Annotated in this window: 65 protein-coding genes and 7 tRNA genes (2 of these 72 only partly in view); 17 read left to right on the top strand and 55 right to left on the bottom strand. The window is 40.3% G+C overall.

Going from position 1 to position 55946, the window contains the following annotated elements:
- The 4 genes from MHI16_RS02845 to MHI16_RS02830 all read right to left on the bottom strand — a co-directional run.
- Window positions 1–325, bottom strand: the 5' portion of a protein-coding gene (locus MHI16_RS02845) for a nitroreductase family protein (RefSeq protein WP_058015435.1). The gene continues 299 nt to the left of window position 1, outside the view; the window shows 325 of its 624 coding nt (coding positions 1–325); its start codon is at window positions 323–325; its stop codon lies beyond the left edge, outside the window.
- Complete coding sequence (locus MHI16_RS02840; protein WP_119124475.1) at window positions 309–782, bottom strand: MarR family transcriptional regulator; 474 nt, start codon at window positions 780–782, stop codon at window positions 309–311. Before MHI16_RS02840 ends, MHI16_RS02845 begins: the two co-directional genes overlap by 17 nt.
- A 108-nt stretch (window positions 783–890) precedes the next feature.
- The gene (locus tag MHI16_RS02835) at window positions 891–1439 is read right to left on the bottom strand and encodes a dihydrofolate reductase family protein (protein WP_061406936.1); all 549 of its coding nucleotides are present in this window, start codon (window positions 1437–1439) and stop codon (window positions 891–893) included.
- A gap of 82 nt (window positions 1440–1521) precedes the next feature.
- A complete protein-coding gene (locus tag MHI16_RS02830) occupies window positions 1522–2073 on the bottom strand; it encodes a TetR/AcrR family transcriptional regulator (protein WP_058015432.1) in 552 nt (183 codons plus the stop codon).
- 150 nt (window positions 2074–2223) lie between these two features.
- Between MHI16_RS02830 and MHI16_RS02825 the strand changes: the two genes are divergently transcribed.
- From MHI16_RS02825 to MHI16_RS02815, 3 genes are all read left to right on the top strand, one after another.
- Window positions 2224–2847 carry a GNAT family N-acetyltransferase gene (locus MHI16_RS02825; RefSeq protein WP_061406934.1) on the top strand — a complete coding sequence of 208 codons (624 nt, stop codon included), beginning with the start codon at window positions 2224–2226 and terminating at the stop codon, window positions 2845–2847.
- A gap of 68 nt (window positions 2848–2915) precedes the next feature.
- Entirely contained in the window at window positions 2916–3311 is a 396-nt protein-coding gene (locus tag MHI16_RS02820; RefSeq protein WP_342498056.1) for a VOC family protein, read from the top strand.
- Entirely contained in the window at window positions 3308–3847 is a 540-nt protein-coding gene (locus MHI16_RS02815) for a GNAT family protein (protein ID WP_061406929.1), read from the top strand. Before MHI16_RS02820 ends, MHI16_RS02815 begins: the two co-directional genes overlap by 4 nt.
- Here the strand turns inward: MHI16_RS02815 and MHI16_RS02810 are convergent.
- Entirely contained in the window at window positions 3844–4113 is a 270-nt protein-coding gene (locus MHI16_RS02810) for a YesK-like family protein (protein ID WP_061406927.1), read from the bottom strand. The genes MHI16_RS02815 and MHI16_RS02810 overlap by 4 nt on opposite strands.
- A 53-nt stretch (window positions 4114–4166) precedes the next feature.
- Between MHI16_RS02810 and MHI16_RS02805 the strand changes: the two genes are divergently transcribed.
- Window positions 4167–4640, top strand: coding sequence for a GNAT family N-acetyltransferase (locus tag MHI16_RS02805; RefSeq protein ID WP_061406926.1), 474 nt, complete (start codon window positions 4167–4169; stop codon window positions 4638–4640).
- On the opposite strand, the gene MHI16_RS02800 is transcribed toward MHI16_RS02805, so the two are convergent.
- The 7 genes from MHI16_RS02800 to MHI16_RS02770 all read right to left on the bottom strand — a co-directional run bounded on the left by MHI16_RS02800 (window position 4635) and on the right by MHI16_RS02770 (window position 12581).
- On the bottom strand, window positions 4635–4769 hold the full coding sequence (locus tag MHI16_RS02800) for a GNAT family N-acetyltransferase (protein ID WP_244270778.1): 135 nt from the start codon (window positions 4767–4769) through the stop codon (window positions 4635–4637). The two genes, MHI16_RS02805 and MHI16_RS02800, sit on opposite strands and share 6 nt — an antisense overlap.
- 544 nt (window positions 4770–5313) lie before the next feature.
- Entirely contained in the window at window positions 5314–5964 is a 651-nt protein-coding gene (locus MHI16_RS02795; protein WP_058015427.1) for a response regulator transcription factor, read from the bottom strand.
- A gap of 5 nt (window positions 5965–5969) precedes the next feature.
- A complete protein-coding gene (locus MHI16_RS02790) occupies window positions 5970–7154 on the bottom strand; it encodes a sensor histidine kinase (RefSeq protein ID WP_058015426.1) in 1185 nt (394 codons plus the stop codon).
- Window positions 7155–7256: 102 nt separating this feature from the next.
- Window positions 7257–9434, bottom strand: coding sequence for an MMPL family transporter (locus MHI16_RS02785; RefSeq protein ID WP_268467699.1), 2178 nt, complete (start codon window positions 9432–9434; stop codon window positions 7257–7259).
- Between the two features lie 149 nt (window positions 9435–9583).
- The gene (locus MHI16_RS02780; RefSeq protein WP_058015424.1) at window positions 9584–10615 is read right to left on the bottom strand and encodes an acyltransferase family protein; all 1032 of its coding nucleotides are present in this window, start codon (window positions 10613–10615) and stop codon (window positions 9584–9586) included.
- Between the two features lie 132 nt (window positions 10616–10747).
- Window positions 10748–11944: an MFS transporter gene (locus MHI16_RS02775; RefSeq protein ID WP_061406919.1), complete on the bottom strand. Its 1197-nt coding sequence runs from the start codon at window positions 11942–11944 to the stop codon at window positions 10748–10750.
- Window positions 11945–11975: 31 nt separating this feature from the next.
- The gene (locus MHI16_RS02770; RefSeq protein ID WP_061406917.1) at window positions 11976–12581 is read right to left on the bottom strand and encodes a TetR/AcrR family transcriptional regulator; all 606 of its coding nucleotides are present in this window, start codon (window positions 12579–12581) and stop codon (window positions 11976–11978) included.
- A 204-nt stretch (window positions 12582–12785) separates the two neighbouring features.
- Between MHI16_RS02770 and MHI16_RS02765 the strand changes: the two genes are divergently transcribed.
- Window positions 12786–13238 carry a MarR family transcriptional regulator gene (locus MHI16_RS02765; RefSeq protein ID WP_061406915.1) on the top strand — a complete coding sequence of 151 codons (453 nt, stop codon included), beginning with the start codon at window positions 12786–12788 and terminating at the stop codon, window positions 13236–13238.
- Window positions 13239–13294: 56 nt separating this feature from the next.
- Window positions 13295–14194, top strand: a complete 900-nt coding sequence (locus MHI16_RS02760) for an alpha/beta hydrolase (protein ID WP_058015420.1) — start codon at window positions 13295–13297, stop codon at window positions 14192–14194.
- 32 nt (window positions 14195–14226) lie between these two features.
- Here the strand turns inward: MHI16_RS02760 and MHI16_RS02755 are convergent, their stop codons facing one another.
- Window positions 14227–15375 (bottom strand): type II asparaginase, encoded by a 1149-nt coding sequence (locus MHI16_RS02755; RefSeq protein ID WP_268467700.1) that lies wholly within the window; start codon window positions 15373–15375, stop codon window positions 14227–14229.
- A gap of 218 nt (window positions 15376–15593) precedes the next feature.
- Between MHI16_RS02755 and MHI16_RS02750 the strand changes: the two genes are divergently transcribed.
- On the top strand, window positions 15594–16022 hold the full coding sequence (locus MHI16_RS02750) for a UPF0715 family protein (protein WP_321165909.1): 429 nt from the start codon (window positions 15594–15596) through the stop codon (window positions 16020–16022).
- Between the two features lie 117 nt (window positions 16023–16139).
- Here the strand turns inward: MHI16_RS02750 and MHI16_RS02745 are convergent, their stop codons facing one another.
- Both MHI16_RS02745 and MHI16_RS02740 read right to left on the bottom strand, forming a co-directional pair.
- Window positions 16140–16901 carry an SDR family NAD(P)-dependent oxidoreductase gene (locus MHI16_RS02745; protein ID WP_058015418.1) on the bottom strand — a complete coding sequence of 254 codons (762 nt, stop codon included), beginning with the start codon at window positions 16899–16901 and terminating at the stop codon, window positions 16140–16142.
- A gap of 52 nt (window positions 16902–16953) precedes the next feature.
- Window positions 16954–17223 carry a hypothetical protein gene (locus tag MHI16_RS02740; RefSeq protein ID WP_058015417.1) on the bottom strand — a complete coding sequence of 90 codons (270 nt, stop codon included), beginning with the start codon at window positions 17221–17223 and terminating at the stop codon, window positions 16954–16956.
- 111 nt (window positions 17224–17334) lie between these two features.
- Between MHI16_RS02740 and MHI16_RS02735 the strand changes: the two genes are divergently transcribed.
- Together MHI16_RS02735 and MHI16_RS02730 are read left to right on the top strand one after the other, a co-directional pair.
- Window positions 17335–18750 carry a lipase gene (locus tag MHI16_RS02735; protein ID WP_235567076.1) on the top strand — a complete coding sequence of 472 codons (1416 nt, stop codon included), beginning with the start codon at window positions 17335–17337 and terminating at the stop codon, window positions 18748–18750.
- A 13-nt stretch (window positions 18751–18763) separates the two neighbouring features.
- Complete coding sequence (locus MHI16_RS02730; RefSeq protein WP_058015415.1) at window positions 18764–19063, top strand: hypothetical protein; 300 nt, start codon at window positions 18764–18766, stop codon at window positions 19061–19063.
- A gap of 75 nt (window positions 19064–19138) precedes the next feature.
- On the opposite strand, the gene MHI16_RS02725 is transcribed toward MHI16_RS02730, so the two are convergent.
- The 3 genes from MHI16_RS02725 to MHI16_RS02715 all read right to left on the bottom strand — a co-directional run bounded on the left by MHI16_RS02725 (window position 19139) and on the right by MHI16_RS02715 (window position 22329).
- Complete coding sequence (locus MHI16_RS02725) at window positions 19139–20041, bottom strand: alpha/beta hydrolase (protein WP_058015414.1); 903 nt, start codon at window positions 20039–20041, stop codon at window positions 19139–19141.
- A 195-nt stretch (window positions 20042–20236) separates the two neighbouring features.
- Complete coding sequence (locus tag MHI16_RS02720) at window positions 20237–21676, bottom strand: DHA2 family efflux MFS transporter permease subunit (protein ID WP_061406899.1); 1440 nt, start codon at window positions 21674–21676, stop codon at window positions 20237–20239.
- A gap of 74 nt (window positions 21677–21750) precedes the next feature.
- Window positions 21751–22329 carry a TetR/AcrR family transcriptional regulator gene (locus MHI16_RS02715; RefSeq protein WP_050945624.1) on the bottom strand — a complete coding sequence of 193 codons (579 nt, stop codon included), beginning with the start codon at window positions 22327–22329 and terminating at the stop codon, window positions 21751–21753.
- Window positions 22330–22635: 306 nt separating this feature from the next.
- On the opposite strand from MHI16_RS02715, the gene MHI16_RS02710 reads away from it, so the two are divergent.
- Entirely contained in the window at window positions 22636–23367 is a 732-nt protein-coding gene (locus MHI16_RS02710) for a glycoside hydrolase family 16 protein (RefSeq protein WP_058015411.1), read from the top strand.
- Window positions 23368–23410: 43 nt separating this feature from the next.
- On the opposite strand, the gene MHI16_RS02705 is transcribed toward MHI16_RS02710, so the two are convergent.
- The gene (locus MHI16_RS02705) at window positions 23411–23812 is read right to left on the bottom strand and encodes a MerR family transcriptional regulator (RefSeq protein WP_058015410.1); all 402 of its coding nucleotides are present in this window, start codon (window positions 23810–23812) and stop codon (window positions 23411–23413) included.
- 217 nt (window positions 23813–24029) lie between these two features.
- Here MHI16_RS02705 and MHI16_RS02700 point away from each other — a divergent pair, with 217 nt between their 5' ends.
- Both MHI16_RS02700 and MHI16_RS02695 read left to right on the top strand, forming a co-directional pair.
- Complete coding sequence (locus MHI16_RS02700; protein WP_058015409.1) at window positions 24030–25079, top strand: NAD(P)-dependent alcohol dehydrogenase; 1050 nt, start codon at window positions 24030–24032, stop codon at window positions 25077–25079.
- Between the two features lie 249 nt (window positions 25080–25328).
- The gene (locus tag MHI16_RS02695) at window positions 25329–25790 is read left to right on the top strand and encodes a CarD family transcriptional regulator (protein ID WP_144463340.1); all 462 of its coding nucleotides are present in this window, start codon (window positions 25329–25331) and stop codon (window positions 25788–25790) included.
- Between the two features lie 287 nt (window positions 25791–26077).
- Here MHI16_RS02695 and MHI16_RS02690 read toward each other — a convergent pair whose 3' ends face one another.
- Both MHI16_RS02690 and MHI16_RS02685 read right to left on the bottom strand, forming a co-directional pair.
- Complete coding sequence (locus MHI16_RS02690; protein ID WP_003214229.1) at window positions 26078–26281, bottom strand: cold-shock protein; 204 nt, start codon at window positions 26279–26281, stop codon at window positions 26078–26080.
- A gap of 278 nt (window positions 26282–26559) precedes the next feature.
- Window positions 26560–27534 (bottom strand): S8 family serine peptidase, encoded by a 975-nt coding sequence (locus MHI16_RS02685; RefSeq protein WP_061406897.1) that lies wholly within the window; start codon window positions 27532–27534, stop codon window positions 26560–26562.
- An 86-nt stretch (window positions 27535–27620) separates the two neighbouring features.
- Here MHI16_RS02685 and MHI16_RS02680 point away from each other — a divergent pair, with 86 nt between their 5' ends.
- Window positions 27621–28316 (top strand): hypothetical protein, encoded by a 696-nt coding sequence (locus MHI16_RS02680; protein ID WP_061406895.1) that lies wholly within the window; start codon window positions 27621–27623, stop codon window positions 28314–28316.
- Window positions 28313–28708, top strand: a complete 396-nt coding sequence (locus tag MHI16_RS02675; RefSeq protein WP_061406894.1) for a DUF2283 domain-containing protein — start codon at window positions 28313–28315, stop codon at window positions 28706–28708. Before MHI16_RS02680 ends, MHI16_RS02675 begins: the two co-directional genes overlap by 4 nt.
- A gap of 740 nt (window positions 28709–29448) precedes the next feature.
- Here the strand turns inward: MHI16_RS02675 and MHI16_RS02670 are convergent.
- Entirely contained in the window at window positions 29449–30243 is a 795-nt protein-coding gene (locus tag MHI16_RS02670; protein ID WP_061406891.1) for an alpha/beta hydrolase, read from the bottom strand.
- 145 nt (window positions 30244–30388) lie between these two features.
- Window positions 30389–30724, bottom strand: coding sequence for a helix-turn-helix domain-containing protein (locus MHI16_RS02665; protein WP_342498055.1), 336 nt, complete (start codon window positions 30722–30724; stop codon window positions 30389–30391).
- A 177-nt stretch (window positions 30725–30901) separates the two neighbouring features.
- On the opposite strand from MHI16_RS02665, the gene MHI16_RS02660 reads away from it, so the two are divergent.
- Entirely contained in the window at window positions 30902–31876 is a 975-nt protein-coding gene (locus MHI16_RS02660) for an NAD(P)-dependent alcohol dehydrogenase (RefSeq protein ID WP_061406889.1), read from the top strand.
- Here the strand turns inward: MHI16_RS02660 and MHI16_RS02655 are convergent.
- The 14 genes from MHI16_RS02655 to MHI16_RS02590 all read right to left on the bottom strand — a co-directional run bounded on the left by MHI16_RS02655 (window position 31859) and on the right by MHI16_RS02590 (window position 40189).
- The gene (locus tag MHI16_RS02655) at window positions 31859–32026 is read right to left on the bottom strand and encodes a hypothetical protein (protein WP_167550606.1); all 168 of its coding nucleotides are present in this window, start codon (window positions 32024–32026) and stop codon (window positions 31859–31861) included. The genes MHI16_RS02660 and MHI16_RS02655 overlap by 18 nt on opposite strands.
- 74 nt (window positions 32027–32100) lie before the next feature.
- Window positions 32101–32184 (bottom strand) — tRNA-Leu (locus tag MHI16_RS02650).
- A 48-nt stretch (window positions 32185–32232) separates the two neighbouring features.
- A tRNA-Leu gene (locus tag MHI16_RS02645) sits at window positions 32233–32315 on the bottom strand.
- 7 nt (window positions 32316–32322) lie between these two features.
- Window positions 32323–32398 (bottom strand) — tRNA-Lys (locus MHI16_RS02640).
- Window positions 32399–32428: 30 nt separating this feature from the next.
- A tRNA-Gln gene (locus MHI16_RS02635) sits at window positions 32429–32503 on the bottom strand.
- A 21-nt stretch (window positions 32504–32524) separates the two neighbouring features.
- Window positions 32525–32596: transfer RNA gene (locus MHI16_RS02630), tRNA-Glu, on the bottom strand.
- Between the two features lie 9 nt (window positions 32597–32605).
- Window positions 32606–32696, bottom strand: a tRNA-Ser gene (locus tag MHI16_RS02625).
- Between the two features lie 4 nt (window positions 32697–32700).
- A tRNA-Asn gene (locus MHI16_RS02620) sits at window positions 32701–32775 on the bottom strand.
- Window positions 32776–32984: 209 nt separating this feature from the next.
- The gene (locus tag MHI16_RS02615; protein WP_342498054.1) at window positions 32985–34832 is read right to left on the bottom strand and encodes a sigma-54-dependent Fis family transcriptional regulator; all 1848 of its coding nucleotides are present in this window, start codon (window positions 34830–34832) and stop codon (window positions 32985–32987) included.
- Between the two features lie 108 nt (window positions 34833–34940).
- Window positions 34941–36320 carry a dihydrolipoyl dehydrogenase gene (gene lpdA, locus MHI16_RS02610; protein ID WP_268467706.1) on the bottom strand — a complete coding sequence of 460 codons (1380 nt, stop codon included), beginning with the start codon at window positions 36318–36320 and terminating at the stop codon, window positions 34941–34943.
- A gap of 18 nt (window positions 36321–36338) precedes the next feature.
- Window positions 36339–37469, bottom strand: a complete 1131-nt coding sequence (locus MHI16_RS02605; protein WP_058015402.1) for a dihydrolipoamide acetyltransferase family protein — start codon at window positions 37467–37469, stop codon at window positions 36339–36341.
- 17 nt (window positions 37470–37486) lie between these two features.
- A complete protein-coding gene (locus MHI16_RS02600; protein WP_058015401.1) occupies window positions 37487–38524 on the bottom strand; it encodes an alpha-ketoacid dehydrogenase subunit beta in 1038 nt (345 codons plus the stop codon).
- Window positions 38525–38544: 20 nt separating this feature from the next.
- Complete coding sequence (locus MHI16_RS02595) at window positions 38545–39522, bottom strand: thiamine pyrophosphate-dependent dehydrogenase E1 component subunit alpha (RefSeq protein ID WP_058015400.1); 978 nt, start codon at window positions 39520–39522, stop codon at window positions 38545–38547.
- 193 nt (window positions 39523–39715) lie between these two features.
- Window positions 39716–40189 (bottom strand): SprT family protein, encoded by a 474-nt coding sequence (locus tag MHI16_RS02590; protein ID WP_058015399.1) that lies wholly within the window; start codon window positions 40187–40189, stop codon window positions 39716–39718.
- 99 nt (window positions 40190–40288) lie between these two features.
- On the opposite strand from MHI16_RS02590, the gene cmpA reads away from it, so the two are divergent.
- Window positions 40289–40423: a cortex morphogenetic protein CmpA gene (gene cmpA / locus MHI16_RS02585; RefSeq protein WP_012009003.1), complete on the top strand. Its 135-nt coding sequence runs from the start codon at window positions 40289–40291 to the stop codon at window positions 40421–40423.
- 20 nt (window positions 40424–40443) lie between these two features.
- Here the strand turns inward: cmpA and MHI16_RS02580 are convergent, their stop codons facing one another.
- The 14 genes from MHI16_RS02580 to acpS all read right to left on the bottom strand — a co-directional run bounded on the left by MHI16_RS02580 (window position 40444) and on the right by acpS (window position 51435).
- Window positions 40444–42603, bottom strand: a complete 2160-nt coding sequence (locus tag MHI16_RS02580) for a Tex family protein (protein ID WP_058015398.1) — start codon at window positions 42601–42603, stop codon at window positions 40444–40446.
- Between the two features lie 76 nt (window positions 42604–42679).
- The gene (locus MHI16_RS02575; protein WP_003214034.1) at window positions 42680–43279 is read right to left on the bottom strand and encodes a PP2C family serine/threonine-protein phosphatase; all 600 of its coding nucleotides are present in this window, start codon (window positions 43277–43279) and stop codon (window positions 42680–42682) included.
- Window positions 43279–44067 carry an RNA polymerase sigma factor SigB gene (sigB, locus tag MHI16_RS02570; RefSeq protein ID WP_058015397.1) on the bottom strand — a complete coding sequence of 263 codons (789 nt, stop codon included), beginning with the start codon at window positions 44065–44067 and terminating at the stop codon, window positions 43279–43281. Before sigB ends, MHI16_RS02575 begins: the two co-directional genes overlap by 1 nt.
- Window positions 44033–44521 carry an anti-sigma B factor RsbW gene (rsbW, locus tag MHI16_RS02565; protein WP_012008999.1) on the bottom strand — a complete coding sequence of 163 codons (489 nt, stop codon included), beginning with the start codon at window positions 44519–44521 and terminating at the stop codon, window positions 44033–44035. Before rsbW ends, sigB begins: the two co-directional genes overlap by 35 nt.
- Window positions 44518–44847, bottom strand: a complete 330-nt coding sequence (locus MHI16_RS02560) for an anti-sigma factor antagonist (protein ID WP_017358393.1) — start codon at window positions 44845–44847, stop codon at window positions 44518–44520. The genes rsbW and MHI16_RS02560 overlap by 4 nt, the downstream gene beginning before the upstream one ends.
- Window positions 44848–44906: 59 nt before the next feature.
- Window positions 44907–45914 carry a PP2C family protein-serine/threonine phosphatase gene (locus MHI16_RS02555; protein ID WP_058015396.1) on the bottom strand — a complete coding sequence of 336 codons (1008 nt, stop codon included), beginning with the start codon at window positions 45912–45914 and terminating at the stop codon, window positions 44907–44909.
- A gap of 10 nt (window positions 45915–45924) precedes the next feature.
- Window positions 45925–46326, bottom strand: a complete 402-nt coding sequence (locus tag MHI16_RS02550; RefSeq protein WP_003214085.1) for an anti-sigma regulatory factor — start codon at window positions 46324–46326, stop codon at window positions 45925–45927.
- A gap of 2 nt (window positions 46327–46328) precedes the next feature.
- Complete coding sequence (gene rsbS, locus MHI16_RS02545; protein WP_058015395.1) at window positions 46329–46697, bottom strand: RsbT antagonist protein RsbS; 369 nt, start codon at window positions 46695–46697, stop codon at window positions 46329–46331.
- A gap of 4 nt (window positions 46698–46701) precedes the next feature.
- A complete protein-coding gene (locus MHI16_RS02540) occupies window positions 46702–47532 on the bottom strand; it encodes an RsbT co-antagonist protein RsbRA (RefSeq protein ID WP_058015394.1) in 831 nt (276 codons plus the stop codon).
- 114 nt (window positions 47533–47646) lie between these two features.
- Window positions 47647–47997 carry a type II toxin-antitoxin system endoribonuclease NdoA gene (ndoA, locus tag MHI16_RS02535; protein ID WP_003214169.1) on the bottom strand — a complete coding sequence of 117 codons (351 nt, stop codon included), beginning with the start codon at window positions 47995–47997 and terminating at the stop codon, window positions 47647–47649.
- 4 nt (window positions 47998–48001) lie between these two features.
- Window positions 48002–48283, bottom strand: a complete 282-nt coding sequence (locus tag MHI16_RS02530) for a hypothetical protein (protein WP_012008995.1) — start codon at window positions 48281–48283, stop codon at window positions 48002–48004.
- A 292-nt stretch (window positions 48284–48575) separates the two neighbouring features.
- Window positions 48576–49757 (bottom strand): alanine racemase, encoded by a 1182-nt coding sequence (alr, locus tag MHI16_RS02525; RefSeq protein ID WP_058015393.1) that lies wholly within the window; start codon window positions 49755–49757, stop codon window positions 48576–48578.
- 135 nt (window positions 49758–49892) lie between these two features.
- On the bottom strand, window positions 49893–50909 hold the full coding sequence (locus tag MHI16_RS02520; RefSeq protein WP_144463289.1) for an outer membrane lipoprotein carrier protein LolA: 1017 nt from the start codon (window positions 50907–50909) through the stop codon (window positions 49893–49895).
- A 160-nt stretch (window positions 50910–51069) separates the two neighbouring features.
- Window positions 51070–51435 carry a holo-ACP synthase gene (acpS, locus tag MHI16_RS02515; RefSeq protein ID WP_058015391.1) on the bottom strand — a complete coding sequence of 122 codons (366 nt, stop codon included), beginning with the start codon at window positions 51433–51435 and terminating at the stop codon, window positions 51070–51072.
- A 94-nt stretch (window positions 51436–51529) separates the two neighbouring features.
- Here acpS and MHI16_RS02510 point away from each other — a divergent pair, with 94 nt between their 5' ends.
- Window positions 51530–52135: a rhomboid family intramembrane serine protease gene (locus MHI16_RS02510; protein ID WP_058015390.1), complete on the top strand. Its 606-nt coding sequence runs from the start codon at window positions 51530–51532 to the stop codon at window positions 52133–52135.
- Between the two features lie 57 nt (window positions 52136–52192).
- Here the strand turns inward: MHI16_RS02510 and MHI16_RS02505 are convergent, their stop codons facing one another.
- The 4 genes from MHI16_RS02505 to MHI16_RS02490 all read right to left on the bottom strand — a co-directional run.
- On the bottom strand, window positions 52193–53692 hold the full coding sequence (locus MHI16_RS02505) for a PH domain-containing protein (RefSeq protein ID WP_058015389.1): 1500 nt from the start codon (window positions 53690–53692) through the stop codon (window positions 52193–52195).
- On the bottom strand, window positions 53682–54161 hold the full coding sequence (locus tag MHI16_RS02500) for a PH domain-containing protein (RefSeq protein ID WP_003214135.1): 480 nt from the start codon (window positions 54159–54161) through the stop codon (window positions 53682–53684). The genes MHI16_RS02505 and MHI16_RS02500 overlap by 11 nt, the downstream gene beginning before the upstream one ends.
- A 110-nt stretch (window positions 54162–54271) precedes the next feature.
- Complete coding sequence (locus tag MHI16_RS02495) at window positions 54272–55765, bottom strand: DEAD/DEAH box helicase (RefSeq protein ID WP_058015388.1); 1494 nt, start codon at window positions 55763–55765, stop codon at window positions 54272–54274.
- A gap of 165 nt (window positions 55766–55930) precedes the next feature.
- Window positions 55931–55946 carry the 3' portion of a hypothetical protein gene (locus tag MHI16_RS02490; protein WP_058015387.1) on the bottom strand. 323 nt of this gene lie beyond the right edge of the window, so only the last 16 of its 339 coding nucleotides appear in the window; its start codon lies beyond the right edge, outside the window — the gene reads right to left on this strand; it ends in the stop codon at window positions 55931–55933.

The following is a 55946-nucleotide window of genomic DNA, read 5'->3' as shown; positions in this document are numbered from 1 at the left end:
ATTGCTGCTTGTTTAAAATGCCAAGCATTTTCAGACCTTCATAGATGTTCCCCGCTTGCTGATAAGCCTTCGGGTCTCCCAGTACAATAATCGCTGCTGAGGCGGAATGCACTTTATATTGTCCAAACGCGGCTTCTCTTACTTGTTCTTTAAGACCTTCTGTTTGGACGACGACATATTGTGTGTGCTGTAAGTTAAAAGCAGATGGTGCCATTTTGACTTCTTCAAATATACTGTTAAGTTCTTCTCTCGAAATCGAGATATTTGGCAAAAAATTTGATGCGGATCGTCTTTCACGTACCAATGTATCAAAGCTGAGTGTCATCTTGTTTCCCCTTTTCGTGAAGTTGTTTTGCACCTAAACCGACTTTTTTTAGTAATTCAATGAGCTGTTCTTTTTCTTCTTTTTCAATAAAGGATAGGTTTTGTGAAATGACATCTGTGTGCTTAGGAAAAATGTCGTCAAACAATTGCTTCCCTTTTTCCGTCAACAATACATGAAATACACGTTTATCAGAGGGGGCACATTGCCTTTTCACAAGCCCTTGTTTTTCTAGTTTGTTCACGACATAAGTCATGCTTCCACTTGGGATTGACAGGATGTCGCTGATTTTTTGGACGGGATGCGGCCCCTTACTATAGAGCAATTCAAGGATCTGAAAGTTTTCAAATCCGATATCATAACGTTCAATGTCCTTTTGAATATTTGTAAAAAGAGCTTGATAGGCTTTCATCCATACGCGGAATAGCCTTAAGTCTAATTCATGTTCATGCTGCACCATGGCAACTACTCCTTTTTCAAGAAATCCTAAAACTAGGATAAATTTATCCTAACACTAGGATATTTTATTGTCAACGAGTTTGTTTCATAAAAAAAAGACCACCTCATGTCAGTGATCCTCTTCTTTTAAGACAAAATGCATTTCAGCTATCTGCTTATATTGTCGTACTTCTTTTAATGAAAACTTGGATTCCATATTCGATGGGGAAAACAGAGGAATGCCTCTCCCAATCATGACAGGTACGATTTGAAGGTAAAGCTCATCAACCAATCCTTCTCTTATGAAAGACTGAAGCAGCTCCCCGCCGCCTACAATCCAGATATGCTGACCTGTTTCATTTTTTAATTTTTTCACAAATGATAGGATATCTTCGCGAATGATGTGAGTTCCTTTCAGACTGTCTTGTAAAGTACGTGACATGATATAACAAGTCTTTCCTTCATAAGGAAACTCATCTGGTGACAGCTGAAGAACCTGTTCATATGTATTGCGCCCCATGATCAGCGTATCGACTGACGCATAAAAGTCATCATAGTTCGTATCTTCTTCGCCTTCCGTCCCTATTAACCAATCGAGCCGATGATCCTCTCTCGCTAAATAGCCATCGATACTCATTGCCCCATAAAAAAGCAGCTTCCTTTTCTGACTCAATCTCATCACTCCTCACCTGAATAAGTACATATGTTCTATATTGATTGTATCAGAAAGGAAAGACAAATGCTATATGGCTTTCTCCCTTTTACGATTCATGCTCCACTTTGACGAGCAGCTCATATAATTTGTGCGCTAGCTTTCCGGCATCAATTAACATGTCTTCATGAATCCATTCTTCAAGTACGCCAACAACACCAGACACGACAAAAGAAGCTTCAATTTGTTCTTTCTCTGTAATGGGCCGCTCTACAAGCTGCCACTCTTTCATGATTTTTTCTTTAAAAAACGCTTTGAATTGGTTGGTCGTTGGACCATTGGGTTTTACAAATAACGTCAACATATATTGATTCTCTTTCAAGTACTCTGTCGTTTTGTTTAAAAAGGAAAGCATATCAAGAGGGTCTTGACTCGGAAAGGTTTCATCATATAACCCGCCAAGCTGATCGAATAGTTCTTTCTCCAGCTGTTCGTATAAATCAAACACATCTTGATAGTGCAAGTAAAAGGTTCCCCGGCCTAAATCTGCTTTTCTTGAGAGCTCTGATACCGTTATTTGCTGCACTTCTTTTTCTTTTAATAGCTCAAGAAAGCTTTCCCGAATGGCTCTTTTTGTTTTGATTGTTCGTCTATCCTGCATGAGATACCCTCCATTTTTGAACAATCAGGCACACGCTGTCTATTTATGAACAGGTCATCATTCATTGCCGATGTTCGTATTGTTTACTTCTTATTATAATCAACACATGTTCAATAATCTATATCTGTTCAAAAAAAGGAGGACCAGCACATGGTTCATTTCAGACTTGCTAGAGAGGACGAACTGCCGGAAGTGGCAGATCTGTTAGAAGATTCGTTTCGGGATTATTCATTTTTTGATTTATTATGTGAAAAGGTATCAAAGCGCTCTGCTTTCGCTCGCGAGCTGCATTTGGTTAACACAAAGGTTTATTTCCAGCATCAAATCTGTTTAGTCGGAGTGAAGAACGGTCATATTGTGTCTGCCGCTCTGTTAAAGCATCCACGTCTTCCTGAACCAGGTCTCATGGATTATGTGTTGTCAGGCGGGTTAAAGCTCCTCTTCACTGGCGGTATACCGGCAATTCAGCATGTGTTTCGTATGTTAAAGGAGGCCAAAAAAGCGTGTTCTTCCTTAAAGAAGCCTTTTTGGTATTTAGAAGCACTTGTCGTCGCAAAAAACCAGCAAGGAAAAAAACTTGGAAGCCGTATGTTAAAGCAATGTCTTTTTCCCTTTATCGCCCGACAAGGCGGCGGCCTGTTCACGCTGATTACACACAATGAAGCGAACCGTCATTTCTACCGAAAAAATGGATGGGTGGAGTTTGATGAAAGGGTATTGCGCGGAAAAGAAATGTCCTTACAAAGCTGGAGTTATAAAACCGTGATTCAATAAGGTATCCTCTTCAGGGAATGATATAATAAAATCAGTTCAATCAATGATCATACTTGGAGGAGAGACTGATGATACGACGACTTGATCATATCGTGTTGACTGTACAACATATAGAGGACACCATTCGCTTTTATACAAACGTATTAGGAATGAAGGAAGAAACCTTTGGAGAAGGCCGTAAAACGCTTCGTTTTGGTTTACAGATGATCAATCTTCATGAAGCTGGTCATGAAGAGGAGCGGGCAGCGGCTCATCCACTTCCAGGCTCTAGTGATTTGTGCTTTATCACCGATTTAGATATGGACCGTTTGCTGCTGCATCTTCGCAAGCTAGTGATTCCTATTGAAGAGGGACCAGTCAGGCGCACAGGCACATTAGGTCCGGTTGAATCTGTTTATATCCGTGATCCTGATCTGAATTTAATTGAAATATCTCGATATATAGAGGAGGGTGATCCGTCATGACCCGCTTATTTTTGAGACCGATTGAAGAACAGGATTATCCGGGGATTCAAAAAGGATGCCAGCATGCAGAAACACTTTACATGACTGGCACACGAAAAATGTTCACACTAGAAGAAATTCGTTCAGCCTACACCCGATTTTTACAAGATGATAGCAGGCGAGATTTCGCCATTTGTCTGTTAGACACGCAAGAAATGATTGGGGATGCGGCGATTGTGGATATTGATCCAATCAATCATACGGCAAGCTTCCGCATTGCGCTTCATGGGCCAGAACATTTCCAAAAAGGCTATGGCACTGAAGCTGTCCGAATGGTTCAAGCATTCGCCTTTGATACGTTAGAACTCAACCGTCTTGAGCTCGAAGTCTTTTCCCACAATCCGAGAGCCTTTAGAAGCTATGAGAAAGCAGGATTTCAATATGAAGGAAAAAGGCGCCAAGCACTCTATTTCAACGGTACCTACTCAGATGTCATCATCATGGGCATCCTTCGTGAAGAATACAATCAGATGAACAGTGGAGATGCCCCTGCTTAAGAAAGGACATCTTTTTCAAAAAATTGAATCACTGTGGCGATGATCAAACAAATCATGGAAGAGAGAACGATAGAGACGCTGGATATACTAAGCGCCATGCCTTCCCATCTGCCAATGAAGAAACTGGATATTAATAAAACCAATCCAAATAGAATGAAGCATATAGGGAGGATCAGCCCCGCATGACGGCTTCTACCTCTTTTCCCTGCCCACCATGAGAGACACAATACAACAATTGTAAAAATAGCGGTTTGCAGCCAAAACATATTGTTTCAACTCACTTTCTCTTTTTTATTTTATGACGATGGAGGTACTTCCAATGAACATTAGACCCATTGAGCAAAAAGACAACCCGTATATCGCAGCAATTATCCGTCAGTCACTAGAATCGGCGAATCTGGCGATAGAAGGAACAGCCTACACTGATCCTCATCTTGACCAGCTGTTCGAATACTATCAATCATTGACTCATGCAGCCTATTGGATTGCTGAAGAGAATGGCGATATTGTGGGCGGCGTAGGCATTGCTCCATTTACAAACGGCATATGTGAATTACAAAAGCTTTATTTGAGTCCAAAGGCACAAGGAAAAGGTGCGGGCAAAAAACTGATGGATACAGCGCTCCAATATGCCTCTACATCCTATGAAGCATGTTATTTAGAAACCCGCCGAGAATTAACTGCGGCTACAGGTCTTTATCAGCGATATGGATTTTCTCTTCTCTCAGAGCCAATTGAAGGCTCTGAGCATTCTGCAATGGATGCTTGGTATCTCAAAACATTCTCATCATGAGCTGTAAAACAATCGATAGGTTTTTGTCCGCTGGAAACCTAGTTTTTCTGCTATTTTGATTGAAGTTAGGTGTTGGACATCGCAATCCCAATGCGGTGTCCTCTTATTTTCAAGGCAACTCCTGATCATATGCTGACATGCCAGCTGCGCTCATGTTCTTACCTTCCATTATATATAAAGCTCAGGACATGCAGTGACTCATTGCAACAAATAAAATTCTTTATCATTCGCTTTCTTCTATTGCTATGCTCATTGTGAAAGGAGGTTTATGAATGAGGCTTTGTTTTATTTAGAATCAAGAAAAGATTGTGACATAAGTAAACGTCATCAACCATCCACATCGCACAGGCATTAAATCACCTGAAGCCGCAGTCTTAAAAAAAGAGACCTCGTTTAAAAGGTCTCTTACTTCTTCATTCATTATTCTGCTGCTATCTCTTCTGTCGCCTTCCCCTTCCAAATCAGAGGTAAGCCTACCTGCGAATAAAAATGGGACATGTATATTTTTATGCCGCCAAGCGCCCGTGTCAAAGATCGTACCATTACTTATGTAGGCAGAGTTCATTTCCCTACACATATTGAAACCGCATTGGAAGAGATAATAAATCACTTGACGCTGAAACTTAACAGAGCAATGTTTCTTGTCATCATCTCATATGATCATTCGCTCTCTCTAAAAATGGATCATCCCTAATTCTACTGCTGCTTTAATTGCTTCCGCTCTTGAAGTGACCTCCAGCTTTTGATAAATATTTGTTAAATGAGCTTTGACAGTTCTCTCGGAAATCCCCATATCAAATGCAATTTCCTTACTTCGAAATCCTCTAGCCACTGCTTGCAAGACAAGCATCTCTTTTTCAGTCAGCATGTTTAATTCTTTTTTCAAATGGTTTGGAGTCACTTGATGCTCTGTTGATTCAAATACCTTAGCTGCGACGTTTGCTTGAAGAAGAATATCTCCTCTGATAGCTGCTTCAATTGTATAAAATAAATTTTCCCTGCTGGCATCCTTTAAAAGATAGCCCTTTGCTCCAAGTTGCAGCCCTTCAATCATTAATTTCTCTTCGTTATAGGTAGTGAGAATGAGGACCGGTACTTTTAACTGAAGAGACTGCATCTCTTTTAGCATCTCAAGCCCACTCATGTTAGGCATGTTGAGGTCAAGTAATACAAGGTCTGGAGCCTTCTCTTTCAAGACATCTAATCCCTTTGCCCCATCCTCTGCTTCACCAACAACATCAAATCGTTGATCTGTCTCAAGAATTAATTTTAACCCTTCTCTAACAACAAAATGATCATCGACAATCACAATTTGATAAGACATTGTTTTTACTCCTTTTTCAAAGGTATCGTTACCGTCACTTGTGTACCTTCATTTTTTTCACTTTTTAAGCGCAGCTGTGCATCAAGCAGTCGGGCACGTTCTGACATACCAATTAGACCGTAATGCCCCGAAGTGGATTCTTGTTTTTTCTCATCAAAACCCACTCCATTGTCTGTGATTTGCAAGGAGATGTGATCACCTTTTTGCTCCATCATCAATTCGACCTTACTTGCTTTGGCATGCTTGGCAATATTCGTCAAACATTCACTGACAATGTATACGGTATGTTCCATGAGAAAAGGTGACACTTGATAAGAGACAACCACTTTTGTATGAACTGGAATATTCGTCGCCGCCATAAAGCGCTTCACTTCATCTTTCACAGAATCAGCTAGGTCATATTGATCCTGGCTATATGTTCGAAGGTCGTCAATGACCAATCTCGCCTCACCTAATGTCGTCCGCGCATGGCTCATTGAACCTTTAATAATGCTTTGAGCACGCTCAACATTCTGATTCTCCAAATGTGCATGGGCCGCTTCTAGCTGCATAATAATACCTGCCAGTCCTTGTGCAAGGGTATCATGTAAATCTCTCGCCATTCTTTGACGCTCATTTGCAAGTGTCAGCTCTTCCACTTGTTGATGTGCCAATTCAAGTTCCTTTAAAAATGTTTGTGTACGAATTCTAGCTTTGACTTGTCTAAAAAATAAAATGGAGTATGCGATGACTACAATCAGAATCAAAAACAAAATAGGAATGTATACCGTCAAATCATCTGTATCATTGACCAAAATAAGGGCAAGAAAAAAAAGGACATAAAAACTAAGCCCTGTCAAAATCACCTTCAATGTATGATAATATACCCCAATACTTTGCGCTATTAGTACCGGTAACAGACCAATTAAGATCACAGGGGAAGCTGCCTGCATGACTGAAACACAAAGTAGAATCACAATTCCTTGAATCAGAAAATATACCCATGGATTCTGCTGAAACCAGTAAAATGACCACCAATGCAGAATCAGATGTATGGCAATAAGTGCAGAAAAAAACAGTCCAGAAAGTGCTAATGGGGTGGTTATAAACTGAAATATCATTGCTGCAATATAAACAAGAATGACCCATAATAATGTTGGAATCCGCGAATAGATCATTTCATTAAAAGGGTCTACCCGTCGTTTCTCCATAAATAATCACCACCCGATCCTCATATTCACTCAAAAAATACCGCCACCCTTTATCGAGGTAATGGCGGTATCATCAATCATACCATGTAAGACTATCAGTGACTAAATCACCTTCTCTTCTTTCTCATCTTGCTGAGAAATAGACTCACCTTCAATGTCTATACGTGGAAGCCAGCTTTCGAACCATTTGGGTAAGTACCAAGCAGCTCGTCCGATCAGCATCATACAAGCTGGGATAAAAGTCATTCTTATGACAAATGCATCAAACAGAACACCGAATGCCAACGTTAACCCCATTGTTTTGATGATTAAGTCATCTGCAAAGATAAAACTAGCAAAGACGAGGATCATGATTAAGCCTGCGGCAGTCACTACTCTTCCACTGTGCTTCAAACCTGATACAACGGACTTTTTCGCATCACCTGATAGAAGGAAATCTTCTCTCATTCGACTGACTAAAAAGACCTCATAATCCATTGCAAGACCAAATAATATTCCTGTCACTAGTACAGGCATAAAGTTTAACAATGGGCCATTTGCTGGTATTCCAAACAAAGGCGCAAAGTGTCCATCCTGTAAAACAAAGACTGAAAAACCTAATGTAGCGGTCAATGTCATAAGGAATCCTAAAACCGCTTTTAATGGAACAAGGAAGGATCTAAACACAAGAATCATCAAAATCAAAGCAAATCCAATAATGACTCCTGCAAATTTCGGTAACGCTTCACTGAGTCTATCTGAAATATCTATATTAACTGCCGTAGAACCAGTAACAAGTAATTTCGTATCATACTTTTCAGCAGTCTGACTAGATTCATTTCGTATATCTTTGACTAATTGCTTTGTCGCCTTATCTTCTGGACCGCTTTTCGGTAAGATGGTCAGCATGGCGTACTTACCCGATGGATTAGGAACAGCCGGTGCCATTTGTTTGATGCCATCCATCTTCTCTAATACTTTTGTTGTTTTCTCAATAGATTTCATTGCGTTATTTGCATGGGAGGCATCAATGATAACAACCAGTGGCCCATTAAACCCTTTGCCAAACCCTTCTGCTAACAGGTCATAGCCCTTGCGTTCAGTTGTTTCCTTCCCCTTCATGCCGTTATCAGGAAGACCCAACTCCATATGAAGTGCTGGCCAACTGAGCAGACCAGTCAATACAATGACACCTAGGATGATCTTACCTGGATACTTCTTGATAAACCTTCCCCAAGCTGCTTGTTCTTCTTTTTGTTGAGATTGTAATTTAGAGAACCATTTATTCTTTCTTGAAGGGCTTACTTTATCACCAAGAATCCCTAGTATCGCAGGAACAATTGTCAGAGACACAAGCATAACTGATAGTACCATGAATGCAGCTACAAGACCCATAACGCCTAAAAATGGTATACCGACTAATACAAGTCCGCATAGTGCAATCACGACGGTGACACCTGCAAACAATACAGCACTGCCTGCTGTAGCAACAGCTCTAGCAGCTGCTTCTTTCAATTCGTAACCCTCTGCTAATAGCTGTCGATATCGAGAAATGATAAATAATGCATAATCAATTCCTACGGCAAGTCCAATCATCACAGCTAATGTAAGACTAAATGCAGACATATCAACAAAATTTGAGGTAATTAATATGCCCATCACGCCGATCACTAACCCAATGACAGCCGTCAAGATCGGTAGTCCTGCAATCAATAGTGAAGCGAAGGTAAAGGCTAAAATAAAGAAGGCCATGACAATACCTATGACTTCCGAAATCCCGCCTACCTCAATTTCTGAGAATGGGACGGAGCCGCCTAATTCTGTTTGGATGCCAGCCTTTCTTGAAATCTTAATACTATCTAAAACTTTCTCTTTTGAGGATGTTTTTACCTCATCCGCCTTTACCCGGTATGTAATATCCGCATACCCTATTTTCTTATCCTTACTAATAGCAAATGTCTGATATAAATTCGTCACTTGCTTGACTGCTTTATCCTTTTTGATTTCTTTGATCGTTTCGTTCAATTTGTTTCTTACTTTTTTTGTTTCTAATGTTTCACCCTTAGGTGCTTTAAAAATCAGACGAATCGTCCCGCCATCATCACCTGCTGGGAACTTTTTCTCCAAGAGATCCATTGCCTTTTCTGACTTTGTACCTGGAATCGACATATCTCCATTAAATGAAACACCTGTCCCTATTGTTGTCGCCACAACAGCTACTAAAACAAGTAACCAACCGATAATCATCCGTTTCGGCTTAGAAAAAGCACTTTTTCCTAAATGATATAAAAATTTTGCCATTCACTTACTCCTTTTTCTTCAACTTCGTGAACTTCATCTTTTTATTCTAAGCAATGAGATGATCGATTGAAATTGTACTTTCGGGCAAGAAGCATTGTACTTTTAGGCAACAAAAAAAGGGCATCTTCTTAAGATCCCCTTTAAATCGTTTATGAGGCGACTGTTTTTCGCCTCGTTCTGTTGATTTTACCGACAAACATATAGCCATATTTATAATGATTTGCTAACCGTGACAATAGGATAGGTCCAGCAATTGCAAGTGCTGATATTATGAATATCCCCACAAAGAATGGATAATCATTTAATTGGCCCCATAGCAACACAGAGATACCTAGAAAATACCCGTGAAGCAAATAGATGGTGAATGAATATTGACTAATGACAGCTACAAAAGGTGGAACGCTTTTCACTTTAGAAAACAAGAGAAAACATAAGAAGACAATACTGACTGTATAAAGAACAACGTCTGGCCTCTTAGAAGAAGGCTCGAAAAAACCTACATATGAATTGCTTAGAAGGGTCGCGGCTGAAATCAAAACAAGTCCATACACGGCATACTTAAAACGATGAAGTCTTGTGATAAACTGCTGATAATTCGCTCCACAATAATAGGCTAAACAAAAATAGAATAACCAACCTGGAAATGGAATCCATTCTAAGCCGAACATTGGATTAGGTAATTGAGGTTGTGGGATTTTGACGAGGTTCATGACACTTAAATAACCAACTGTGATGATAAAGGAGATCGGCAATACCCATTTGGCTGAGGTACGCTTAGCCATTTTGTGAAAAAACATGTGCAAAAAGTAAAATTGAAAAATAATCAGAACAAAATATCCAATATAATTTCCCAATAAGACATTTGCTGAAGCTCTTTTAAAGAAATCAGCTGCTCCTCCATTTAACGATGCCGAATGCAAAAACCCATCGACAATCCCAATAAATGCAAATGGGAAAAAGATGGCTTTCACTCTCTTCCACATAAATCCTTTAGGTGTACCATTTGGATAAGAATGCGCCAATAAAAACTCAGAAATGAAAATAAAACTCGGTGTACTGAACATGAGTAGTGCTACAAGAATAGATGATGAATGGGGGCTAGATAAAATGGCTATTGCATGAATGAGCACAACACTCAAACACGAGATACATCGAATATAAAAAATCTCTTTAATTTGCATTGAAAATCCTCCTCTAGTATTTTGGTAAAATATTCATCATATTAACATGAATAACACCTCATCAACAGAGACCTTGTGATTATTTCAATACTTTATCCACAGGAACAAAAAAAAGAGCCCTAGTTAGAGCCCTTAATCAGATGCAACCGTCGCCTTCCCCTTCCAAATAAAGGTTAATCCTAATCCGAGAAATAAGACAACACCTGCGAATAGAAATGGGAAATGTATATTTAGATCGAATAAAATCCCGCCAAGGGCTGGGCCGAATATCGTACCTAGACTTGTGTAGGTGGAATTCATCCCTGCGACAAATCCTTGCTGATTGCCAGCGATTTTTGATAAGAAGGTCGTTAATGCTGGACGCAATAAATCAAATGCTAAGAAAATTACACATGTGACAATGAGCACCACCATAAAACCTGACACGACAGTTGAGACAAAAGCAAGCACCGCTCCAACAATCAAGCAGAGCTGAATGACTCTTTTTTCCCCGAGGGTATTAACGAGTTTCCCAAACACCAGCACTTGGATGATAACCGCCACAATCGAGCTGACCGTAATAATCACCGCAATATCTTTTGGACCAAATCCAAACTTATGATTTGTAAACAGGCTGAAGACCGTTTCATACGCAGACAGTCCAAACGCGAGGACAAACACAATGATAAAAGCGATGAGATAGCTTGGATGGATCGATTTTTTCAAATCTTTAAAGAAGGTCGATTCCTTCACTTGATCCATCTGCTTCGCTCGCTCTTCTTTTGTTAATGGCTCCTTCAGCAAAAACATAGACGAAATGACGGCTATAAAGGCAATCCCTGCTGCAAAGAAGAATGGCAGGCGTACACCGTATTCTGCAATAAATCCGCCAATCCCAGGACCGATAATAAAGCCGGTACTAATGGCCGCTGATACATACCCCATTGCCTTTGATCTTTCTTGAACGGTCGTGATATCTGCGACATAAGCAGTGACAGCAGGCATAATAAATGCCGCACTAATGCCGCCTAGCAGCCTTGCAAAATACAGCACATACACGTGTGTCCCAAGACCGAAGACGAGTTCTGATAACGCAAATAGAAACAGGCCTGACACAATCATAATCTTTCTTCCGTAGCGGTCTACCCATCTCCCTGCAATAGGTGATGTAATGAGCTGAGCCACAGCAAACGCCGCCACAAGGTATCCCATCGTACTCCCCGTTAGATGCATCACATTCATGAACAGCGGCATGACAGGAATGATGAGACCGATGCCTAAAAAGGCAATAAATATGTTACTTAATAAAATAACGAGAACAGCTTTTTGCTCACGAATCGGTTTTTGCATGATGTTTGTTTCCCCTTTATTGATTCAATTGTTACTCATGATGGTTGATTCCGTGAATAATCAATGAGATCGCTTGTTTTTGTAATTCTTTTTTCTCTTCGATTGGATCATTTTTATACAACACGTCTAATCCGTAAAAAACGGATAATAATATTTTCACTGTTGACTCGACATGCTGGATCGACCAGCTGCCATCTTTGTTACCTTCAAGTATGATGTCTCTCATCACATCATCAAAGTCTGCATCAATCTTGTTCAGCCGTTCCATGACCTCGTCGGATGTAAAGGCACTTGCACAAAATTCCTCACTTGCTCTCATTAATGGGTAATTAATGCCCATTTGACTGAGCAGTTCTGCAAATCCTGCGAGCTGATCAATGGCCTGTTGCATCGTTTGTTTTTCCTGATACCACGTCTCCATCATCAAGAGGTGATCCTCTTCCATGATATGAAGGAACAAAAACTCTTTTCCTTTAAAATGGTGATATAGATTACCTTTACTCACCTCAGCCGCCTCTAGAATATCTCGCACAGAAGTTTCTGAGTACCCCTTTTTTGCAAATAAATCACGTGAAGCGGTGACGATTTTTCGCTTCGTCTTCTCGCTCTTTTCAGCCCCGCTTTGTGTACTTGTCATCTTTTACAATCCCTTCTACCTTGCTTTTCTTCATTAAGACAAATCAAAACCGACCAGTTGGTTTATTTTTTTATTATAAATGGATTTTTTTCGAAATACAATAAAAAAGTCATCGAAACGATCACTTGTGCCATCCCTCATTTAACATTTCTTAATATTTAACTTCACTTAACTATAAACATTGCCTATAATGAAATAGAGGTGATGTCATTGGATGAGGAAATCATTCATTACAGTAAAAAAATCATTGAATACTCGAATGCACTAGGCTCCATCTATGTAGAAGAGTATCAACGATTTTTAAAACATGAATATGCAGATTTATCAGCCAAACAAGAGCTGACACTTGAATTATTACGGACAAAAACAAGAACCATCAACGAACTAGCTGATTACTTTTCCATTTCGGCAAGTGCCGCTAGCCAGCTTGTATCAAAGCTAGAACAGCTTGGCTATGTCAAACGAGAAATAAATCCACATAACCGGCGGGAAATCATTGTTGATTTTGCTCAAAAGGGTCATGACTTTCACAAGAATACAGAAGAAATTCAATTGCACCTCATTCAAAAATACTATGCAAAGCTTCCAAAAGAAGATTTAAAAACATTATTGTCTCTATACGAAAAAATCTATCAGATTGCGAAAGAAGCGCCTTGATCTGGTGTTTCTTTCTCCAACATTTAAGTTAATTAAACTATTAAGGAGATGAAAATATGGATAGCATTCATTTACAAGATGGACGTCATATTGGTTTGTGTGAATACGGGGATCTTGAAGGGTTTCCAGTATTCTTTTTTCACGGAACCCCTGGATCAAGAGTGATGTTTTTAGATGATGACCCGATTTCTAAAGAGCTCGGTGTTCGTCTCATCTGTTTAGACAGACCAGGATTTGGTTTATCTACCCCTCAACCTGAACGCACGATTTTAGATTGGGCAAAAGATGTGCTAGAGGTAGCAGATCATCTCGGTATTCACCATTTTTCAGTGATGGGTGTATCTGGAGGCGGCGCATTCGCTGCTGGCTGTGCTTATCAATTGCCGAATCGAGTTCTTTCAGCCGCTCTGATTTCAAGTACAACGCCATTTCAGGACGGAAAACCGCCTAAAAGTATGCTCAAAGAAAACAAATTGGCTTTTTTCCTCAGTAAGAAGTTCCCTTGGTTATTGAAAGCAAGCTACCGTTCTCAGAAAAAAATGATTGAGAACAAACCGGAAAAATTTAAGAAGCTGGCCAAAAATGGGAACAAACATTTACATCCATGGGACCGTCAATTTCTTCAAACCGATGAGCAATTAGAGATGATGATGACACATTTACACGAAGCCACTCGTCAATCGGTGGATGAATGTATTCGTGAACCAGATTTGCTCTCGCGTCCGTGGGCATTTGATATGAAGGATATACAAATCCCTGTTGATGTATGGCATGGAAAAGAAGATTCGATGGCTCCATTTGCCGAAATAGAAAAAATGGCGCCTAGCATTCCAAACGTCAAAACCTATTATATCGATGAAGCGGGACATTTTCTTACGGATGTAGACGATATTTGGCGAGATATTTTACTCTCTTTAAAAACACGTGCAAAAGGGCATCATCAGGAGCACGCATAAAAAAGACCCGAAGCTTCGGGTCCCTTTCTTCATTAATACTTTTCATAATATGTCTGCACTTTACTTGGATCTTTTGTCTTCGTTAGAGCGAGCATAAGCAGAATGCGAGCTTTTTGTGGATTCAATGAATCTGATGAGACAAAGTGATGTTCATCATCCATTTTTTCATGGGTCACAATCCCATTCCCCGCACGGCTCGATCTCACGAGGACCACGTCTTTCTTCACGGCATCTGTTGCCCCTTTGATGGCTTCAGTTGACATCGTTCCATTGCCGGCTGCGGCAACGACTATCCCTTTCGCTCCTGCTTTTACTGCTGCATCATACATGTATTTTTGATCATTTTGATAGCCATATAAAATATCGACTTGTGGTAATTCCTTAATGTTTGATACATCAAATTCACTTTCTGACGTATGTTTTCTGATCGGTTCGTTATAAAAAGAAACCACTTCACCAGTAACTTCTCCAATGTAACCATGTTCAAGAGATTTGAAGGAATCGGTTGTCGTCGTGTTTGTTTTTGTAATAAATCGAGCTGATGCAATTCGATCATTTAATGTGACCATGACACCTTTGCCTTTGGCTTCTTTTGTGGATGCAATTTTCACAGCATGATACAAGTTTAGCGGGCCATCCGCACTGATAGCAGATGCTGGACGCATTGAGCCAACGACTACAACTGGTTTATCACTTTTGACAACCAAATGTAAAAAGTAAGCGGTCTCTTCAAGAGTATCTGTTCCATGTGTGATGACAATCCCATCGACTTGATCATCGTTTAAGAGTTTATTCACTCGTTTGGCTAATTTTAAAAGAAGAGCATCATCCACATTTTCACTGCCTACATTCGCCACCTGCTCACCTGTTACGTTTGCAATATCCTTCAGCTGAGGAACTGAGGCAATGACTTTATCGATACCAAGTGCACCAGATTTATATCCTGTCGTATCTGTATCACTGTCTGAGCTGCCGGCAATCGTCCCGCCTGTCGCTAAAACCTTAATATTAGATAAGGACTTATTCCCTGTTTCTACGGCTGTCGTTTTGTCCTTGGATTCCTTAGATGCGGTTTCGTTTCCGCTATGATTTTTCTCTTGGGTACTTGTATTGGCACAAGCTGCTGTCAACAGTAATAAAACAGAAAGAAGGACAGCACCTAACCATTTTGTTACGTTCATTCGATCATCTCTTTTCTTAAATGTGATGGATACAAAGCTAGGTCTCTTACTATAGGATTTACTTTATACCATTCCTTCATTCATCAGCATGAGGCGAAAGATACAGAACCAAATAAAGGAAAAAAAGACATGTTCTTAATTATTTATTTACATCTAAATACCTAAATTCACTTTTAAAAAAGAGAATATTGAGGTTATTCAATGAATGACAGAAAACGATGCTAAATTATCAATTTATGATAAAATATAGTAAATTTTACAAAAAAGGAATATATCTATTACAAATGCTTCAATCATTTCACAAAATCCTAATCACACTATTCCTTAGTTCGATTTTACTCAGTCTGTTCGTATGCTTCTATCCACCGATTCAGGGAGAGCCTGCGTTCATGGTATTTTACGTTCCCATCTTTTTTGTTTGTTATTTCGTCTTTGCGGTTCCTTTGCAGTTGTTGTTTTCTTTGCAGCCAAAGGCTTTCCATCCACTTTATCTTGCTGCTTATTTACTGATCGCAATGGTTGTCATGCTTTTTGTGATCGATGGTATTGGGAGTTCAGTATCTATACCCATCATCATCATGAGCAGTTTGATCTACTGGATCTCTGATTCTTTGCTTTATCAAAGAACATATGAAAAAAACGCCTAATGTGAAGGTGTTTTTTTCGCATGAAGGATGAGGTCTTCTTCTACATATGCTGACACACTAATCAATCATGCCATAAAAAAATCACCGAGGACTTCTTCCCTCAGTGATGTGTCTTTTCTATTTCATACTTGAACCCGCATGTGAAAAAAAAGGATCTTTCAATTCAAAATCAAAGGTCTTACCGTCAACAATACCGACTGTTTTTTCATGGTCATACAGCTCGAGCAGACAAGCTGCCATTTCTTTTGATGTATGATATTTCTTGATATTGCCTTCATATTCGAATTGATCTACATCTAATGAACGCTTTGCAAATTCTGATTCTGTTGCAGAAGGTGCTAATATTTTTGCTTGTAATTTAGCTCCCTTTTCTTTCAACTCTAGCGCCAATCCTTCTGTAAAGGCACTCACGTAAAATTTCGTGGCCGAATAGGTGACGGCATTACCGACGACTGTATAGCCTGCTCTTGAAGAAATGTTGATCAGCTGAGCCCCTTCTACTTGCTCATAATCACGAACAAATAAAGTGGATAAAATCGTTAAGGCTTCGATATTTAGGTGAAGCATATCTCCAATTTTACTTAAATCCTGTTCTCCTATCGAGCCGAAATGGCCGAATCCTGCATTATTAATGAAGGTGTCGAGCTCATATTCAGCCAATGATTCATAAAATGAATACACTTGCTCCATGTCGGTTAAATCGACAGACTGTATGTTTACTTTAATATCGGGATATTGATCAAGAATTTCTTTCTTCAGTTCTTGGAGTTTCTCGAGCCGGCGGGCAGCTAAAATAAGATTTTTGCCTCGTGCTGCAAAGGCTAGTGCCGCCTCATATCCAATACCTGAACTTGCTCCTGTAATGACTGTATAGCCCATTTGATATCCCCCTATTCACTATTTTGCTCGACTGTGGAACGATGACAATATTTTATTTTTCTTCTGCATCGACAACAGCTACACCAATTTTTTTATTGGTAGGATCATATATTCCAGAAAATTTTTTATTTCTATCATTATTTAAATACCCTGTTACTTCTATTCCGCCAGTTGGATCAATATTATATTCATTTGAGAAATCAATTTGTTCAATAGATTGATATCCCTCTTTTATAAACTGTTCCATATGGTTCTTTGCTTCCATTACTAAGGTTTGTTCTTTATCTTTTACACGCTCATTCTTATCGGATTCTAACTTCATAATAAATCCTCCAACTGATATAATAAACACCAATAGTATAAATATGGTTTTTTTCACTGAATATCACCCTTTAATATAATTCTACATAAAATGAAAGGATTTGTATATATTTTGAAAGAGACTCAAAAGCGCTCAAGTCTATCAGATGAAGAGTACTTTAGATTAAGCGGTCTAGCTTATAATGATAAAACAATTTCATTACATAAAGAAATAAATAAGCCTTTAAAGGTTAATGAACATTCTTATTGGTTTATAGATAAAATTGCAAAAGATCAAGATACAGGACTTGATGCTATAGTTTTAGTTCAAGCAAAAAAAAAGAATGGTAAATGGATTAAAACAAATACACCTAACAACGTTGTCGTAGCTTTCGCTGGTACTGATCCAAAAAATCAACTTGTTCAAGATGTTATAAAAGCTGATGGAGGAAACGTAGTTGCAGGGCTACAAACTAAAACTACAACACCCTATATCGTTAAAAACGAGACTAAAGATTATACTAAAACCATTTCGAAATATACTGGTTCTCCAGGGCAAGAAGCTATGCTTAATAGCGGTGAATACAAACTCATCACTAAAACCTCTCAATTCGATCAATCTGATCAGCTCGTTAAAGAAGTAAAAAGACAGTACGCTGGTGGCAATACAGTTATATCAGCTACTGGTCATTCACTAGGTGGAGCAGAGGCTGATTATGCAGGAGTGATTAACGGTGTCTATTCAGTTGGATTCAATAATCCATCTATTGTAAAGCTTCATGACAAAGAAACTCAACAGAGAATAAAAAATGGTGATTTCAGAGCAATGAATAAGTCTATCATTAACCCAGATGACATGGTTGGTGCTGGATGGGGACTTGAATATGAGCGACACAATGGAACAACGATTTATACAAAAGATCCATCTGATGCAAGACTAAAGAGACACAAACGTTTAAAAGCTACTGCTTTGTCTGGTACGCTTATACCGATTGCAGCCGACTTTATCATGCAAGCACTTGGAATTGATGACACCCATGCTATAAGCGAGTCTAATTTCAAATTTGATCAGAATGGTAATATCATCAATATCAATGGAAGTAAGGATGTATATAATCGTGACTTAGAAACAATGACCTCTTATGCTGATATGGATGGTCAAACAATAAAAGTAAATCAGGCTGTTGCAAAAAGATTAGCTGAACAACTGACTTTAGCATTAGAAGAGTTGAAGAACGTTAAAAAAGAAGTAGAAGCATTTCCAAAAGAACACAGTTTAACAACTTACAATCTTTCAAATCAATTTAAGAGTAAACTAGATCAATTTGAACAACTTGGGCCAAATGACGTCGATCAAGCCCTATTAGAAATAGCTCCGTATATTGATAAAGAAACACCACTTTTTTATGATAAAGAGGAGCAATACAAATTTGAAGCTTCATTGCATTATATGATTCAGGATCTAGAAGAGATAACCGAATTCATTGTAAAAATGGCAGAAAATCTCACACAAAAAGATAAAGAATTAGCTAGATGGCTGAGGTTATAGGAGGTCATAATTAGTGCCTGATATGAACGCTGAATTAGAAATGATAAAAAAAGTGCAACAACAAAATGAACTAAAAAGACAGTTAAAAGCACAAGCAAAAACTGATATAAACTCATTAAAATCAGATATTACAAAAGCGACAAAACTAGCAGCATCAACAAAAACTATTGCTCAGACATATTTAACACTTTTTTCATCATTTGAAGGTAAATCGCTTGATGCATTAGTGGATAGACTAAATCAAAATGCACAAAAAACATTACAGGTTAAGCATGATAGAAAAGCTTTTACCAATAGCATTAGAACGAAATAAAGAAAATAATCAAATCACAACAGAAGTAAAAAGCACAGGTTACCCCTGTGCTTTTCCTATTTTGAAGAGAAACCATTATGACATTTTTTCAAACGCCTTCTTCAATTGATCACTCATCAGATGCCAAGCCTCTTCAGCTATTTCTAAATCTCCGGCATGCGTGAAGGCGTGAGGTACTCCTTTAAACTGTCTGTACGTGACATCTACCCCTGCTTCTTTTAACTTCTCCGCATATTGTTCGGCTTCTTGAGCTAGCGAATCTCTTTCAGCTGTGATCACGAGAGCTGGTGGCATTTGAGCCAAGGATGAGCGATCGGCAAAGATTGGAGAAACGAGCGGATTGTGCGGATCTTGGCCTTGCAGATAGAAGGCATTAAAGAGTCTCGCCATTTCAACTGGGATCGCTTCTTCAAACGCTGGCTTTTGTGCTGGATCAGTGGCTAAATCAAGCGGCGGATAGTCAAGCACTTGATAGACAATCGGGAGTTGGTTCCCTTTTTGGATATTTAAGAGACAAGCAGCTGTTGCCAAATTTCCTCCTGCGCTATGTCCGCCAATAGCTATTGCTTTAGGGTCTATTTGAAGCTCATCAGGGTGTTCATACAGCCACTTCAGGACATCGTGGCATTCATGAAGAGCGGCTGGGAAAGGGTGCTCTGGGGCAAGCTGATACTCGACATTGACGACGATACATTGCGCCCTGTCTGCAATAACTGGACACCAGTGGTTATCCATTTCAGCACTGCCTAGGATAAATCCTCCGCCATGTAAATTTACAAAAACGGGTAGCGTCTGCTTTGATGTGTTGACCGGCTTAAATACCCATACCTTTGTTTCGCCAGCACTTGTTGGAATGTCATATTCCATTTTGTTCACTTCAGGAGGATGAACTGGTTTTAGTTCCGATTGACTCGGTAATGAACCTTCAGTTGGTTGACGTAAAGACGCAGCGATTTTGATTTGCTCTTGTAAGTTCATGATCTCAGTCTCCTATCGTAATCATTTCTTCTTAACTCATTCGTTTCTTTTTCCTCTTTTCCTTCTACTGAATCAGCGGCACATTCTCTTTGGTTCACTTTTTATCTATCTCCCCATTTTCGCCCTATTTGAAACAAGCATTGGACAAATAAAAAAAGCACTGCGGCGCTAAGTCCCCAGTGCTTTTCGTCTATTTTATGAAATTTGCTGCTCTACCTTCACTCGTTTAATGAAGAAAGCGATAATTAGACCAATGACGGTCATGATCACAGCAAAGATAAATGCATGCTGGACGCCATTTGTAAAGGCGAGCAGCTGATTCATCGGATTTGAGGGATCAGCCACATTTTCCATAAAGCTGCGGGTTCCTGATGACAGGATGGAAATACCGACCGCAGTACCAATGGCTCCTGACACCTGCTGCAATGTATTCATAATCGCTGTACCATGCGGATATAGCTCTGGCGGCAGCTGATTTAATCCATTTGTTTGCGCAGGCATCATGATCATCGCGATTCCGACCATTAATGTAATATGAAGAGTCACAATGTACCCAATCGATGTATTCACACTTAGATTGGTGAAACCTAACATTGTTGCTGCAACGATCGCAAGCCCTGGAATCACAAGCCATTTCGGTCCGAACTTATCAAATAAACCACCCATGATTGGAGATAGCAGACCGTTGATAATTCCACCTGGCAATAGCATTAAACCTGCTGTAAATGTCGTGAGTGCCAAGGATGTTTGCAAATACAATGGCAAAATCATCATAGCAGACAGCATCACCATCATACACACTAAGATCAGCAGTAACCCAATGACAAACATCGGATATTTAAACGGGCTTAAGTTCAGCATCGGTTCCTTCATATTCAACTGTCTGAGAGAGAATACAAGAATCCCAATGACACCTACTACAATTGCCACGATCACATGCATACTGCTCCAGCCGCCGCCTTCACCGGCGCTACTAAAGCCATAGACAATTCCTCCGAAACCAATGGTTGAAAGCACAATCGATAAGATGTCGATTTTCGGTCTTGTTGGCTCAGTAATATTTTGCATGAAGATAAAACCAAAGACGAGTGCAGCTATTAATAGCGGAAGTGAAATCCAGAAAATCCAATGCCAAGTCAGCGATTTCAAAATAAGACCAGAGACTGTTGGACCAACAGCTGGTGCAAACATGATCACAAGACCTATAATCCCCATCGATCTGCCTCGTTTATGAGGCGGGATGATTACCAAAATCGTATTAAACATCAATGGAAGAAGCAATGCTGTACCGACTGCCTGTACGACACGTGCCACCATTAAAATACTAAAGACTGGCGCAACTGCTGCGATAAAAGTTCCAATGATCGAAAAGACGAGCGACGTCATGAAAAGCTGTCTTGTTGTAAACCATTGAAGAATGAGTCCTGAAATTGGTACGAGAATACCAAGTGTTAATAAATATCCTGTTGTCAGCCACTGAGCTGTCGTCGCTTCAATTCCAAAGTCTAACGTTAAGCTTCTCAGCGCCATATTTAGTGCCGTTTCACTAAACAGGCCAATAAAACCGGCTGTGATAAATGAGATAATGATGGGCAGCGTTCGAATTTGAGAAGCTGCTGCTTGCTGTTTGTTCATAGTAGGTTGGCTCCTTTTCTTTTTTTCAATTTAAATCAAGCATAGGAAGTGAGGACGGTCAGAAATGAGCCACTTCAATGTCTATTGAAAACAGACAAAATCTGTTTTTCTGCAGCGAATTGAGCGATTTTTTCGATTGAATAACCAGATTCATGAATATAAAACATCAGTTCAGGTGTCATCGGAGAGGACATACAAAGTGTCGTCAGCTCAATATCCTGTATGTTCGCTTCCCCTTTTTCATCTGCTTCTTCCAGCAAATCACGAATCATTTGCCTTAGCGATTGACTGTAATGACAGTCATACACTTTGCTTGTCTGCTCTAAATTCCCAGATATCGTAAGCATCCGAATCCAGTCTAAATGATGACCGACGATGAGATGAATTTCTTCGAGCACATAACGCAAACGTTCACGAACCGGCTGGTCACTGATTTTGCTCAAGTAAAGATGCAAAGCAGGGATCAGCTGTTCAAATCTTTCTCCAAGGATCGAAAGGCACAAATCACTTTTATTGGCATAACGGCGGTAAAGAGTACCCTGCCCAACACCAGCTGTTTTAGCAATTTTATGCATGCTGACATTTTCCACACCAAATTCCTGAAACAGAGTAAAAGCGACCTCTTCAATTTCCTTCCCAATATCCTTTTCCATGATGCTTCACCTTCTTTACCTTCATCCATATTGCACTTCTCTCTATGTGTTCAATCAAAACTTTTTGGTTTTCATTAGGACAATTGTACCGGTATTATCTTACGGACAACTGTCCGCTTTGTCAATCATTCTTTAGTAAATAGCCTGAAAAAGATCATTTTCTTTCGTAATTTCCTATGAAAAAAATAGAAGAGTCTAGTAAAATATCCTCTTTAATATCATATATTAGACCGATTTTCCATTTCGAGAGAATCATGTATGATCAATTAAGAAAACGCTTTCAAAACAAGAGAGGGGAATGCCTACATGTCTTACCGTGTGAAACGAATGTTGATGCTGCTTGTCACTGGAATCGTCTTGAGTTTGTCCACATTTACTGCGGGTGCCTCGGCCCAAACAGGCGGATCGTTTTATGAGCCGTTTAACAACTATAATACGGGATTATGGCAAAAAGCAGATGGGTACTCGAATGGAAACATGTTTAACTGTACGTGGCGTGCAAACAATGTCTCCATGACGTCGTTAGGGGAAATGCGGTTATCGCTCACAAGTCCTTCCTATAATAAGTTTGACTGCGGAGAAAATCGTTCCACTCAAACATATGGCTACGGGCTTTATGAAGTCAGTATGAAACCAGCCAAAAATGTTGGGATCGTGTCTTCGTTCTTTACTTATACAGGGCCGACTGATGGTACGCCTTGGGATGAAATTGACATCGAATTTCTAGGAAAAGATACGACAAAGGTTCAGTTTAACTACTATACCAATGGTGTAGGAAATCATGAAAAGATCGTCAACCTTGGTTTTGATGCAGCAAACTCTTATCACACGTATGCATTTGACTGGCAGCCAAACTCGATTAAATGGTATGTAGACGGACAATTAAAACATACTGCCACTACTCAAATCCCTCAAACCCCAGGAAAGATTATGATGAACCTGTGGAATGGTGCAGGTGTCGATGAATGGCTCGGCTCCTATAACGGTGTTACACCACTACACGCGCATTATGACTGGGTGCGTTACACAAAAAGATAACCACATTACAAAAACCTGTGACTTGTCACAGGTTTTTCTTCATTCACATGGAATTGGTTTTTAGTTGATGAACGAGCTTTTGTTCATAACTGTGGATAATATCTTCATAACTTTCTATCTTGTAATCTAACCGCTTAATCGTCTCTTCGATTTCCTTTTGCTTTTCTACAAGTCTTTCTCTCTCATTGACCAAAATACTTTTCCGCGAGGACAGGGTATGATCCTCGCCCTCGATAAATAAAGCCGTATATTCTCGAAGTGCATCAATTGAAAGACCCGCATTTCTCATACATTTGATAAATTCAATCCACTGAATATCTTCTTCTGCATAATCACGAACACCGTTTTCATCACGACGGATCGGTCGAATTAATCCAATATTCTCGTAGTATCTGAGCGTAGCAGTAGATAAATCGAGCTGCTTGGCGGCTTGTGCTATTTTCATTGTTTTCACCCTTCTCTTCTTCTCTCACCTTATGAAAAATGAAATTCCTTCTTTTTATCATCTCCAATTTGATAGAGAACGCAAGATGCATTTGGCTCAATTCTTTATTTAAGGATGTTGAAAAGCCTGAAGAGGGTTCTCTATTGACTTAGAGTTCACTTTAAGACGTACAGTATAGAAGTAGAACAGAATCTTACTTTTGAAAGGATGATCCAGAATGTGTCAGACGCACCAATCAAACGTTTTAAGTGTTTCACATGCAAAAGCGAATTTTGAACGGACAACCATTGAACGAAGAGCGCTTCGTCCACATGATATTTTAATTGATATTCAATTTAGCGGGATCTGTCATTCAGATATCCACAGCGCCTTTGATGAATGGGGCGGCGGTATTTTCCCAATGGTTCCGGGTCATGAGATTACTGGAGTTGTTGCGGCTGTCGGTGATGCTGTGACGAAATTTCAGATTGGAGACCGTGTAGGCGTTGGCTGCTTTGTGGATTCCTGCGGCATCTGTGAATATTGCCAAAACGGAGACGAGCAATATTGCACGAAAGGAGTCGTCCAAACCTATAATAACCTCGATTATGACGGGGAACCGACTTACGGCGGCTATAGTCAGAAAATTGTCGTGACAGAACGCTTTGTCGTCAGCATTCCAGATCAATTATCCCTTGATGCCGCAAGTCCTCTTCTCTGCGCTGGCATCACAACTTATTCTCCGTTAAAGCACTGGAAGGCAGGCCCAGGTAAAAAAGTGGCCATCGTCGGGATGGGTGGGCTCGGTCATGTGGCCATTCAATTCGCACGTGCACTTGGCGCTGAAGTCACAGTATTGAGCCGCTCTATGAATAAAAAAGAAGAAGCACTGTCATTTGGTGCAAAAGACTATTTTGCTACAAGTGATCCCGATACCTTTAAAACATTAGCCGGCCAATATGACCTCATTCTCAATACGGTCTCTGCTAATATCAATGTAGACGCCTATTTGTCCTTACTTCGCGTGGACGGAACCTTGGTGAATGTCGGTGCACCACCTGAGCCAGATCAGTTCCATGTCTTTTCATTAATCACCGGGCGCCGCAGCATTGCTGGTTCACTCGTTGGCGGCATCCAAGAAACACAAGAAATGCTCGATTTCGCAGCTGCTCACAATATCGCACCACAAATTGAAGTGATTAACGCAAGTCAAGTGGATGAAGCGTATGAACGTGTGCTGAAAAGTGATGTGCGTTATCGGTTTGTGATTGATATTTCGACATTATGATCGAATTCTATTTGGAAAGACCAGCGCAATGGCTGGTCTTTTTTAATGGTGGATATTCTGTTTTTCTTGTATTGAGGATTCTTGAGGATATGTTGAAAAATCATCCGAATTTTTTATGAAAAAATCTCTCTTTTTTAGAACTAAATTTATTGACAAAAAATAAATAAACATGTTATTATTAAAAATTTGATTATTTTACGTCGAAGTGTGGTACCCTTAAAGTAGATACATGATATGGAGGCGGATGATATGTTTCAAATTGGTGATAACATTGTTTATCCAATGCACGGAGCAGGTATAATTGAAGCCATAGAAGAAAAAGAATTTTCTGATGAAAAACAACAGTATTATGTGATTAAAATGTCAATCAGTCATATGAAAGTGATGATTCCAACACGAAAAATGTCTGGTTCACGTATTAGACCTGTTACAGATATACTGGCATTAAACAATGTGATGCACATTTTCCAGCATGGCAAATCAGATCAAATACTGACATGGAAAGAACGTCATACAATTAATACAAACAAAATAAAAACAGGTAACATCCAAGACGGTGCTGAAGTTGTACGTGACCTAATGCGGATGAAGAAAGAGAAAGCACTAAATGCAAGTGAAAAGAAAATGCTAGATGATGCCCATGAATTTTTGCTAAGTGAATTAGAAGTCATCAAAGGGATTACAGAAAAGCAAATCAAAAGTTTCTGTTAAGAACTCTGCCGTCTTTTGGGCATCCCTCACCATTTTTGAATTCATGTTCTCTACGAAACGACCCACCCTTCAATTAATGAAAGAAAAAAGAATTTATTTAGATAAATTCCGCATATTGTAAATCCAATATGCTATACTGTTGATAAACCTTTGAAGCATGAATTTTTTTACGATTACCTTGTAACATCTCCCTACTTGTACGCTGAGTAGGGTTTTTTATTGAAGAAATAAATGAAAGCACAAAAAAACAGGCTCTCTACAGAGAACCTGTTTTAAAAAAATGAAGATTAAGCAGTTTTTTGAACGTTAGCAGCTTGAGCTCCACGAGAACCTTGCTCTACGTCAAAAGTTACTTTTTGACCTTCGTCTAAAGATTTGAATCCGTCACCTTGGATAGCTGAGAAATGTACGAATACATCGTCTCCTTCTTCACGTTCGATAAATCCAAAACCTTTTTCTGCGTTAAACCATTTTACTGTACCTTGTTCCATGTTTGTTGCCTCCTAGTGCGTTATCACACAATGTATTATACTATCCTTGCCCAAAGTATCCTCAAGACGAAAAGTCTTTCTTCATGCTATCCTTTACGCCGAACAAAAATAATTATTCTTATTGTAACACGAAGCGGAAATAATTGCAATTTAGGATTTAAAAGAGCATGATTTGCTTCTTCTCTCCATCATAAATTTAGTTAAGAAGAAAAGAATTATCACCAATCTGATTTATCAGGATTAAAGTTTAATCTTACACTGACAAATAATATATTCTCTTAATATGAGAAACGTCTCTTCCCTTTAAACTTATATATCAAAAAGTACAAAATCAATAAAACAAATAGAATAATTCCAGTTTTTAATACAATGGAGTATATATTAGCTCTCCTTAAGTGTTTTAAAGTTTCCTTTTCATTAAGAACACCCTTTCCATATGATATAACGTCTTCTTCTTTTTTACTATAATTAGATAACATATTAACAATTTGTTCATTAGTTATATTTTTTTTCTCTTGCAACATCAGTGATAAAAAACCCGCTAAATAAGCAGCTGCTATAGAAGTTCCACTTATTCTCGTTTCATTCTTATTTTGATCAACACTTTTTAAATTTTCACCTGGAGCCATAATATCAATACCTCTTCCCTTACTAGATTGAAACCACCTACGCCCACTTTGATTAACAGCTCCAACTCCTATTACCCCATCTAATTTTGCAGGATATCTAATTGTATCTTTTTGGGATAGACCATCATTTCCCACCGCAGATATTAAGAGAATATCCTTTTCTAGTGCTTTTTTAATAATACTTTCCATTTTTCCAGAATACTTTGTACCTCCTAAGCTCATTAATATAATATCTACATCATATCGAATCGCTTTCTCAATGCCTTTAATAACAGCATCATATTTACCAGAAATATTTTTTTCCATAACTTTAATAATATATAATTCAGCTTCAGGTGCGATACCAAAATCTTTAGATCCAATGATATTCGCTGTTAATGAGCCATGACCGTTCTTATCTTCTATATCATCTCCCTCATAAACTACATTGTACTTCTTTATAATATTAATATTACTTCCACTATAACCAGTATCTAAAATAGCTATTGAGACTCCTTTTCCAGTTAATCCGTATTTATCAGCGATTGCTTTAATTCTATGCTGAGGATCATCTGCTGAAACTATAGGCATATTCGCAAAAAAAATAAATGTGACTAAAATAGTACAAAAACACTTTTTGTTCATTATTACCTTTACCTCCATATTATTGTTGATATTACTTTATTATCATATTATAATATACATGATTTTATTTAACAGGAGGGAATTTTTTGAAGAATTTAAAAGAAATTAGTTGTACTATCGCCTTAATTATGTTATTTACTATTATAGGGCCGACCATTACAACTGTAACCGCACAAGAATCAGAGTATGAAGAAACTACCGAACCGCAAAATAACACTAGTTTCACTGACGAAAAATTACTCAAACAGGATATTTCTCTTTTGATTAATGATCAAAATATTATAAATGATGCAAAAGATATTGATCATAATATGTCAGATAAAGAAAAGGAACAGTATCAAGAAAAGTTTTCCAATTTAGAAGAAAGTGCTTTTAAATTAGATGATGAGACACTCTCTTATATTGATAACATTAATCCAGATATTGATGTGCAACTATTAATTGACCAAGAAGAACAAATTAAAGAAGAACTAGCAATAGAAAGTGAAGTTGATGCTTTAATAGCTCCTATTCTTATTAGAGGTGCTATTTCAGCAACAGTATTCTTATTAAGAAAAGCAGGCATTAGGGTTTTAACTGTCAGTTGGCATGTAGGTTTAAGAATGATTCAACGTCAAATTACTCCTAAACAAGTCTTTGATGCGGTGAAATACGGTAAAAAGTATTATGATCCAAAGTATAAATCTACAGTATATCATTATAAGGGTGTAGCTGTAGCTAAACAGGGCAATACTTTGACTACAACATATAAAAGTGGAGTTAAAAAGAGGTGGAAAAAATGAAGATAATGAAGATAATGAAGAATAGGATAACTTTTGATAAAGCAGCTAACTTTGGATATATATATGTATTTAATAAAAAATATAAATATAAAATTAAGGAAACAGAAGAGTTAGAAGCTAATGAGTTAATAGCTTTAGATATTGATAAAGAAAATAAGATAGTTGGTTTAGAAATTTTTGGAGAAGAAGCTATTTATATTAAAAATAGTGAAATTTCTCAAATGTATAAACAAATAGATGGTTCCTATTATTTTTTATTAGTTGATAAACCTGTAAAAAGCTCATCCATATTTTTAGGAATTGAATTCCTTTTTGAGAATGAAGATTACACTAACTTTATTGGTTATAAAATTTTAGATAATGAAAAATATAAAATAGAGCTTTTGAATTAAACAAGCTATTAGCCTTGATGTATTTATATTTAAAACACTCACCTAATCAGTGAGTGTTTTTGAACTGTATTTTTTTATTTGAAATAAAAATACAGTAGAAAGAATTAAATGTTTTCTTCGACGGATTATTCAATCACTAAAAATTCTATATCTTTTGGTTGAGTCATTAATCAATTTTAGATATGAAGGTCATATTCATAAGAACATTGCTAAATTTTCATCTATAGTCTTTAAAAACTTTCCCGTCTCCTCCAGAACGAAAAATTTTCTTTAACACCTGCAAAGTGATTTTAAATGGTCATTATTATGTTAGATTGAGGATAATTCCTCCAAATACCACAGTTCTCTTTTTTCATAACAAAACTTCAAAAATAAAATTTTTTCTCACTACCAGAAGATTTATTTTTGAAAAACGAAGTCGAACATATCGAAAGAAAACAGCATCACCGATCCAACTGGAACAGCTTTATGATCAAAGGCCAAGGTGGATCCCCGATATTTGGACGGCCTCTTCTTTTATGTTAATCGGATAACTAACTCTTTTTCCCATACAAAACACTTACAAATTGTTTTCAGGTATACTATACCCCATTTTCAACTTAAAGGTGTTTTTTATTTGTCTCACTTTATGCGGTAAGTCCCCTTAAGATGAGTGGACTTTCTTGTTTAGAAACTATAAAAATCATTAATACAGCACGAACCCGAATCAAGAAAACTTCTATTTATACAAAGGTGTACAACTACATATTTTCCGACTCAAGTCTGTTTAACCAGTTATGGACTAATGAGTTAAATACATCAGGTTGTTCAATTTGCAGGTTGTGGCCAGCCATATCAAGCACTGCAAAAGTTGCCCTTGGATAGTCTTCAATCAGCCGCCACGCATCTTGATATCCGACTACATCGTCTTGACGCCCTGTGATAATGAGTGTGGGATACTGAAATTCAGCTGAAATGTCGAAGGTATAGCCATACCCATTTTGAAGAATGTTATTGATGAATTCATGATTTGTTTGTTTAGAAGGAAGGTAAATTTCATCTCGAAATCTTTCCCATTCCGTTTTTCCTTGCACAACTGCCATGGAGCAAAATTCATCCGTCTCCTCTGGAGAAAGTTGTGATATCAAGCTGCTGTCACTTTTTAGAACGGCCTTCTCTGGCAAGACTCTTTTATCGAATACAGGTATAGTCATTGGGGCCACAAGCAGTAATCCACGAACGGTTTCCCGGCGTGAATGAACAATACCTCTAGCTATGTACCCTCCATACGAATAACCACAAACAATAAACTGTTCATCAGGAATAATCTCGTCCAAAAGACGCAATACCGCTTCTAACATATCATCAGAATTCTGAATAGACGGATGCGGTTCGGAACGTCCCATCCCCGGTAAGTCTATGTATATTCTTTTCCAACCGCTTTGTTTTTCAAATACCGGTTCCAATGCATGTAACATCACTTGATGGTCAAGTGTCCAACCATGCAATATAACAATCGGAAATCCTTCTCCAATGACTTTATGATAAATTGACATGTATTTGCATCCCCTTTTCTAGCGCTTCCCTAGTAATCTCAAGATTTTTTGTTGTTTTTCTTCATCATAGCTTAAAGTGAATAAAATCTTTGTTAGGAAGCTATGCTATGATTCCCCAACGAACTTCTCACGTAAATGGATTTTATTATGACTTTGATTTTTCTAATTGGTTTTCGCCCCATAAAAGAAGTTGTTCAAATATAGGGATCAGCTCTAGTCCTGTCCCAGTCAATGAATATTCTACTCTTGATGGAACTTCATTATACTGAACTCGTTGAACAATTCCGTTTTCAATCAGGTCCTTTAATGATTGATTGAGCATTGTTCCTGTAATTCCATACACTTTACGCTTTAACTCATTATATCGAATCTCCTTGTAACTACATAGTACAGCTAAGATTTTTAAATTCCATTTTCCCGCTAATATATTTAATGCATAACTCGCTGGAGCTATCGCTTTATTAAGCTCACTTTCAGTCATATTTTATCCACCCCTTAGTCAGTTTTTCCTTCCTTAAGCAGTTTATATTGCGTACTTGTTAAATCAATTCCATTTATTATAATCAAATATGTAAACCGTGTCATCCATGTAATAGAGAGCCAAATTGATTATAAAACCCTTCAAGTTATTACTTTTTCAAGGAGATGGAGTGAGTAAATGAAAAATGAAAAGATGCGCGCTGCACAATACACTAATTATGGATCACCGAATGTTCTTTTTGAAGATTTTATATCAAGACCAGTTATAGAATCTGGAGAAGTACTCATTCGTGTACACGGGTCGAGTGTAAACTCTATGGATACACTGTTTCGATCAGGTAAGTTAAAACTATTAACGGGTAATCAATTCCCTAAAGGGACAGGAGCAGATTTTTCTGGAGAGGTTGTTGAAGTAGGGTCGAACGTAAAAAGTTATCAATTAGGTGATAATGTGTGGGGGGTTCTCCCTATTAATTTAAGGAACCAAATTGGTAGTGCTGCTGAATATGTAGCTATATCACCTGAGAAAATATCTAAAACTCCTATAAAGATTGATCTCATACAAGCCGCGGCATTACCTGGCGTAGGTGCTACTGCAATTATTGCCTTAAAATATAAAGCTAACCTTAGAAAAGGCGAAAAGTTACTTGTACGTGGTGCAAGTGGTGGAGTCGGAAGCATTGCGATTCAAATTGGAAAAATGTTAGGTGCTCATGTAACTGCTCTTGCAAACGAAAAACATCTTACTTTTCTTCAAGAGCTAGGTGCAGACGAAGTATTTGATTATAAAAAAACATCTCCTACTGATCTTAAAAAGTTTGATGTAGTCATGGACACAGTGGGAACTGACCTTAAACATTATAGGCGCCTGCTTGCAAAGAACGGTAGAATGGTTACTATTGGATTTCCTAGTTTTTCGTCCTTCATATATATATTAGCTTCAACTTTTTTCGGTTCTCGTAGAGTTCGCACATTCAGCGCAAACCCCAAAAATGAAATTTTAAAAGAATTAGCATCTTATGTAGATTCCAACAAGGTCAGACCAGTTGTTGATAGCATTTATCGTTTATCTGATGTTGCCAAAGCCCATCATTCCTTAGAAACTGGAGGTGGACGAGGAAAACGTATCATAAATTTACTTGATAAAAAATAAACCATCAATTGACATGAAATTATTTAATTTTTCTGTTGCAAATAGTGCATGCTTGGTAGCCATTTCAAATCTTCCAGCTCTTCTAAAGTATTCAGCTGCTTCTAATGCAAAGTCTTCAATATCACTATCGAGAAATATAATATTATACAAATTTTTCTCTCCAAAATAAGAACATTGAGAATAAAACAAAAAAACCAAAGGTCTATAACCTTTGGTTTCTTAGATGCGGCCGAGAGGACTTGAACCTCCACGGGTTATTCACCCACTAGGCCCTCAACCTAGCGCGTCTGCCATTCCGCCACGACCGCGTGTATGATGTGCTCATATATTCATAAGTGCACTGTTTGAAAAAACAATGCGGGTGAAGGGACTTGAACCCCCACGTCATAAAGACACTAGATCCTAAGTCTAGCGCGTCTGCCAATTCCGCCACACCCGCGTGACAATGGTGAGCCATGAAGGACTCGAACCTTCGACCCTCTGATTAAAAGTCAGATGCTCTACCAACTGAGCTAATGGCTCATCTGCTATGCAGAAAAACATATAAAAAAATGGCTGGGCTAGCTGGATTCGAACCAACGCATGACGGAGTCAAAGTCCGTTGCCTTACCGCTTGGCTATAGCCCAACGAATGAAAAAAACAAAACATGACCCGTACGGGATTCGAACCCGTGTTACCGCCGTGAAAGGGCGGTGTCTTAACCGCTTGACCAACGGGCCATAAAATAATGGCGGAGAAGGAGGGATTTGAACCCTCGCGCCGCTTGCGCGACCTACACCCTTAGCAGGGGCGCCTCTTCAGCCACTTGAGTACTTCTCCATTATGGCTCCGCAGGTAGGACTCGAACCTACGACCGATCGGTTAACAGCCGATAGCTCTACCACTGAGCTACTGCGGAATAATAAGACATGTTTCATTATATATATGCCAGAAAAATGTGTCAAGAATTTTTAAGCGTTTCATTCCTGCTTCATTTGCGACGGCTTTTATAATTTAACATATACTAATATAACAGTCAAGCCTTTTTCCATGCCATTTGTTTAACTTGGCAGAAAGCCCCCGACCTTCACGTAGACCAAGGGCCTTGATGCAGCCATCCTCATGAGATTAAGACAGATGAAACTTTCGCATCCACTTATAAAAAGTACTTCTTGGCACTCCTGCTAACCTCGCTGCTTCTGACACATGACCTTTCGTTTTATGCAGTGCGTCTATCACTGTTTGCTTTTGAATGCGTTCCCTGAATGTGAGTTCTTTTGAAGTCTCGGGTTGCTCTGCTGGATGCAGCTTCTGTTTTTTCTGATCAATCGTCTCTAATACTTGAGCATATTGCGATTCACCAATCCATCCGCCTTTCGGAAAGAGGACCCTTAGATGTTCAAACAGGTTAAAAAGCTCTCGTATGTTTCCTGGCCAATGATACGCCTGCAATTTCTGAAAAAATGATTCAGGAAACACTGCATTCCAGTGATGCTTCTTTTGGTAATAACGATATAAATCATGAATGTCTTCTTTTCTTTCTCTAAGCGGCGGGATGTTGATCGGATAGACATGAAGACGATAATACAAGTCTTCTCGTATTTTTCCTTCCTTCAGCAGTTCGTTCATATTACGGTGAGTCGCTGTAATGATTCGAATATCCAAAGGAATTTCGTGTGTCCCGCCGAGCGGTACGACTGCCCTTTCTTCTATCACCCTAAGAAGCGCTACTTGCATCGCATATGGGATTTCGCCTATTTCATCTAGAAAGAGTGTTCCTTTATGGGCTTGTTCAAATTTCCCTTTAGCTCCGTGACGTTTTGCCCCTGTAAAGGACCCTTCAGCATAGCCAAACAGCTCACTTTCTAACAGGCTTTCAGGAATGGCTCCGCAATTAACAGCAATGAACGGCCCTTTATGCCTTTCACTGGCGGAGTGAATGGCTCTAGCGGCGAGTTCCTTCCCTGTCCCTGTTTCTCCCCAAATATACACATGAGCATCTGTTTGTGCCGCTCTCTTCATCTCACTAAGCGTCTGTTGAAACACCTTACTTGTTCCTGATTCCCCGGGAAATTGAGCAAAAGAAACGGTCATGCTGCTTTTCGCTGCTTCTTCAAGAGAAAGGGATATGCCTAGCACCTTCCCGTCTTGCTCAGATTGAATGATCTGCTTTCCCCGAATAACAAATGAATGATCCTTAAGCTGATCGACATCCATTCCATACCAGTCTGAAAATCGATCTCTAATCGACCTGCTTGCAGACACAATTTGTTTTTTTTCATTACAGACCACATACGGTTCGTCTGCTTCCACCTGCTGGAGACAATGAGTGATCAGCTCCATCTCTCTCCTTTTTTGCTGGACTTGAATTTCTCTCTCGATGGCATAAGCAACCGTTGAAGCCATTCCAAGCATAAAAGGGTGCTTGTTATCCGTCATACAGGAGATGTCAATCACACCTATGATTGTACCGTCCGCATCGCGAATTGGTGCAGCAGAACAACTCCAATGATGAGAGGCGATAGAAAAATGCTCAGTTCCGTTGATCGTCACCGCTTCACCGATGACGAGTGCCGTTCCGATCGCATTTGTCCCTACATCTGTTTCAGTCCAGCGTGAACCCTCCATAAAATTAATTCTTCTTGCTTCCACCATCGTTCTTTCGCTTCCTGTCAGACTTAGCACATAACCATCTGCATCGATGAGTAAGGCCAGCATATCAGAATCTTTTAATTGCTGATTGATTTTATTTAAGTAAGGAAGAGCCGCATTTAGGAATAATGAATATTTCTTTTTTTGGGCACTGAATCGTTCCTTTTCTAACAACGACTGTCCTTTATCTAAATACGGATTCACATTTGCCTGTTTACACCTATGCCATGATTCTGCCACTCTCTTATTCAGACGAGACTGATCAAGCAAACCTTCACGAACAAAACGTTTCCACGTATTTAAATAACAAGGCGTCGGATTCATTCCATCCTCTCCTCTGGGGGCTTTTTATTCATTATAGATAAATATAAAAGCGCTTTCAATTATCGTTGGCTAACCCAAGAAGTCAATTGGATAGAAAAGGAGTCTTTTTCAGCAGTGCACCGCTCGTCCAATGGTTTGCAGCACGGCTTCGTGTATTGCCTCTGAAAGTGTCGGATGTGCCGCAATAAACTGCTCTAATGTATCAGCGGTCAACTCTGCATGCATCATCACCGCCGCTTGTCCAATCAGTTCTGTTGCATTCGGTCCAATGATTGAAACGCCTAATATTTCTTGATATTGCGGTTCTACAATGACCTTTACGTGACCGGCTGGTTGATTTAAGATTAATGCTTTTCCATTTGCAGAAAATGCACATGTCCCGATCCGAATCTCCTCATATTGTTTTCTAGCACTCTCTTCATTTAAACCAACACTCGCGATTTCTGGAGAGGTGTAGATGCACCTCGGAATGACTTGCTCATTGACCTTTATATGTTCACCTGATGCATGGGAAGCCGCAACCGTCCCTTCATGAAAGGCAGTATGAGCAAGCTGGACCCCACCTGTCACATCACCGCACGCATAGATATGCGGGAGATTGGTTTGCATATGTTCATTGACATAGATTCCGTTTCTATCAAATTCAATACCAACCTGATCCAGGTTCAACTCTCCTAGCTGCGGAGTTCTGCCAATCGCCACTAAGCAAAGATCCGACTGGATGTCACACCGCTCTCCTTGATTATTCTCCACCACTACTTTTCTTGAAGAGGAATCAAGCTGTTTGACTGCGGCGGACGTCAAAATGTTTACACCCGTTTCTTCGAGCTGTTCGTGAAGACATTGTGCGATTTCCCGATCTTCTTCGGGTAAAATGTGCAGAGCCCGTTCAATCATGACAACCTTTGATCCCATTCTGCTAAAGATGCTCGCAAACTCACAGCCGATCACCCCGCCCCCAATGATACAAAGTGAGTCTGGGATCGAAGAAAGTGACATGGCATCCTTACTGTGAATGATCCATTCGCCATCAAAAGGTGCAAACGGTAAAGCAGCAGGCGCAGCCCCTGTTGCAATAATGATTTGCTTTGCTTGAATGATTTCAGACTTTCCTTCACTTTCTATCAATAGCTCATGTGCTGATAGAAATGAAGCCTTCCCATTTACTACGGTGACTTTGTTTTTATTCATCAAGTAGCGAACACCATCAGTGAGCTGATTGACGACAGACTGTTTTCGTTTTTGAACGGCCTTCCATTGAATGATAGGCTCATGTTCTGGAAGCTCAATGCCAAAATGTCCAGCTGATTTCACATGCTCATACATATCGGCGCTTTGCAAAAGTGCTTTGGTCGGAATACAGCCTTCATTGAGGCAGGTACCTCCCAGCTGACCTTGATCAATTAACACAACCTTCCTGCCAAAACGGGCGGCAGTTATGGCCGCCACATAACCTGCTGGTCCGCCTCCTATAATGACCAGTGTCATGGTACATTCACCTTCTTCCTATAAAAGAATGGATATTGGTTCTTCTAAATGTGCTTTGACCGTTGATAAAAATGCAGACGCAGGTGCCCCGTCCAGCACGCGGTGATCGAACGTAAGACTGAGTGGCAGGATGGTCCCTTTGCACAATTCATCCTCTCGATAAACAGGGGTGTCATACATTGCTCCGACGCCAAGGATCCCCGCTTCCGGCGGATTCAAAATTGGTGTGAAATGCTCTACACCATACGCTCCAAGATTGGTGATGGTAAAGGTAGAACCTTTGATTTCGTCATGAAGAAGCTTTCCTTCACGTGCTTTTTTGCCATACAATTTAATGCTCTTCGCCAGCTCTATCAGCGTTAACCGCTCCGCATGCCGAATGACCGGTACAGCCAATCCGTTATCTAACGCAGCTGCAATCCCAAGATGAACATTCTCAAAGGTTTCGACAACTCCGTTATGATATTGACTGTTCATCACAGGATATTCTAGCAACGAAAGGATCGCTGCTTTGGCTACAAAATCGGTGATGGTTAACTTTGTCTCGTAACGTGCGATGGCTGTTTCATTCAGCTGTTGTTGTAGGTTTTTCAGTTTTGTCACGTCCGCTTTCATCGTAATGGTTAATTGTGCACTTGTTTGCAGGCTTTCCATCATTCTTGAGGCAATTGTTTTCCGCATCATGTTAATAGGCTGTTGCACTGTCTCGTTTTGTTTCTTCTCTTTTCGTTCAGGAAGTGCACGAAGCACATCCTCTTTCGTAATTCTTCCACCTGGTCCTGTCCCCACCAGCGTATCAATGTTTAGGTTTGCGCTATTCGCCATTTTACGGGCAACAGGGGAGATTTTCTTTCTCTCTTTCTTTGGGTTTGACTGGATGTCTCTATCTTTCTTTTCCTCCACTTGTTCATTTCCTTCACCGATATAGCAGATGACCGTGCCGGGCGGTACACCTTCTCCCTCAGGCACTTTTATATCCAAAATGGTTCCTTCAGCAGGTGATTCGATCTCCATTTCAATTTTTTCGGAGTTGATGCTTGCAATGCTTTCCCCTTTGTTTACGGTCTCACCGACCTCTTTATTCCAGACAGATACCGTTCCTTCTTTCATCGACATGCCCAATTTAGGCATCACAACTTCGACAGCCATCTCCCTCTCTCCTTTCTCTAGTTCAAGATCTTGTCATGACTCTTGCCAATCATCTCTAATACGGTGTTCACAACTTTATCAGGTGTTGGCAGATATATATCTTCAAGAGGTGGTGAAAATGGTACAGGAGTATGAGGAGCCGTCACTTTTTTGATTGGCGCGTCAAGTAAATCAAATCCTTTATCTGCAATCAAAGAAGAGATATCTGCGGCAATTCCGCACCTTGGATTTGCTTCATCGACAATGACAAGTCGATTAGTTTTTTCTACTGAAGTCAGAATGGCCTCTTCATCGAGCGGCGACAAGCTTCTTGGATCAATTACTTCCGCTTCAATACCTTGTGCAGACAATTGCTCTGCCGCTTCGAGTGCTGTATACACTTGTTTGCCCACAGCAAAGATGGTTACATCAGAACCTTCCCTCTTCACATCTGCCTTACCAAGCGGCAATGTGTAATACCTCTCCGGCACATCTCCTGTGATATTGTAAAGCGTCTTGTCTTCAAAAAAGATGACAGGGTCCTGATCCTCGATCGCTGCCAGCAGCAGTCCTTTGGCATCATATGGTGAAGAAGGCACAACTACTTTCAAACCAGGGATGCTTGTAAATAGCGCATACAAACTTTGCGAATGCTGGGCAGCTGCTCTAAAACCCGCCCCATGTGTCGTTCTAATCGTGATAGGCACCTCTGCTTTTCCGCCAAACATGTATCGAAATTTTGCGCCTTGGTTCAGCACTTGGTCCAAACAAGTACCAATAAAATCATTAAACATGAGCTCCGCAATTGGTCTTAATCCTGTTGAAGCAGCTGCCATGGCCGCACCTACATAACCGGCTTCACTAATCGGTGTGTCAAGGACACGCTCACGTCCAAATTCTTGAACGATCCCTTTCGTTACACCAAGAACACCGCCCCATGCTTCATCATCCTGTAAGTGATCTACATGAGCGCCTCCTGCAACATCTTCTCCCATTAAAATGACATCTTCGTCTCTTCTCATTGCCAGTTTAATCGCTTCATTCAAAGCACTAGACATGCTGATTTCTCTTGTCATTTCCCTCTCCCCTTTCTGATTTATTGATACGAAACATATACGTCGGTCAATAATTCGGATTGATCTGGATATTCACTTTCTTCACTAAATCTAACGGCTTCATCTATCGCTTCTGCTACAGCCGCTTCAATACTTGATATCTCTTGATCCGTTAGCAGCTGCTGCTTTAATAATTCTTTTTTAAAAAGAGTGATGGCATCTTTTTCTTCTTGATGTTCGGTTTTTTCTTGATTGGTTTTGTAGCGCTGGGCGTCTCCTTCAAAATGACCATAATTCCGATATGTCATGCATTCAATCAATGTCGGACCTTCTCCATTTTTTGCTCGTTCTATCGCTTGTTCTGCTGCTTGATAAACGGCTGTCACATCTTTTCCATCTACTTGAATACCCGGAATACCATAACTGGCAGCTCGATCCACAATCGATTTGCAGCTTGAAGCATAGGAAAATGGCGTCGCTTCCCCGTAACCATTGTTTTCTGCGATGAAAATGACTGGCAGTTTCCAGATGGCGGCGAGATTGATTCCTTCGTGAAAAGTCCCTTGATTGTTAGCACCATCCCCAAAAAAGCAAACGCTTACATTATCTGTCTTTTTATATTTAGCTGTAAGGGCTGCCCCGCACGCAAGTGGAAAGCCGCCTCCCACAATTCCGTTGGCACCGAGCATTCCTTTATCAAAATCTGCAATGTGCATAGATCCGCCTTTTCCTTTACAAAGACCTGTGGCTTTTCCATAGATTTCTGCCATCATTCCTTTAAGATCACAGCCCTTAGCGATACAATGACCATGGCCGCGGTGGGTACTTGTAATACTGTCTTGTTCATTCAGATGAGCGCAGACTCCTACAGCAACAGCTTCTTCACCAGCATAAAGATGGACAAAACCTGGCAAGATCCCTTTTGTAAAAAGCGTGTGTACTTGATCTTCAAATTGGCGGATTTCCTGCATTTTTTGATACATCCAAACAGCTTTTTCTTTTGTGAGTGCCATTTTCATGATAAAACCTCCTATCTTTTTTGCTTGCACTTCTATACAAGCAAAAAACGTGCCAACATCACGGCGCTTAAAAGCTTAGGCTTTGAGCGATTCACATCGATCAAAAAAGAGACAAAATGAGACTTGCGTCTCTATTTGTCTCAATATGTCTACTTCGTCTCACAAAAAAAAGCATCCCATAAAGGAATGCTTCTCACTCTGAACCGATTGTACGCTGCCATTTTAATTTTCCTTTGCAGACGCCGCACACATAACGAGAGGTATCTACTCGCCTTTTCCTGATAAAATATTGACCGCATCCTGTGCAGACATATTCTCGCCGCTTCTGTACACGCCGTTTATTTTGTAAGGTCTTGAGCGGTGTACAAAAACGCGGGGCTCCTACTTGTTTTAATAACTCTTTAAAGGAGCGGTCACGATGCTGATAGCCTTTTCCCTCAAGATGCAGATGATAATGACACAGCTCATGCTTAATGATTCCGATTAATTCTTCTCGTCCATGTTCCTCTAGGTATCGGCGGTTTAGCTCGATATTGTGTGTTCCAAGTAAATACCGCCCGCCTGTCGTTTTGAGACGGTCATTAAAAACAGCCTGATGGCGGAATGCCTTACCAAAGAACTGCTTAGAAATATGTTCTGTTAACTGCTGTAACTCGCTCTCCTTCAATCAAGATCGTTCCTTTCTATAAAAACCTCGAACGGGACAATTTCCCCTTTGCATACATTGAAGGTACACCCACTGTTTCGATCAAAGGAGGAATGGGCGATGCCCAACTGGCTGAAAAATCAGATGCAGAAGGCTTTTTTCGAAAAAAATCATTACCAAATCAAGTTGCTGAATCAATGCTGGTACTTCTACAGAAAAAAACATTCAGTCGCATCAAGGCACACCCCATCCTGAGGTGCGCCTCGTTTTTTGTTTTACTCTGGTTTCAGCATGGAGAGGGCAACGCGGCCTTTTGTCTGGTCAACGGAGTCCACCCATACAGTCACAATGTCACCAACGGATACAACGTCAAGCGGATGCTTCACAAAACGGTTGCTGAGCTTGGAAATATGGACAAGCCCGTCCTGCTTGACACCAATATCAACGAATGCGCCGAAGTCTACGACGTTTCTTACCGTTCCTTGCAGTTCCATTCCTTGCTTCAAGTCCTCCAATTTCAACACATCTGTTTTCAAAAGAGGTTTTGGTACTTCATCGCGAGGATCACGCTCAGGTCTTGTCAGCTGATCGATGATGTCCTGAAGTGTAATGATCCCAATATCAAGCTGCTCTGCTGCTTCATCCAGCTGAACCTCTGCGATTTTCTCCTTTAACTGCTCTGTGCCAAGATCATCTGGCGTCATCTTGATCATGCGTAAGAACTGTTTTGTTTCTTTATAGCTCTCAGGGTGAATGCCTGTCCGATCAAGTGGATCTTGTCCATCTGCGATGCGCAGGAAACCGATACACTGCTCATAAGTCTTAGCACCAAGTCTTGGAATGTCCTTTAGCTCTTTTCTGCTTGTAAATCTTCCAATCTCTTCGCGGCGCTTGATGATATTCCCTGCGACAGCTTTTGAAAGACCTGACACATATTGCAGCAGCGCCTGTGAGGCTGTATTGACGTTCACACCGACTTGGTTGACGACCGTCTCCACTACAAAGGTTAACGAGCTGTTTAATTGCTTTTGGCTCACGTCATGCTGGTATTGGCCTACTCCGACAGACTTCGGATCAATTTTCACAAGCTCTGCTAAAGGATCTTGTAATCTTCGAGCAATGGATATAGCACTTCGTTCTTCGACTTGCAGGTCTGGAAACTCTTCTCGCGCCAGTGCAGACGCAGAGTATACACTTGCTCCTGCTTCATTCACAATCAAATAGGAGACCGGCTGATCCAGCTCTTGAATGAGGTCTGCAATGAATTGTTCAGTCTCTCTTGAGGCTGTTCCGTTTCCAATCGCAATGACTTCAATGTTTGATGATTGAATGATCTCTTTCACTTTTTGTTTCGCTTCCGATTTTTTCTGCACAGGCGGGTGCGGGTAAATGACGCCGATATGATGGACTTTTCCTGTATCATCTACGACTGCTAACTTACAGCCTGTACGAAATGCAGGATCGACTCCAAGTACACGCTTCCCTTTCATTGGCGGCTGAAGCAGTAGTTTTCTTAAGTTTTCAGCAAAAATATGAATCGCTTGTTCTTCTGCTTTTTCTGTCAGCTCTTTGCGTATTTCTCGTTCGATGGAAGGCTGGATAAGACGTTTATACGCATCGTCAATTGCCGCTTCGATAAACGGTCTTGCCGTCGTCTGTTTGCCTTTTATGACTTGTTTGTCGAGATAGAAACGAATATTTTCAGCAGGCGGCTCGATGGCTGCCTTTAAGATGCCTTCTTTCTCTCCACGATTAACCGCTAATATACGATGAGGCACTATCTTTTTGATGGGCTCTTGATAATCGTAATACATTTCATAGACATTTTTCTCATCGCTTTCGATGTCTTTTCCTGATGTGATTAGGCTGCCCTTTTGGTACGTTTCGCTGCGAATCCATTTCCGCATATCAGGATCATCTGCCAGCTGTTCAGCAATGATGTGCTGTGCGCCTTCAAGTGCCTCTTCTACACTTGTTACTTCCTTTTCTTCGTTGATAAAAGAAGCGGCCTTCTTCTCGATCTCATCGCTTGGCAGTGTGAGTATATAATCCGCCAGCGGCTCGAGTCCTTTTGCTTTGGCTACATTTGCTTTTGTTTTACGTTTTTGTTTGAATGGCCGGTATAAATCTTCGACCTCTTGCAGTTTATGAGCCTGTTCAATTTTTTGTTTTAATTCATCCGTTAGTTTGTCTTGTTCTGCGATTAACCGGATGACTTCTTCTTTTCGGTTCATGACATTTTGGATATATGTATAGCGCTCTGAAATGGTTTGAATTTGCACCTCATCCAGTGAGCCTGTCTGCTCTTTCCGGTAACGGGCAATAAACGGGACGGTGTTGCCATCCTCTAAGAGCTTAATGACACTTTCAATTTGTTTTGTTGAAAGCTTTAATTCTGTTGCAATTTGTTTCAATAAAAAGTCAGATGTCTTCATACTTTGCATCCTCTCACTGTGTCTTCTCTTTTAGTGTATCAAAAAAATCGGTAAAACAGAAAAAAGGTCAGCTATTTTACGTGAGCTGACCAAGTACATAGGTGAGATCGTCCTTCTTGTCTTGTGTGTATGTTTCAAGCTGTTTGGCAATGTCTGCAACTGAATGGCTATGCTTTAAACACATTCTCATGTTTGGCACATTCAGTCCGTCTGAATACATAATGAATGTCGATCCTTTTTCGTAGGAATAGGTATATGTTTTATATTTTCTAGGTTTCCCTGATAAGTATCCTGATGTCGGAAGTGGATAAATATAGTCGCCAGAAGGGGCATTCAAGATGAACCGAATATTACCAACCGAACAATAGGTAAATTGCTGCTGGGAAAAATTCACCTTTAATATGGCTACAGTGGCTCCGCGTTTATTTTTCATCGCCTGATTGCATCTGTCAATGAGTGTCGTCATATCCTCATGTCCATATTCTTCGACAATTTCGCTGACTAAAGAAGATGATTCATTGGCGAACTGACCGCTGCCTAATCCGTCTGCCACAGCACAAATTAGTTCTTCATCATCTGCTTTAATAAAAAAACTGTCCCCGCAGCATGATTTCCCTTCTTTATTCGATTGATAGATAATGGCATTCACATGCTCATGCTGTTCAATCTGCTTCATTACCCTAGCTCCATAGACGCATCTTCTGATAATGCATCTCGTAGCTTCTTAACTGCCTTCCGTTGCAGTCTTGATACATGCATTTGGGATATCCCGAGTAAATCGCCTGTTTCTTTTTGACTCTTATTTTGCAAATAAGTCAAATTGATAATCTCTTTTTCTCGATCTGTCAGAACATGAAGCACACTCTCAAGCATCATTTTTTGGTTGACACGTTCGTAGCCCTCTTCCTGTGAGCCGACAACGTCTAAAATGGTGACTGTACTTCCTTCAGAATCCGCCTCTACGCCTTGGTCGACAGACAGTGCTTGATAGCTTTTGCCCATCTCCATGGTTTCCAGTACTTCTTCCTCTGTCACATCTAGGTATTCTGCAATTTCTTGGACTTTAGGTGACTTTTGCGTCTCTGTTGTTAGATGATCAACGGCCATCTTGATTCTTGGTCCAAGCTCTTTGATTCGCCTTGGTACATGGACACTCCACGTTTTATCCCGTAAAAAGCGTTTGATTTCCCCGATAATGGTTGGAATAGCAAAGGCTTCAAATGATTTACCGACGAGCGGATCGTACCGCTTAATGGCGCCAAGTAAACCAATCATTCCAACTTGTCTGAGGTCCTCATGAAAGCTTTTTCCTTTTGAATATTTTTTTGCCAGCACATCGACCAAGTTTGTATAGCATTCGACCAGCGTGAGCTGCGCCTGCTCATCTTGATTGGATTGATAGCTTTGGATAAGGCGATCCACTTCATCTTTAGTTAGTTTCATAGTTTTGGATGGTTGTGTCATGGTCAACTCGCTCCCTGTTTAAAAACTTTGTCATCGCAACGGTAACTCCGGAGTTTGCTTGCACCTCGACTTCATCCATCAATGTTTGCATTAAGTATAAACCAAGACCTCCTTCTGCCAATTGATCCACCGTATGAGCAGTTGTATACGGTCCAAGGTCTTCCTGCTTTTGCTTAAAGTCAAAGCTACCGCCTTTGTCTGCGACAATGATTTCTAGACGATCTTCGTAGACAAGAAAGCGAACAGCTACCTCTCCATCTTCACCGTCTTTTCCTTTATAGGCATGCTGAACTGCATTTGTACAAGCCTCACTTACGGCAATTTTTAAGTCTTCAATCTCTTCGTAGACATAGCCCATTCGGCTCGCTACGCCTGAAAGAGTCAGGCGAATGATGCCTACATATTCTGGTTTTGCCGGTATTTTCATCTCGATTAGATCTACTGTTTCGTTCATTGTACCCCACCCTCTGACTTTGCAGAAATGTCAATGATGTCCTTTAATCCAGTAATTTCAAACAACCTTACAAGTCGCTCTGACAAGTTCTCAAGCTTTAGTGTTCCACCTGCTTTTTGAGCTGCTTTAAACAACCCAACAAATACACCTAATCCTGTACTATCCATATACGTAACATCCTTCAAACAGATCTCTAGATGCTCTCCCGCCTCGGCTTTAGGCATGAGTGTTTCTCTTAGCTGAGGAGCAGAGTACACATCGATTTCTCCACTGACACTAATTTTCGTTTTTTGATCTATTTGATGCTCTTTTACAGACATATTCATTATGCATTCACCTCGAAATTCTTGTTTCCTTGAATTTTATATACCCGTCTATGCACTTTCTAAACCTTCCTTTTGAGGACAAGTAACGTAAAATCATCATGCAGCTGAAATTCTTGCAGCTTGAGTAAGCTGTCATAGATGGCATCCACCATTTCCTGAGCTGAATAGGATAGGTTCTCTGATATCAGCGCTTTGATATCCTCACGCTCTAGGAAGCCATCCTCCGATTTGGATTCTGTGACACCATCAGAGAATAAGATCACCATATCCCCTACGTCCAAATGCTTCTCATACTGCTTATAATCAAAATCTGGTGCAATTCCAAGCACAAGCCCTTTTGCATCTAAATCGTAAAATTGATTCTCTTTATTGCAATAGAAAAAGCCCGGCTCATGACCAGCCGATGCATATTTAAATTCATGTGTTTCTTTATTATAGCTGCCATAAAGCATGGTGATAAACATACTTGGGTCTACGTTTTGCTCGACAACACGATTAAGGGTTTTCAGCACTTTAGTTGGGCCGCTCCCTGACTCTGGCAAGGAATCCATCGCATATTTAATCATCGACATACAAAGCGCAGCCGGGATTCCCTTTCCAATGACATCTGCGATCGCAATATTAATCGTATCGTGATCAGTCACAAAGTGGTAATAATCTCCACTCATCTGTTTTGCCGGTACACTGATCGCCCCAATATCGAACGTATCTCCTTCTGGAATTTTCGTTTCCAGAAGGGTTTGCTGAACATTGGCAGCAATTTCAATTTCAGATTTAATTTCTTGCTGGATGCCTCTAAGTGTTAAATGTTCCTGATAGGCAAGTCCGTACCCAATCATGACTTCAATTAAGAAGTCTAGTGAATGAAAAACATCTTTCGGCAAATCAGGGTAAAGCTCCTGAATCACTTTTCGGTGAACACTCACTATTTCTTCAGGAGGTATTTGATGCTCAATGGTTTTACGGCTAAATTTTTGAGCTTGATAAAGCGATGTTTCAGTTAAATCACTGATATAACGACTGAGCAGCTGATGGTACCGCTGCTCCATTACCTCCTTAAAATCCATGGTTTCCCTCCTAGCGAAGCCACTTAACAGCTTGTATCTCCGTTCCTTGTTCTGGTGCAGAATCTAATTTAAATTCATCCATCAATCTTCTGACGCCCGGCAAGCCTGCTCCGAGGCCGCCTGATGTAGAAAATCCGTCTTCCATCACTTTACGTATATCCATGATGCCAGGCCCCTCATCGGCTGCGATGACTTTGAGTCCACGCTTTCCGCGCTCCATCACTTCTTCTATACAGATCTGACCTTTACCAGCGTATAAATAGATGTTTCGAGCTAATTCTGAAATGGCCGTCGTAATTCTTGCTTGGTCAACTGTTCCAAAACCAAGTTCTTTTGCAACATTGCGCCCCAATTGTCTTGCTGCGACTATATCCCATTCCGTCAATATTTTCACACAGGATTGGTCTTTCATATCTATTCCCCCAATTCCCGCTTCAGTGTCTCAAGCCCTTGTTCAAGATCTAGTGCTGTTTGAATTTCTTCCAGCGATATACCAAGTTCAATGAGCGTCACAGCGACTGCCGGCTGTATTCCTGTTAATACAACTTTTGCCCCCATGAGCTTGGACATGGTGATCACATCGCCTAATACCTTAGCGATAAATGAATCAATCATATCGACGGATGTTAAGTCAATGACAACACCGTTTGCTCCTGTTTCATGAATTTTATTCAGTAAGTCTTCTTGAAAGTGAAGAGCTGTTTGATCATCAAGCTCCCACTGTATTGAAATCAGAAGACAATTATATAATTTTAAGATTGGAATCTTCTGGTGATTTCTCAATTGGTTATCCCTCCAATGAAACAATTTTTCGATTTGTCATTTCCAAAGCAGTTTGAATTCCTTTTTGAAGGGTATTCTTTGTTGTAACCTGAGATAAATCAATTCCAAGGTTAACGATCGTTTGGGCTATTTCTGGGCGAATACCGACAAGTAAACACTTCGCTCCTACTAATCTCACAGCCTCTGACGCTTGAATAATATGGTGTGCCACCATTGTGTCTACGACAGGTACACCCGTGATATCAATCAGGACGACCTGTGAGCGATGTTTGACGACACCATTAAGCAGGTTCTCCATAATTTTTTTCGCACGATCTGTATCAATTGTTCCAACGAGCGGCATGACGGTGATGTGCTCAAATACAGGGATGAGCGGGGCAGAAAGTTCCTGCAGCGCAATTTTTTGAAGGCTGACGGTTTTTTCCCATGAGATGGAGTACTGGTTTAAGATCTCGTTATGGATGGGTGTGATGAATCGATCGATTTGCCAAATGAGGTCATGACTTTCTTGTGTTGTATCTTTGTCATCGTTCATTTTTTCATATAAATGTGTACGGATTTCCGTTAGGCCGTTTGCCAGTAACTTAAGTGATATACCCATTTGAACAATTTTTAAAGCAAGAGTTTGCACTTTTTCTTCAAACTCCTCATGATCCCCCTCTGAAAGAGATGTAATGATGAGTTGAACATACTCCGAACAGATGGTTTCATACATTTTGTCGTTCAGCATCATGTCCGTTTCTTTTTCTCCGAGTCGTTTTAAAATGTCCGTCCACTCTTTTTCTAATTCCTTTTGATGCTTTCTTGCAAAAGCTAACACGATATGATTCGACATGTTTTACCCCCTACTTACATTTAAAGCAATTCTTTAGTCTTTCTTCATTATAACGTTAATAAAAATTGAACACAAAAAAAGTTGCTCCCAATAGAGCAACCAAGTCTCACCATATTAAAAATCAATAAGAGCCAAACTAACTTGTAAGGCTTCATCAACCTTCTCCATCATCTCATCATCAAGATGTGTGATTTTATCTGTCAATCTTTGTTTATCGATTGTACGAATTTGTTCCAAAAGAATGACAGAATCTCGTTCAAAGCCGTACCGCTTTGCATTAATTTCGACGTGAGTCGGTAATTTCGCTTTTTGTATTTGGGCTGTTATGGCTGCAACGATAGCAGTCGGGCTGAAGCGATTTCCAATGTCATTTTGAATCACCAATACCGGGCGAACCCCGCCCTGCTCGGAGCCAACAACAGGAGATAAATCAGCAAAGTAAACATCACCGCGTTTAACAATCAAATGTTTAACCCCCGCTGACTAATCGCTCAACTGTATTCTCAGCCTCAAACTCTGCGTATTGTGCTTCTGAAGAGATATTCAGATTAATTTTCGCCATCTCCATGTAGCCGCGTCTCATCGATTCACGATTTTGTCGAATATTACGTTCACGAATATACGTTTTTGTCGCTCGGTAGATCAATTCATTTCTTGTTACCTTATCCTGCTCTGCTACTCGTTCGATCTCAGACATTAAAGTCTCCGGCAGTCGAATCTTCATTTCGTTTGTTGCGCTGGATTCAGACAAAAAACATACACCTCCACAAAACTTACGGATACCGTATCGATCCATTCCAAGACTAATCATACCATTATTCAATGCACAAGCAAAGCTGTTTTTTCATGATTTCTTATTAGAACATGAAGCGGCTCGCCACCCGTAAATCAAGATGATAATGGAGTTCCTCCTTCCCATTATACGCCTTTTTCCGAAAATCATACGGTATTTCCAAAATCTCTAAAAAAGGGAGAATGTTTACCCTACTTTTGTCGAATAAAAAAGAACGAAGTCAGTTTGACTATCGTTCTTTTGAATGTGTTTATAAAAAACTTGGCCCGCCTTGGAGGAGCGGGTTCCGTACATGCACTCTTTTGCCGTCTTCTATATATACTCTTGGAACACGGTGGCCAATCGAGCACGTGACTTCATAGTTAATGGTTTCAAGCCTTTTGGCGATTTCATCGACTGGTATCATGTCTTCTCCTTGCTTACCAATTAAAACGACCGGCTCCCCTACTGGAAGCTTGTCTTTCAGTTCAACCATGAATTGATCCATACAAACCCTTCCGGCGATCTTCCGGCGCTTTCCGCCAACAAGTACTTCCGTTCCTGCCAGCTTCCGGATCCATCCATCTGCATAGCCAACTGGAACCGTGCCGATCCACGTATCTTGATTGGCTGTATACGTTGCCCCGTAGCTGACACTCTCACCCTTTTGAATGTGCTTCACATGGGCAAGTTTTGTATGAAGAGACATAGCTTCTTCTAGCTTGAAAGGCAGTTCATCCTTGATTTCTTCTGACGGCGACAGCCCGTACATACTGATGCCGAAGCGAACCATATTAAACAAGACGTCTTTAAACCTTAGACCTGCTGCACTGTTGGCGCAATGAACGAGCAGCTTGTCCGTATGAAGCGGCTCAAGCAGTGTTTGAAAGGTGTCGACCTGCCGATCAAAGTAGGCCTCATCCTTTTCATCTGCTGTCGCAAAGTGAGTAAATACGCCTTCCAGCTGTAAATAAGAGTGCTCGCTGACAAGCTTTTTCACTTCGTTCACTTGCTCAATCGTTTTCACACCTAATCTGTTCATTCCGCTGTCTATTTTCAAATGAAATCGTATAGGCTGTCCCATCTGCCCTTTCATCATGTTGGTGACATCTCTCAGCCAATCGATGGAGTATGCAGTCATGATGACATTGTATCGAACGGCGACTTTGACATATTCCGGCGGTACAGCGCCGAGTACCAGTATTGGTGCTTTGATGCCTTTATTTCTTAAAGAAACGGCCTCATCTAAAAAGGCGACGGCTAATACGTCTGCTCCTGCTTTGAGAGCAGCTCTTGCCACTTCTATATCTCCATGTCCATATGCATTGGCTTTCACCACAGCCATTAGTTGAACACTTTGACCGATATGATCTTTCATATGTGAAACATTATGCTTGATTGCTGATAAATTAATTTCTGCCCATGTGTCTCTATAAAAGGCATTTGTGTCCATCCGTCACACTTCCCTATTGAATGATTCAATCCCCTCATATGATACTAAAAATCAGGAATAAAGTGAAACAAATCAAAGAAAATCAGCCCTTGTATAGAGCTGATGTTTCATTTCTAAGGCTCTCGCCTGAGGTATTTATTTAGCTGACTGGCCTTCTACACTCTTTGCAACCATCAAGAGCTCTTCCTTCGATAGATCACTTGAAGAAATCAAGTAGTCCACTCCGTCAGATGTCCATGAAAGGGATTGATCTGTGAGAACCCCAACTGTCATGCCAAGGTCGACTGGCTCGCCGTTCATTGTCACAGGCGTAGATGCTTCAGCGACTCTCGCTTTTTCCTGAATGAGTGTGAAGGATTTCTTTCCGCCATACGTCATCACATAACGCTTCCCGGCATCTGTCATCATTTCTTTCTCTTCCATCTTTTTCACACCCTCTGGCATGTCAACTGGTGTTTTCACCGCAAAGCTGTCAGATGGGTCTGCACTTGTGGCAACATCCATTTGAGAGAGTGTCATGTTTTTCTTCTCATCAAATGCATCTTTGTCGAAGGATTTATTGAATTCAAAGTGAGAGAATTCCACTTTCACCATTGGCTTTTTGTCGCTATCCAGCACTTTCACACTGGCAGGCGCCATTGTTTTTTTATGAAAGATAATCTCTTGGGTAGGCAGCATTTGGTTGTGCTGATAATTGGTTTTGGTTTCGAACACATACTTTGAATCTTTCGCTTTGAACTGAGCGGCACTGTCATTCTTAATATCCTTCACGAGTGACTCAAATAAGTAGACCTGACTGCTATTATTTGGCCAATCACTGTGGAAACGGAAGCTCTTGTTCAATGAAGGTGTCAGCACAAACACACCATTGCCATTTCTTAAAATGACTTGACTCTGATCCTTTTTCGGATTTTCTAAATAGACACGGTAAAGTTCCGGCTTCTTGTACCAAATTTCTACCTGATACTCCTGCGGGTCATTTCCTGTCTCAATGGTCATTTTTGCTTTGGCTTTGTATGATGTCATTTCCTCTGCCTTTTTGTTTAAATCTCCAACGATATCCTTCTGAGATTTTTGACCGCATGCGGAGAGAATCAGTACAAAAAGGATTCCCGTTACAAGCAAAACAAAGCTTTTTCTCACCCTTTTCAACCCCTTCGTTAATTGTGTTAAAAGGAAGAAACCGCTTGTTTGACTTTAACAGTACGCCTCAAGAGTTAACTGCGTACCGCGAACCATCAAAGCCTGTTAGCAACTCGCCCTTCCTTATCGCACTACCCAATATATGAAGAGGGGACAAACAATATGCAGACTAGCTTGACAACCTTTCAATTAAAACTTGTGCAGCCGCATATTCTTTCGTGTGAGTGATCGACACATGAACCTGATCACCATTCGTCTTTTCGCTTTTGATGAAGGGTTTTCCATGTTCGTCTTTCTGGATTTCCATGTCATGAAAGCTTAAATACGAGCCGATTCCCGTTCCGTATGCTTTAGCGAAAGCTTCCTTTACTGCAAAACGTCCCGCCAAAAATTCCAGCTGCCTCTTTTCACTAAGTGCGTGAAAGATGTCTTGTTCACTTAACGTTAAAATTCGTTCTGGCAAACGGGGCTGTCTACTAAGCACGCGCGCGAGCCGGTTAATTTCTACTATATCAATGCCTATTCCTTTGATCATGAGGTACCTCCTATGATACTCGTACTAATTTGGATGTTCTCTTCATAAACGTGTTACTATAAACTTACCATTATCTAGTCAAAAGGGGTTTGTTATGTTTATTCGAACGGAGAGCTTTCAACAATTTATTAGATCGTATCCAATCGTCACAACGATCCTTGCTTTGCAATTTGGTCTATGGCTTATATTTGCGCTTCCTATCCCTCTTATACAGCTTGGTCACGACCATCTCGTCGGTTTCAATTATGGTGTAGCTGCTGGAGAATGGTGGCGACTCGTCACACCTGTTTTCCTTCACGGAAGTCTGACCCATATTTTGTTCAATTCAATGTCATTGTTCTTATTCGCTCCAGCGCTTGAGCATTTGCTTGGGAAGGTTCGATTTCTGATCATCTATCTTGGTGCAGGGTTCATTGGTAATCTCGGAACCTATTGGGTCGAGCCTTTAGAGTATGTACATGTCGGCGCTTCTGGTGCGATCTTCGGTTTGTTTGGCGTTTATTTATACCTTGTTCTATTTAAACCGCATATGATGGACCGCGGCAATTCTCAGGTAATCTTAACGATTCTTGCAGTCTCTGTCATCATGACGTTCGTCAACTCAAACATCAATATCATGGCTCACTTATTTGGATTGATCGGCGGCATGCTCCTAGCACCTCTTACGCTATTTTTCCATTCAAAAAAAAGACACTATTAACCTCATAAAAAATGTCGATCACTCCAATGAACAGGAAGCGGATCGACATTTTTGTGTTTAAGTTGATTTATTTTTTTCATACGAATACCAATCCATTACACGTGCTGCATCTTCTTCCTCAAGGTGATGCACACCAAACGAATCAAGCAGCGCAGAGGATTTCACAAAGGTGTGAATACTCGCCACCCGGCCTTTCTTTTGGAAGAAAGATTGCGTCATCGTATAGTTTTGCATTCGTTTTCTCAAGACAATGCCAGTGGTTTTGCCAATGCCTCTTGATGTCAGTTGAATCAATGGATCTTTGATCGTATAGCCTGATTGTTTATAAGCTAAATAACCAAAAACCAAAGCAATCGGAAGCGGAATGAGGGCCAAATACCCCCATGGCGGAAAACGGACAGATAGGATTACGCCGACAAGTAATGGCACAAAGCCGAAAGAGATCAGGTAGCGCTTGAGTGAACGCTTTGGCACCTTTTTCAGTTCAGATTCTGGCTCCAAATGATAATCATCTGTGAATTGAGAGAGCAGTTCGTTGATTTTTTTCTTCCGAATCAGTGGAAATAAGACGGAAGAGGTTTCTTTTTCTGTAATAGAACCTCCTGCACTCACAAGCATCACCGTTGCAAAGCCAAAGGGTTCACGAAGAATATTTTCTTTGATTTTCACTGCTTGAATTCTCGCAAGCGGAATGGTCATTTGATGCCTTTCGATGAGCCCTCTTGTGATGATGATGTCTTTCCCTTTTCGTTTTGCGTTAAAATTCGCATATTGAAGGGCTGTTACCCCAACACTAAGAATCCACGCAATCAATACGGCAATAAATATGAGAATCGCATAAATCTCAATACTCGCATGACTTAAAAAAGAAAACCGCTTGACGAATCCGTCCAAAGGAAGAATTTCATCTATTTGTGTGTAAATGGCGAGACACCCAGAAATAATGACTCCGATCCCGCTTGAAGTGGTCGCAGCCAAAAGCAGCTCTGGTATACCCATCCGGTAGGAAACATTGATTTCTTTTTCTACAGGTTGCTGCGCTGTCAGAGGATCATGCGGGACAGCTCCATTTTCATCCACCATTTCTTCTTGCTGCAAGCTTTTCTTCCGATTGAAAATCGATTGCTTTAATTGTTCCGCTTCTGCTTTTGTAATCGCCGTCAGACTCACTTCTGGACCGTCTGTTCCTCCAGCTGTTTCGATTTGAACCCTCACCAAACCAAAAATCCGCTGGAAGATACCTTCACTTGTATTCACCGTTTGAATTCGTTCTAACGAAATATATTTTTTCTTTTTTGTGATGACGCCCGATTCCACGCGAAATTCATCATCTTCCATTCGGTAGGTGAAGCGCCTCCATGCTAAAACAGTTAAAACAGCTTTCCATAAAAGAAGCACACCAAGAATGATAAATGCATAAAAACGAATGCTCGAATTCGAGTTCACAAAAATAAGCACGAAAAAAGGGATAATGAAGTTTTTGATCATGGATACGGCATCTGAGATAAAATCAATGAACATCGAGATTGGATGTACACGTTTTGGTTCAGACATCATCTTCCGTCACCCTTGCTAAACGAGATATGTAATCACGAAGCTCATCTGCTTCTTCTAATTCTAGCGCCGGTATATCATGAACTGTGGCAGCAGTCGATATTTGAACAGATGCCAAACGGTAGCGCCTTAAAAGCGGCCCTTGTGATGTATCGACATGCTGGACACGCACCATCGGTACAATCACACGTGTGACACGAATGAGCCCATGCTGAATTTCAATTTCATTTTCGAATACTTCGTAGCGCCAGATGCGATGACGGATTTTCGGTATAAGCCAAATGCCAAAAATGACCTGTAAGACCCATAAACCGGCGAGGATGGCGCCAATCCAATATGGCCATTGAAGATAATAACTAGCAACAAATACCCCAATGATGATGAGTAAGAAAATCAATGAGATAATTCCATTTTGAAGACGCCATACCTTTAAACCATTTAAACTAATTTGACGTTGCGGCTGTTTTCTCACATTCTTCCCCCATTCTCTTACTTTTCTATCAATATATTACGAAAGAAAGCCTAAAAAGTTTCAGTAAACCTGTTAAAAAAAGCGAACCCTGCAAAGGATTCGCTTTTGAATTAGTTGTTATAAGATTTCTTTTGACGGCGATCGCTAGAAGAACGATTGCGGTCATTTGAAGAACGCTTTTTATCACCGTAAGATGAACGGCTTTTCCCGCGATAGCCGCCGCCTCCGCCGCCACTCTCTCTACGTTTAGAAGAGCTGCGGTTGTTACGATTGCGTTTTGAAACCATTGGTGCTTCATCTGTCAAACGAACAGGCGTTGCATCCGGTTCTTTTGTCATCATTTTGATGGCAGCCGCAACCACTGTGACAGAATCATGATCTTCTAGCAATTCAGCAGCAGCTGTCATGTAGAAGTTTAAGTTGTTTTCACTGATGATGGTGCGCAGACGATCAATAGTTACTTGCTGTTGACCTTCAATTGCTTCATCTAGAGTTGGTTCTTTCATACGTTCCATTTTACGTTTAGTCGTTTGCTCAATCGCACGAAGCATATCTTTTTCACGCGGTGTGATGAATGTCACCGCCATACCTGTACGTCCAGCACGTCCAGTACGTCCAATACGGTGTACGTAGCTTTCTGGATCTTGTGGTACGTCAAAGTTATACACGTGTGTTACGCCTGAGATATCAAGTCCACGTGCTGCAACGTCTGTTGCTACAAGCACATCGATTGAACCTTCTTTGAATTTACGAAGCGCAACCATACGTTTCGCTTGAGTCAAGTCACCATGAATTCCTTCAGCTGTATAACCTCTAAGGTTAAGTGCTTCAGTCAATTCGTCAACGCGGCGTTTTGTACGGCCGAAGACAATTGAAAGCTCAGGTGATTGAATGTCAAGAAGACGAGTCAATGTGTCAAATTTCTTACGCTCGTGGATATCCAAGTAGAACTGTTGGATGTTAGAGACAGTCATTTCTTTTGCTTTTACTTTTACGTGTTCTGGGTTTGTCATGAAACGTTCTGCAATGCGCTTAATTGGTGCAGGCATTGTCGCAGAGAATAAAAGTGTTTGGTGTTCACTTGGTACATTTGAAAGGATCGATTCAATGTCTTCGATGAAACCCATGTTTAGCATTTCGTCTGCTTCATCAAGCACAACAGTTTCAACATTTTGAAGACGCATTGTACGACGGTTAATGTGATCGAGTAAACGTCCTGGAGTCCCTACGATGATATGAGGATTTTTCTTGAGCGAACGGATTTGACGACCGATATCTTGTCCACCGTAAATCGGAAGTACGCGCGCACGCTTGTCTTGGCCAATTTTGTATAGCTCTTCAGATACTTGAATCGCTAATTCTCTTGTTGGCGCAATGATAATCGCTTGGATATTTGGAGACGCTGGGTCAATTTTTTCTACAAGAGGAATACCAAACGCTGCAGTTTTTCCTGTTCCTGTTTGTGCTTGTCCAATGACATCTTTATTCTGAAGACCGAGAGGAATTGTTTCCGCTTGAATCGGTGTTGCTTCTTCAAATCCCATGCGGTTAATAGCTTTCATGAGACTTTCGCTTAATTGAAAATCTTGAAACGTTATAGTCAAATTATTCAAACTCCTTCTAATTGCTGTTTCAGTAATCTCGTGAATGATCATTAAAAACTGCCCTTTTCTGAAAGGACAGGTCCATTATATACAAAGCCCGAATTACCCTACCTTATATCTTACCATTACACTATTTGTTTTTCAACAAGACAGAAATGGATATATCTACTGTTCCACAATG

The sequence above is a fragment of the Bacillus sp. FSL K6-0923 genome (genome assembly GCF_038630825.1).
GTDB lineage: Bacteria > Bacillota > Bacilli > Bacillales > Bacillaceae > Bacillus > Bacillus pumilus.
This window is presented reverse-complemented; position numbering and strand designations above follow the sequence as displayed.

Bases quoted from the DNA above. Each gene is read 5' to 3' on its own strand.
- MHI16_RS02840 (WP_119124475.1), bottom strand. From the start codon at position 782: ATGGTGCAGCATGAACATGAATTAGACTTAAGGCTATTCCGCGTATGG.
- MHI16_RS02835 (WP_061406936.1), bottom strand. From the start codon at position 1,439: ATGAGATTGAGTCAGAAAAGGAAGCTGCTTTTTTATGGGGCAATGAGT.
- MHI16_RS02830 (WP_058015432.1), bottom strand. From the start codon at position 2,073: ATGCAGGATAGACGAACAATCAAAACAAAAAGAGCCATTCGGGAAAGC.
- MHI16_RS02825 (WP_061406934.1), top strand. From the start codon at position 2,224: ATGGTTCATTTCAGACTTGCTAGAGAGGACGAACTGCCGGAAGTGGCA.
- MHI16_RS02820 (WP_342498056.1), top strand. From the start codon at position 2,916: ATGATACGACGACTTGATCATATCGTGTTGACTGTACAACATATAGAG.
- MHI16_RS02815 (WP_061406929.1), top strand. From the start codon at position 3,308: ATGACCCGCTTATTTTTGAGACCGATTGAAGAACAGGATTATCCGGGG.
- MHI16_RS02810 (WP_061406927.1), bottom strand. From the start codon at position 4,113: ATGTTTTGGCTGCAAACCGCTATTTTTACAATTGTTGTATTGTGTCTC.
- MHI16_RS02805 (WP_061406926.1), top strand. From the start codon at position 4,167: ATGAACATTAGACCCATTGAGCAAAAAGACAACCCGTATATCGCAGCA.
- MHI16_RS02800 (WP_244270778.1), bottom strand. From the start codon at position 4,769: ATGATCAGGAGTTGCCTTGAAAATAAGAGGACACCGCATTGGGATTGC.
- MHI16_RS02795 (WP_058015427.1), bottom strand. From the start codon at position 5,964: ATGTCTTATCAAATTGTGATTGTCGATGATCATTTTGTTGTTAGAGAA.
- MHI16_RS02790 (WP_058015426.1), bottom strand. From the start codon at position 7,154: ATGGAGAAACGACGGGTAGACCCTTTTAATGAAATGATCTATTCGCGG.
- MHI16_RS02785 (WP_268467699.1), bottom strand. From the start codon at position 9,434: ATGGCAAAATTTTTATATCATTTAGGAAAAAGTGCTTTTTCTAAGCCG.
- MHI16_RS02780 (WP_058015424.1), bottom strand. From the start codon at position 10,615: ATGCAAATTAAAGAGATTTTTTATATTCGATGTATCTCGTGTTTGAGT.
- MHI16_RS02775 (WP_061406919.1), bottom strand. From the start codon at position 11,944: ATGCAAAAACCGATTCGTGAGCAAAAAGCTGTTCTCGTTATTTTATTA.
- MHI16_RS02770 (WP_061406917.1), bottom strand. From the start codon at position 12,581: ATGACAAGTACACAAAGCGGGGCTGAAAAGAGCGAGAAGACGAAGCGA.
- MHI16_RS02765 (WP_061406915.1), top strand. From the start codon at position 12,786: ATGTCATTGGATGAGGAAATCATTCATTACAGTAAAAAAATCATTGAA.
- MHI16_RS02760 (WP_058015420.1), top strand. From the start codon at position 13,295: ATGGATAGCATTCATTTACAAGATGGACGTCATATTGGTTTGTGTGAA.
- MHI16_RS02755 (WP_268467700.1), bottom strand. From the start codon at position 15,375: ATGAACGTAACAAAATGGTTAGGTGCTGTCCTTCTTTCTGTTTTATTA.
- MHI16_RS02750 (WP_321165909.1), top strand. From the start codon at position 15,594: ATGCTAAATTATCAATTTATGATAAAATATAGTAAATTTTACAAAAAA.
- MHI16_RS02745 (WP_058015418.1), bottom strand. From the start codon at position 16,901: ATGGGCTATACAGTCATTACAGGAGCAAGTTCAGGTATTGGATATGAG.
- MHI16_RS02740 (WP_058015417.1), bottom strand. From the start codon at position 17,223: ATGAAGTTAGAATCCGATAAGAATGAGCGTGTAAAAGATAAAGAACAA.
- MHI16_RS02725 (WP_058015414.1), bottom strand. From the start codon at position 20,041: ATGAACTTACAAGAGCAAATCAAAATCGCTGCGTCTTTACGTCAACCA.
- MHI16_RS02720 (WP_061406899.1), bottom strand. From the start codon at position 21,676: ATGAACAAACAGCAAGCAGCAGCTTCTCAAATTCGAACGCTGCCCATC.
- MHI16_RS02715 (WP_050945624.1), bottom strand. From the start codon at position 22,329: ATGGAAAAGGATATTGGGAAGGAAATTGAAGAGGTCGCTTTTACTCTG.
- MHI16_RS02710 (WP_058015411.1), top strand. From the start codon at position 22,636: ATGTCTTACCGTGTGAAACGAATGTTGATGCTGCTTGTCACTGGAATC.
- MHI16_RS02705 (WP_058015410.1), bottom strand. From the start codon at position 23,812: ATGAAAATAGCACAAGCCGCCAAGCAGCTCGATTTATCTACTGCTACG.
- MHI16_RS02700 (WP_058015409.1), top strand. From the start codon at position 24,030: ATGTGTCAGACGCACCAATCAAACGTTTTAAGTGTTTCACATGCAAAA.
- MHI16_RS02695 (WP_144463340.1), top strand. From the start codon at position 25,329: ATGTTTCAAATTGGTGATAACATTGTTTATCCAATGCACGGAGCAGGT.
- MHI16_RS02690 (WP_003214229.1), bottom strand. From the start codon at position 26,281: ATGGAACAAGGTACAGTAAAATGGTTTAACGCAGAAAAAGGTTTTGGA.
- MHI16_RS02685 (WP_061406897.1), bottom strand. From the start codon at position 27,534: ATGAACAAAAAGTGTTTTTGTACTATTTTAGTCACATTTATTTTTTTT.
- MHI16_RS02675 (WP_061406894.1), top strand. From the start codon at position 28,313: ATGAAGATAATGAAGATAATGAAGAATAGGATAACTTTTGATAAAGCA.
- MHI16_RS02670 (WP_061406891.1), bottom strand. From the start codon at position 30,243: ATGTCAATTTATCATAAAGTCATTGGAGAAGGATTTCCGATTGTTATA.
- MHI16_RS02665 (WP_342498055.1), bottom strand. From the start codon at position 30,724: ATGACTGAAAGTGAGCTTAATAAAGCGATAGCTCCAGCGAGTTATGCA.
- MHI16_RS02660 (WP_061406889.1), top strand. From the start codon at position 30,902: ATGAAAAATGAAAAGATGCGCGCTGCACAATACACTAATTATGGATCA.
- MHI16_RS02615 (WP_342498054.1), bottom strand. From the start codon at position 34,832: ATGAATCCGACGCCTTGTTATTTAAATACGTGGAAACGTTTTGTTCGT.
- lpdA (WP_268467706.1), bottom strand. From the start codon at position 36,320: ATGACACTGGTCATTATAGGAGGCGGACCAGCAGGTTATGTGGCGGCC.
- MHI16_RS02605 (WP_058015402.1), bottom strand. From the start codon at position 37,469: ATGGCTGTCGAAGTTGTGATGCCTAAATTGGGCATGTCGATGAAAGAA.
- MHI16_RS02600 (WP_058015401.1), bottom strand. From the start codon at position 38,524: ATGACAAGAGAAATCAGCATGTCTAGTGCTTTGAATGAAGCGATTAAA.
- MHI16_RS02595 (WP_058015400.1), bottom strand. From the start codon at position 39,522: ATGAAAATGGCACTCACAAAAGAAAAAGCTGTTTGGATGTATCAAAAA.
- cmpA (WP_012009003.1), top strand. From the start codon at position 40,289: ATGCCCAACTGGCTGAAAAATCAGATGCAGAAGGCTTTTTTCGAAAAA.
- MHI16_RS02580 (WP_058015398.1), bottom strand. From the start codon at position 42,603: ATGAAGACATCTGACTTTTTATTGAAACAAATTGCAACAGAATTAAAG.
- MHI16_RS02575 (WP_003214034.1), bottom strand. From the start codon at position 43,279: ATGAAGCAGATTGAACAGCATGAGCATGTGAATGCCATTATCTATCAA.
- sigB (WP_058015397.1), bottom strand. From the start codon at position 44,067: ATGACACAACCATCCAAAACTATGAAACTAACTAAAGATGAAGTGGAT.
- rsbW (WP_012008999.1), bottom strand. From the start codon at position 44,521: ATGAACGAAACAGTAGATCTAATCGAGATGAAAATACCGGCAAAACCA.
- MHI16_RS02560 (WP_017358393.1), bottom strand. From the start codon at position 44,847: ATGAATATGTCTGTAAAAGAGCATCAAATAGATCAAAAAACGAAAATT.
- MHI16_RS02555 (WP_058015396.1), bottom strand. From the start codon at position 45,914: ATGGATTTTAAGGAGGTAATGGAGCAGCGGTACCATCAGCTGCTCAGT.
- MHI16_RS02550 (WP_003214085.1), bottom strand. From the start codon at position 46,326: ATGAAAGACCAATCCTGTGTGAAAATATTGACGGAATGGGATATAGTC.
- MHI16_RS02540 (WP_058015394.1), bottom strand. From the start codon at position 47,532: ATGTCGAATCATATCGTGTTAGCTTTTGCAAGAAAGCATCAAAAGGAA.
- alr (WP_058015393.1), bottom strand. From the start codon at position 49,757: ATGGACACAAATGCCTTTTATAGAGACACATGGGCAGAAATTAATTTA.
- acpS (WP_058015391.1), bottom strand. From the start codon at position 51,435: ATGATCAAAGGAATAGGCATTGATATAGTAGAAATTAACCGGCTCGCG.
- MHI16_RS02510 (WP_058015390.1), top strand. From the start codon at position 51,530: ATGTTTATTCGAACGGAGAGCTTTCAACAATTTATTAGATCGTATCCA.
- MHI16_RS02505 (WP_058015389.1), bottom strand. From the start codon at position 53,692: ATGATGTCTGAACCAAAACGTGTACATCCAATCTCGATGTTCATTGAT.